Raw genomic sequence first — 54,408 nt, forward strand, 5'->3', positions numbered from 1 at the left:
GCGGAAAGGCAAGCGACAGCACAAGTCTTGCTGGCCGATCGGCACCGGCGCCCTAGGTCACAACTGCGCATGTGGGTGTCTTTTCGCCTGCCCGCGACACGTACAGGGCGATCAGCGCAAATCGAATTGTGGCCACACGCGTGTAATGGAATAGTGCCGGTGAATGCCTGGAGACGAAAATTTGCCTGATTCCCGATTGTTTTCGCGATTTTTGTGCCTTCTGGCCCTCATCCTCGCCCCGGTCAGCCTTTCGGCGACCGAGGTCGCGGTCAGCGTTCCGGGCGCGCGGGAAGAACTGAGCGACCGGCTGCGTAGCGCATCGCTCGTGGTCGAGGCGGCCGAAAAAGACGGCGCAACCGCCCAAGACGTGCTGGCCGCGGCCCGCGCGGATTACCTTCGGATGATCGAAGTCCTTTATGACGAAGGACATTATGGCGGCGTGGTCAGCATCCTGGTCGACGGACGAGAGGCGGCGGATATCTCACCGCTCGCCGGACCGCTTGAGATCCGGTCGGTGCAGGTGCGCGTGCAACCGGGCCCGCTCTTCTGGTTTTCGCGCGCCGAGATCGGGCCTCTGGTTCCGAACACCCGTCCCGCCGAGGGTTATGCGGCAGGCGAGGCGGCGCGCGCCGGTGTGATCCGCAACGCGGCGCGTGAGGCTGTCGATACCTGGCGAGATGTCGGCCACGCAAAGGCTGAAGTCAGCGATCAGACCATCACGGCGAACCATGCGAAAACCGCGATTTCCTCGCAAATCAGCTTGTCGCCGGGGCCGCGCCTGCGGTTTGGCGCGCTCTACATGGACGAAACGCAAAGCAGAGTGCGCCCGGGACGGGTTCGCGCGATCGCCGGGCTGCCCACCGGCGAAATCTATTCTCCGGCGGAATTGCAGGAAGCAGAGCAACGGCTGCGGCGCACGGGCGCCTTCCGCTCTGTCACATTGCGTGAAGCCGAAGTACCCACCGCAGATAACCGCCTAGATTTCAACGCCGAACTGACAGACGCCAAGCGCCGTCGTGTCGGTGCAGGGATCGAGCTGTCGTCGCTTGAGGGACTGACTCTCAGCGGCTTCTGGCTGCATCGCAACCTGCTCGGCGGTGCCGAACGGCTGCGTTTCGATTTCGAGATCGGCGGCATCGGTGGTGACTCGGGCGGCATCGACTACAAGCTAAGCGGTCGGTACGAACGACCAGCCACCTTTACGCCGAATACCACGCTCTTTCTCGGCTTCACGATCCAGGAACTGGACGAGCCCGAATACCGCGAGCGCAGCGGTCGGATCGGAGGCGGTTTGACCCATCGGGTCGATGAGGATCTCACCGTGGAATCCGGGATCATGTACCAGTATTCTGAGATCGACGATGACCTCGGGTCTCGGACGTTGGAACACTTGCTGTTCCCATCCAGCCTTACCTTCGATGATCGTGATGATGAGTTGAATGCGACCAAGGGGATTTACCTGAATATCGAGGCGACACCGTTCATTGGCCTCGATAACGATGCCTTGGGAACAAGACTTTACACAGATGCGCGCACATATGTTGGCCTTGGTGAGGACAACCGATTTGTTCTCGCGGGCCGGTTTCAGCTCGGCTCGGTCGCCGGGGCACGGGCCACCGAAGTTCCGCCGGACATGCTTTTCTACTCCGGGGGCGCGGGTACGGTACGCGGGCAGCCTTACCAATCTCTTGCGATAGACATTGGCAACGGCAACCGGATCGGCGGCCGGTCCTTCCTGGCTTTGTCCGGCGAAGTTCGCACCAAGATTAACGAAAAGTGGTCGATCGTGGGGTTTGCAGACACCGGTTTCGTCGGGCAGGACAGTTGGGGCACCGGCAACGGCGATTGGCATTCTGGCGCAGGTTTTGGCGCGCGGTACAATACCGGGATCGGTCCGATCCGGGTCGACCTTGCCACCCCGCTGGATGACGACGCGGGTCAGGACTTTGAACTATACATCGGGATCGGACAGGCCTTTTGATGCGCTTTCTCAGGATTTTTGCGACGCTTCTGATGCTGCCGATCACGGCCGCGGCACAGGATCAGGACGACAAAAGTTATATTGAGGGCTGGCTTCAGGATGCGCTGTCGGGTGCGGGCCGCAGCGTGACCGTAACTGGCTTTCAGGGCGCGTTGTCTTCGAATGCGACAATGCAGGAGCTGACGATCGCGGACGAAGATGGCGTCTGGTTCACGATGCGGGGCGCATCTTTGGTGTGGTCGCGCAGCGCCTTGCTGGCCGGGCGGCTGGAGGTTGAGGAACTGACCGCAGAGCGGATCGAATTGGTTAGGCTGCCGCAATCGGAAGAGCAGGTTTCGACCGAGGACACACAAGCCTGGGAATTCAAGCTGCCGGATCTGCCGGTCTCGGTGAACGTCGATCTTGTCCGTGCCGAGCAAGTGGTTCTGGGTGAATCCGTTATCGGTCAGCCGGTGACCTTGTCGCTGGAAGGCAGTTTCCGTCTGGATGATGGCGAAGCACAGGCGCGGCTCGATATTCGTCGCACCGACCGCGCGGACGAGCTTGTTTTTGCGGGCAGTTTCTCTAACGAGACCCGAGTTCTTGGACTTGATCTGAGCTTTTCCGAGACAGGTGGCGGCATGGTATCGGAGTTGCTCGGCATACCCGGAGCCCCAGCGTTGCAGTTGACCGTCTCAGGCGAGGCACCTCTGTCGGACTATGCGGCGCGCGTGGCCCTGTCGACCGATGGTGTTCAGCGGCTTGGCGGGTCTGTCCGGATCGGCACGGCGGCCGACGCGGTCGGCAAGGGATATTCGTTTTCCGCCGGGCTACGCGGCGATGTGCGCGTGCTTGTAACCTCTGATTTGCATCCCTTCTTCGGCGAGAATGCCGAGCTTTCGGTTGCGGGCCAGACCGCTGCCGACGGCCGTCTTCGCGTCGATGACCTGCAGGTCGCGACCGGAGCGCTAGAACTTGGCGGCAATTTGGCTCTCGCCCCGGATGGCTGGCCAGAACGGTTCTCGCTACAGGGCAGGATTGGCCAAGGCTCCGAGGTTCGGTTGCCTTTCGGCGGCGCCGATGCGGCGCTCGGCAATGCCGAAATCTCGGCGGAATTCGATGCAGAGGATGGAGATCGCTGGCAGATCGAGGTCACCGCGACCGGATTTTCAAATGCGCAGATCGGGCTCGACCGCGCGGAAATCTCCGGTGGCGGTCTGATAGATCGAGATGGCGCCCCGGCTTTCACCGCCGATCTTTTGTACCGTCTGACAGGGCTTTCGCATGTCGATCCCGGCCTCGCCGCGGCGATTGGACCCGGGCCGGAAGGCAGGCTTGAACTGGCGTGGCAGCCCGGTGCGCCGCTTGACATGAAAAACCTGCAATTGACGAGCGGCGACCTAAGCCTGAGCGCGTCTGCAGCGCTCGACAATCTCTCGGACGGGTTTCCCGTTTCTGGCCGGGCCGCCATTGAAGCGGGTGACCTGTCGCGGTTTGCGGCCCTTGCGAACCGGGCACTTGGCGGTGCGGCGACCCTCACCGTGACGGGCGATGGCACGCTTTTGGGCGGTGCGTTCGATGCAGAGGTCGAGGCCGTGACCAACGACCTGCGCGTCGGCGAGCCGCGGGTCGAGCCAGTTCTGCGCGGCCGGTCGGAGCTTTCCGTATCGGCGCGCCGCGACACCGAGGGCACGGTGCTCGAGGCGCTTTTGTTGGAAAATGCCGCCGTCACGGCCCGCGCCTCGGGCCGTCTTGATCCCGATGATGGACAACTCGACATCGAAGCGCGTTTGCGTGACGTCTCCCTTTTGGAGCCGAGCCTCAATGGACCGGCGACGGTCGACACGCAGGTTGCCTGGGATGCAAGCGACCGTCTGCGCCTGTCGCGTCTTGTCGCGTCCGTCGCTGAGGCCGAGATCACCGCGAGCGGCTCGTTGGTGCCGGATGACCCCGGCTTGCCCGCGGAGGGTCGCGTCACGCTACGAGCTGCCGATCTGTCGCGGTTTGCCGCGCTTGCGGGTCGGGACCTTGGCGGTTCGGTTGACCTCACGCTCGAAGGCAACGGGCGGGTTCTTGAGCGGACGGGCGAGGCTACTCTGAATGCGACCACGCAGGATCTGCGCGTAGACGAGGAACGGTTGGACCCTATGATGCGGGGGCGCTCGACTCTTTTGGTCGCAGGCCGATACGATCCCGACGCCGCAAGCGTGCTGGAGCGGTTTGAACTGCACAACGACGCCATCCGCGCAACGGCCTCCGGACAACTTGATCAAACGGAAGGGCGCTTGACGCTTGATACGCGTCTGACCGAGGTCGGTCTTGTCGAGCCGAAACTGAACGGCCCGGCGACTGTGGACACGGCGCTGACATGGGATGTCCAGGAAGAACAATTGACCCTGTCACGCCTTGAGGCGGCTGTGGCCGGGGCGACATTGACCGCACAAGGCCGCGTGAAGCCGAACGATCCCGCGTTGCCGGCGCAGGGACGCGTGGAGGTGACTGCGCCGGAATTGGCACGTTTCGCAAGCCTAGCGGGGCGCGCGTTGAGTGGGGAGCTTTCGGCCTCGCTTGAGGGCGAGGGCGATGTGCGTGGTGAGCGCTTCGATATCACCACCTCGGTCAATGGTGCCCGCCTGCGCACCGGGATTGCGGAATTGGACCGGCTGCTTGGCGGTCAGTTGGAGCTTGACGCAGCGGCGGCTTACACGGACGAGCGCATCTCGGTTGATTTTTTCCGGTTTCTCTCGGCGCAGGTGCGCGCCAATGCCTCGGGCTCTGGTCCGGGTCAGCCGATTTCGATCAACGCGCGACTGGCAGATGTCGGGCTCATCGCTCCCGGCTTTAACGGACCGGCGCAAGTGAATGGCACGATCACGCCGCGTGACGGACAGGGGCGCGATCTTGGCGTCAATATCCAGGCCACCGGACCCGGCGGGATCACGGCGCAGGTGACGGGCGATATTCTCGATTTGGGTCAGCGTCTTGCACTCTCGGCGACGGGCGTTGCGCCCCTTGGGCTGGTCAACGGCTTCATCGCACCGCGTTCGGTGCAGGGCCGCGCAAATTTCGATCTGTCGATCAACGGCGCACCCGGTCTTAACGCAGTCTCGGGTCGGGCGGTGATTTCGGATACCCGCGTGTCCCTGCCGAAAATTAACGCTGCGCTCAATGACATCAACGGTACCGTAACGCTGTCGAATGGGCAGGCATTGACGGAACTTGGTGGTACCGCCGGGGCGGGAGGGACGTTCCGGCTGCGCGGGCCGATCACGCTGTCGGGCGGCATTCCCGCGCAGCTGGAGGTGATCCTGACCGAACTGGGTGTCGTCGAGCCGAACCTCTTCCGGACGCGGCTGAACGGCGTGGTGACCCTGCGCGGGCCCCTGACCGGGGGCGCGACCATTGGAGGGTCCATTGCGCTTGGCGCCACCGAGTTGCAGGTGCCTTCGGGGTCGAGCGCGGCGGGCGGTGCCGCAATCGAAATCCGGCACATCAACGAACCGCGCGCGGTGGCGCAGACCCGGCGCCGCGCGGGACTTATCAAGGAAGCGGCTGACAGCGGTCGACCGGTGGTCTTTCCGCTTGATCTGGCCATCAGCGCCCCAAACCGGATTTTCGTTCGGGGACGCGGACTTGACGCCGAGCTTGGCGGGCAGCTTCAGCTGAGTGGAACAACGGCGGATGTGCAGGCCAGCGGGCTTTTCGAACTGATCCGGGGCCGGATCGACGTTCTTGGACAAAGGCTTGAACTGACCGAGGGGCGGATCACCCTGCGCGGCGCACTGGACCCCTATTTGCGCTTCGTTGCCGAAACGGAGGCCGATGATGTGGTCGTGCGTATCATCCTTGATGGCCTTGCCTCGTCGCCGAGCGTGTCCTTCGAATCCGATCCGGACATGCCGCAGGAAGAGGCCCTGGCGCTGTTGCTGTTCGGCCGCGGAATAGACGAGATCTCGGCCTTTCAGGCCGCGGAACTGGCGCTGGCCGTGGCGACGCTTTCGGGGCAGCGCAGCGGTGGATTGCAGGGTGGTCTGCGTTCGGCCTTGGGTCTGAGTGATCTCGACGTCACCTCGACCGAGGATGGCGCCACGCAGTTCGAGGCCGGCGCCTATCTGACCGAGAACCTCTATTCCAGCGTCACCGCTGATACAGATGGCAACCAGCAGATCAATCTCAACCTGGATCTTTCGAAGACCCTGACGGTCAAGGGCCGGACCGGGACGGACGGGGATACCGGGATCGGGATCTTCTTCGAAAAGGACTATTGAAGCCGCAGACCCGGCGCGACTTTTGCCGCGCTTTCGCAGTTGCATCGCGCGATCAGCTTTGGCATATGGGGCTTCAGTTTTCCCTCGCCGGGGCAGACGCAGCACAAGTGCCGCCTTAGCTCAGTAGGTTAGAGCGCTAGATTGTGGATCTAGAGGTCCCCCGTTCGAGCCGGGGAGGCGGTACCACTTCTTCCTTAGCAAAGGAACCCTTCTGCTTGTCCGTTCACGGCTGTGTCGTGATCTGGATAGTCTGGCGCAGCTTTCCGGTATCCGCGTCGAACACCATGATTTCATTGGATTTCGTCACGATGGCGTACCAGCCGTCGCCCTTGGTGACGGCGATGGGCACGGTGCCGTCAGGCAAGGTGATCCGGTCGGGAAAGGCTGGCGCGGAGGTGCCGGAGAAGCGGGTGACAAGCAGGCCGATGATCACTACAAGCCCGATGATCATCGTGGCGCTGAGCGTCGTCACGAGGAAGCGCAGGTATTTCACGAGGGCCGGATCGACCGGCTGAGGCTCTGGATTGTCGGTCATGGATGAACGTCCCCTCTCGGTCCGCATCGCGGCCGATCCGCCGCCCCGCCTTGATAAGGCGCTTGCGCGCGATGTGCCAGAGGACGCGGCGCTGTCGCGCACGCGGTTGGCGCGGCTCATTGCCGAGGGTCAGGTGCGGCTGCGGGGGGTCGTGGTGACGGATGCCAAGACGCGCGTGGAGGAGGGCGACATCGTGGAGATCACGGTGCCGCAGGTGGCCGAGGTGGAAACGGTCGCGCAGGACATCGCCCTGAGCGTCGTCTATGAGGATGACGATCTGATCGTCGTCGAAAAGCCCGCGGGCATGGTCGTGCATCCCGCACCGGGAAGCCCGGACGGCACGCTGGTTAACGCCCTGTTGCATCATTGCGGCGACACGCTTTCCGGGGTGGGCGGCGAGAAACGCCCCGGCATTGTGCACCGGATCGACAAGGACACCAGCGGACTTCTAGTTGTGGCCAAGTCCGATCGGGCGCATCACGGCCTTGCGCAACAGTTCGAAGCCCATACCGTAGAGCGAAAATATTACGCTGTGGTTAACGGCAGTCCCGATACCGCCGATCCGCGTCTGAAGGGTGTCAAAGGCGTCAGTTTCGAGCCCGGCAATATCGTGAAACTGACCACGCAACTGGCCCGGCACAAGACTGACCGGCAGCGCCAAGCCGTTATTTTTCAAGGCGGACGTCACGCGGTGACGCGCGTGCGGGTGGTCGAGACTTTCGGGGCGCCGCCGCAGGCCGCGCTGGTGGAATGCTGGCTGGAAACCGGCCGTACCCACCAGATTCGGGTGCACCTTGCGCATGCGGGACACGGATTGGTCGGGGATCCGGTCTATGGCGGGCGGCGCAAGCTTAACGCCAAAGCCTTGAGCGAAAAGGCAATTTCCGCCGTTCAGGGATTTACGCGGCAAGCGCTTCATGCCGCTGTTCTGGGCTTCGAACACCCGGTCAGCGGCGAAAGCATGCGGTTCGAGGCGGAGATGCCCGAGGACATGGCGGAACTGTGCGAGGCGTTGCGCGACGGTGGAACCGGGACGGTGTCTTAACCGTTGATTTTACGATGAAAGAGCGATGTGACATCCGTACACAACGCATACACAGGCCGTACACCGCCGCGCAGACCTGTGGGCTTGTCCGAAACTCTTAACGCGCGGTCGCGGGGTCTGACAGAAACTGCACGGTTGCGTGAAAACGCGTAGCTTTTCTGGCAAAACGACGGAACGTTGGTCATATTCCGTTAAACCGATTGGTTCACTCTTCTTGAAACGGCAGGAGGGTGCGCCTAGATAAATGTTAAGCCGATAAACATTGGAGGGACCGAGGCTTGAGCAATTATGGCAATCTTCCCGCACCGTCGCCCGAAGCCGGGCTGAACCGGTATCTGCAGGAGATCCGCAAGTTTCCCCTACTGGAACCGGAAGAAGAATACATGCTGGCCAAGCGGTGGGTCGAGGAACAGGATACCGAGGCCGCCCACAAGATGGTGACGAGCCACTTGCGCCTCGCGGCCAAGATCGCGATGGGTTACCGCGGCTATGGCCTGCCGCAGGCCGAGGTGATTTCCGAGGCCAATGTGGGCCTGATGCAGGCGGTCAAGCGGTTCGACCCGGAGAAGGGGTTCCGCCTTGCGACCTATGCGATGTGGTGGATCCGCGCCAGCATTCAGGAATACATCCTGCGCAGCTGGTCCATGGTGAAGCTGGGCACGACGAGCGCGCAGAAAAAGCTTTTCTTCAACCTGCGCAAGGCCAAGGCGCGCATCGGCGCGCTGGAGGAAGGTGACCTGCGGCCTGAGAACGTCAAGCAGATCGCGCATGATCTGGGCGTGACCGAGGACGAGGTCATCTCGATGAACCGCCGGATGTCCGGCGGCGACGCGTCTCTCAACGCTACGGTGGGCCAAGAAGGCGAAGGCACCATGCAGTGGCAGGATTGGCTGGAAGACGAGGACGCCAACCAGGCCGAGGATTATGAGAAGCGCGACGAGCTTGAGGCGCGGCGCGAGTTGCTGGCCGAGGCGATGGATGTGCTCAACGACCGCGAGAAGGATATCCTGACCCAGCGGCGCCTGAGCGAGAACGCGGTCACGCTTGAGGAACTGTCGGGCCAGTACGATGTGAGCCGCGAGCGGATCCGCCAGATCGAGGTACGTGCCTTCGAGAAGCTGCAGAAGCGGATGCGTGCGCTGGCCGGAGAAAAAGGTATGATGGCCGACGCCTGACGATGTTCAGGCGGGGTCAAATCGGATAGCCTCTCGCGCGGTGCGCGAGGGGCTTTTTCATGAGGTACGCGATGCGATGGATGCGGCGGATCGGCCTGGCCTGCGGTCTGGGCGTGCTGGCGGCCTGCGGTCCGCAGATGACCGCGCAATATGGTCCCGCCGCGCCCGAGGGCCGGATCGTCAGCCTGATGGTGGCGATGCAGCGCCCGCTCGACGACACCGGGGCGCGTTTTGGCGCGCGCCGGGTGGAGGCGCTGCGCTATCTCCGGGCCGATATCTCGATCCCACCCGTTCATCGTCCGGGCCGGATCGAATGGGCCGAGGGGGCCGCCAACCCGTCCCGGCATTTCGTCGTGGCCGGAACGCAGGTGTTCGGGACCGAAGCGGCGTTCCTGCGCGAGGTGCGCGCGCGGCGCACGGGCCGCGAGACGCAGGTTTTCGTTCACGGCTACAACAACACGCTGTCGCACGCCATGTACCGGCTGGCGCAGATGCGGGCGGATTTCGGAATGACCGGCGCGCCGGTGTTGTTTTCCTGGGCATCGGCGGGAGATCCGCGCGGCTATGTCTATGATCGCGACAGCGTGCTTTACGCGCGCGACGACCTTGAGGCGCTGCTTGCGCGGCTGACGGCGGAGGAGGGTGAGCGCGTGACGTTTCTGGCCCATTCCATGGGCGCGCATCTGGTGATGGAGGTCATGCGGCAGGCCGCGCTGCGGGGCGACCGGGCGCTTCTCGACCGGATCAGCGGTGTGGTGCTGATGTCGCCGGATCTCGACCCGGATCTCTTTCGCCGGCAGGTCGAGACGATCGGCGATCTGCCGCAGCCCTTTCTTATTTTCGTGAGTCAGCAGGACCGGGCCCTCAGGCTGTCGTCGCTGATTACCGGGCGCAAGCCGCGGCTGGGGCGGATCGACGGGCCCGAAGCGGTGGCCGGATTGCCGGTGAAGGTGATCGATTTCACCGCGCTGTCCGAGGGCGAGGGGATGGGGCACGCTGTGCCCGCGACGTCCCCGGCGGCGATCACCGTGTTGCGGGGCATGATCGACCAGGCGGCGAGAGGGGCAGAGGCCTTTGCCGATTACATGGTGCTGACCGCCAATCCGTGATCTTGCGGGGCGGGCCGGGCGCGCCTAGCTTATCCTGGAAGACAAGGAGACAGCCATGGCCGGTGGATGGGCACGCGACGGCGCGGTGAGCGAACAGATCGAAGCCTCGATCGAGGATGAGTTGGCGCGGATGAAGGCCGCCAAGCGCCCGGTGGGCGAGAGCCTGACCCATTGTGCCGAGTGCGAGGAAGAGATCCCCGAGGCGCGTCGCGACGCCTTGCCCGGCGTGAAGCTGTGCATCGACTGCCAGCAGGAGCGCGACGGGGTGCAGGCGGCGCGCGGCGGAATCAATCGACGGGGCAGCAAGGACAGCCAGCTGAAGTGAGCGCGGCGCGAGGTGCCGGGCCGCGGCCTATTGAGTTATTTCCAAGAAGAAGATGAGGTTTAGTCCCGGGGCGGCGGGCGGAATTTGCGCCAGAGCGGTTTGATGTCGAGCGCGGCGACGGCGAGGCCGAGGGGGATCATCCAGAAGCCCAGTACCGGCAGGAAGCCGAACACCCCGCCCAAGATCAGAAGGAGGCCGAGGATGAGGCGCAGGCCAGGGGGGACCTTGGCGCGGATACGCACGAGGAGCCGGCGCAAGCGGTTGCGCCAGCTGTGATTGACCGGGCCGGGTTTGGCCATGGATCAGTCTTCCATCGCCTCCAGCTCGTCGATGAAGCCGGAGATCATGGAAAGCCCCTTGTCCCAGAAGGCCGGATCGGTGGCGTCGAGGCCGAAGGGGGCCAGAAGCTCGGAGTGGTGTTTCGAGCCGCCCGCGCGGAGCATGTCGAAATACTTGTCCTGAAAGCCCTCGGGGTTTTCCTCGTAGACGGCATAAAGCGCGTTCACCAGCCCGTCGCCGAAGGCATAGGCGTAGACGTAGAAGGGCGAGTGGACGAAGTGGGGGATATAGGCCCAGAAGGTCTCGTACCCGTCCATGAAGTCGAACGCCGGACCGAGGCTTTCGCCCTGCACCGACATCCAGAGATCGCCGATATCTTCGGGGGTGAGTTCCCCGCCGCGCCGGGCGTCGTGGAGTTTGCATTCGAAGTCATAGAAGGCGATCTGGCGGACGACGGTGTTGATCATGTCCTCGACCTTGCCCGCCAGCAGCACCTTGCGCTCTGCATCGTCCTTGGCCCCATCCAGCATCCGGCGGAACGTGAGCATTTCGCCGAAGACCGACGCGGTTTCCGCCAGCGTGAGGGGGGTGGAGGAGAGAAGCTCGCCCTGATCGGCGGCCAGCACCTGATGGACGCCGTGACCCAGTTCATGGGCGAGCGTCATCACGTCGCGCGGTTTGCCGAGGTAGTTCAGCATCACGTAGGGGTGCACGTCGGTGACGGTGGGGTGCGCGAATGCACCCGGCGCCTTGCCGGGTTTCACGCCCGCGTCGATCCAGCCTTTCTCGAAGAAGGGCGTGGCCAACTCGCCCATCCGGGGATCGAAGCCCTCGTAGGCCTCCATCACCATGGTGCGGGCGGTGGGCCAGTCGATGGTCTTCTTGGCCTCGATGGGCAGGGGCGCGTTGCGGTCCCAGACCTGCATCCGGTCGAGCCCGAGCCATTTGCGCTTGAGCTCGTAGTAGCGGTGGCTGAGTTTCGGGTAGGCATTTACGACCGCGTTGCGCAGCGCCTCGACGACCTCGGGCTCCACGTCGTTCGAGAGGTGCCGCCCGGTCTGGGGGGTGGGCATGCCACGCCAGCGGTCGATGACCTCTTTTTCCTTGGCCGAGGTGTTGTGCACGCGGGAAAAGATGCGGATGTTCTCGCCGAAGACGCGGGCCAGCTCGCGCGCGGCCGCTTCGCGCCGGTCGCGGTCTTGCTCGGTCAGCAGGTTGAGCGTGCCCTCGATGCCAAGCTCTTCGCCGTCGACGTGAAATGTCAGGCCCGCGATGGTCTCGTCGAAAAGCCGTTCCCACGCGTCGCCCACGACGCCGAGATCGTGCAGGAATTTCTCCAGCTCGTCGGACAGCTGATAGGGCTGCATCGCGCGGATGCGGCGCAGGACGGGCGCGTAGCGGGCGAGATCGGCGTTTTCAGCATAGAGCGATTTGAGGTGATCTTCGTCCAGGCGGTTGAGTTCGAGTGAGAAGAAGACCAGCGGCGTGGTGTAGGTGGTGATCTTCTCCTGACAGTCGGAGAGGAACTTGGTGCGCCCGCCATCGGTGGATTTCTGGTGATAGCGCAGGCCCGCGAAGGACATGATCCGGCCCGCGATGTTGGAAATCTTCTCGTCGCGCTGAATGCACTCCAGAAGGCCGGCGGCGTCGAGATCCGCCAGCTTGCCTTCGTAATCTGCCGCAAAGGACGCGCAGGCCTCTTCCAGCCAGTCGAGATCGCGCTTGAGCTCCGGCGCGTCTTCTCCGGTGTAGAGATCGTCGAGATTCCAATCCGGCAGATCGCCCAGATCCTTGCCGCCGCTTGTCTCGTGGGCGTCGAAGACAGGTTTGATGGTCATGGGCCGCTCCTCTTGTTCCGTTTTCGATGAGGTAATGCGCAGATCGAGCGAAGTACATGGACCGAACGGATTTTCGAGCAAAAAATTGGCCAAGATGCCCGCGAATCCCTTAGTATCGCGTGGGCAAGGGCGTGCGTCTGGCCCGAGTCTGTCAAAAATTAAGGGGAGGTTTTGATGTCTGACATTGCAAAGAATCCGATTGTGATCGGCGCGGGCTGCGGTCTTGCGGGGCTATTCGTGGGGGCGATGTTGGCCACCGCGACGGTCAATACGAAGATCGCGGATGGCGTGAAACGCTCTGTCGCGAGCATGACCGAGGCGGTCGAGGATGATAGCGGCGAGGCTGTGGCCGCGCTTGCCGAGCGGATCGAGGCGATGGAAGCCACGCTGGCGGAAAACGCGGCGAGCCTGGAAGGTCTGGGCGCGCAGGTGTCGTCGGATGTGGGCGCGCGGGTCGATGCGCTGGGCGCGCAGGTGAACGAGATCCGCGAGAGCCTTGGCGCGCAGATCTCCGAGACGGGCGATGCGCTGGGCGCGCAGATTTCGCAGACGGCCTCGCAGGTGTCGCAGGCCGCGTCCGAGCAGGCCGCGGAGGCCGAAAGCGCCGTGGAGAGTGCGGCCGAAAGCGTCGAGGCCGCGGCGGAGGAAACCGCAGAATCGGTGGGGCTTGACAGCGCGGGTGGCGCGCTGGGCGTGGGTGAGACCGCGCGGCTTGCGGATGGCGCTGTGCGTGCCTTTGTGCAGCGGTTCGATGCAGAGGCCGGCATGGCGGTGCTTTCTGTCAACGGGGAGAGTTCCGAGCTTGCCGTGGGCGAATCCGTCGTGGCGCGCCACGAGGGCGGCGCATGCCGCGTGGGCCTGGGTGCGGTGACCGCGGAAGGCGTAGAGGTCACGTCGGATTGCAATGTAGAGGCCGGCAGCGACGCGCTGGGCGATGCCTATGGCGTTGGGTCTGTGGCACTTTTGGGCGACGGCAATCTGCGGGTCTTCGTGTCGGGCATTCTGGGCGGTGACGTGCGGCTGGCGATCAACGGGCTGACGACCGAGGTCGTGTCGGTGGGCGACACGGTGGAGGTCGAGACCGAGGGCGGCAGCTGCGCCGTGACCGTGACCGGCATTCGCGACAACCAGGTGTCGATGACCGGCGACTGTGGGTAAGCGAGGCGCGTAGGGCGTGCTTTAGCGCGCCTTACCCCTACCCCTTAGCCATACCGGTTAGCCATACTGGGCCAGCATCTCGTGCAGATCGTCGAGCGTGTTGGCCTCGTCCACCGGCTTGTCGTGGCGCCAGCGCTTCATGCGGGGAAACCGCAGCGCGACGCCCGATTTGTGGCGCGGGCTTTCGTGGATGCCTTCGAAAGCGATCTCGAAGACATGTTCGGGTTTCACCTGCCGGACGGGTCCGAACCGTTGCAGCGTGTTCTTGCGCACCCAGGATGTGATCTTGCGGAACTCGGCGTCGGTCAGGCCGGAATAGGCCTTGGTGAAGGGTACGAGGTCATTGCCCGCGCGCACGGCAAAGGTGAAATCGGTGAAGAGATTGGCGCGGCGGCCATGCCCTTGCTGCGCGTAGATCATCACCGCGTCGATGGTTAATGGATCGAGCTTCCATTTCCACCAGTCGCCTTTTTTGCGACCCGCATGGTAGGGGGACGCCCGGCGCTTGAGCATAAGCCCCTCGGCGCGGGCCTCGCGCGCCCCCGCGCGGGTTTCGGCCAGCGCGTCCCACGAGGTAAAGGACAGCTGCGGGGACGGGCGCAGGGGCGCTTCGGGCGGAAGATCTTTCAGAAGCGCGTCAAGTTTGGCGCGGCGGGTGTGAAACGGCGTCTCGCGCAGGTCCTGCCCGTTCTCTTCGAGCAGATCGTAAGCCAGCACGATCACCGGCGCGTCCTTGAGCAGTTTTTTCGGCACGGTCTTGCGCCCGATGCGTTTCTGCAGGTCGTTGAAGGGCAGTGGGGCCGCGCCGTCCCAGGCGACGATTTCGCCATCGATCACGATGCCGTCGGGCAGGTGATCGCGGGCGCGGGCCAGCTCGGGGAAGCGGTCGGTCATCAGCTCTTCGCCGCGCGACCAGACGAAATGCTCGCCCCCGCGGCGGATCAGTTGGCCACGGATGCCGTCCCACTTCCATTCCGCCATCCAGTCTTCGGGCGGGCCGAGTTTCTCGGGCGGGGTCTCGTCCAGCCCATAGGCGAGGCAGAAGGGATAGGGGCGCGAGAGATCGGCGCTGGCGTCCGGGGCCTCGATCAGGCGTTCCCAAGAGGTGGTGTCGGGCGTCCAGTCGCCCATCAGGCGGTGCGCCAGTTCGGCCTCGTCGCGACCTGTCGCCCGGGCCAGCGCTCGGGTCATCAGCTTGCGCGAGATGCCGATCCGGAAGCCGCCCGTGAGCAGCTTGTTAAAGACAAGTCTTTCGTGAGGCTGCATCTGGTCCCAGGCATCGAGAATGGCTGCCCTGCGGGCGGGCTCGTCGGCGCGGTCGAGCGCGCGGAGGCGGGTGATCCAGCCGGTCAGGCTTTCGTCATGGTCGCGCGCGGGCGGGGGTAGGACGAGGGCGATGGTCTCCGACAGGTCGCCGACGATGGGATAGCTTTCCTCGAAGAGCCAGAGCGGGATGCCGGCACGCTCGGCGGCCCATTCGCGCAGCTTGGTGGTGGTGATCGCGCGGCGCGGGCGGCGGCCGGAGAAAAGCGCCACCGTCCAGAGCTTGTCGTCATCCGGGGCGGTGGCGAAATACTCGGCCAGGGCGGCGACCTTGGTGTTTGTCTTGGTGGTCTGGTCCAGCGTGGTATAGAGCGCGGTGAAGCGTTTCATGCCGCGTCGTCCTCGTCAGTCGCATCGAGGCTTTCGCCGGTGAACTCGGTCGGGACGACCTGCGCATGATACCCTTTTTCATTCAGGTATCGCGCGAAGATATCCGTATAACCATGTGTAGCATATACATTTTCCGCGCCAGTTGATTTGATGGCCTCAAGCAAGCCGGGCCAGTCGGCGTGATCGGAAATGACAAAGCCGCGATCCACGGCGCGCCGCCGGCGCACGCCGCGCAGGCGCATCCAGCCCGACGCGAAGCCGGTGGAAGCGGGCCGAAACCGCCGCGCCCAGGTGCTGCCGAGGGCCGAGGGCGGCGCAAGCACCAGCGCGCCCGGGTGATCCTTTGCGGCAAGATCCGGTGTGACGTGGATCGTGTCGGGCAAGACAAGCCCCTGGGCGCGCAGGACGGCGTTGGTATTTTCCACCGCGCCATGGGTGAGGATGGGCCCGATCGAGGGATCGAGAAGCGACAGCACCCGCTGTGCCTTGCCAAGAGAATAGGCCCCGAGCAGGGAAAACTTGCCCTGCGCGGCATTCTCGGCCCACCACGTGTTGATCTGCTGCGCGGCGTCGGCCTCGGGCGTCCAGGTGAAGACCGGCAGGCCGAAGGTGCATTCGGTGATGAAGCTGTGGCAGGCTACCGGCTCGAACGGTTCGGACAGGCGGTCTGGCGCGGTCTTGTAATCGCCTGAGACGACCCAGACCTCGCCGCCGACCTCGACTCGGATCTGGGCAGAGCCGGGCACATGGCCCGCCGGATGGAACGACACGTCGGCCCCGCCGATGCGGCGGGTTTCGCCATAGCCGATTCCATCGAGCGTGATATCGCCCAGCCGGTGGCGCATCACCGGCCCGGCCGCATGGGTGGCCAGATACGCCCCATGCCCCCAGCGGGCGTGGTCGGCGTGGCCGTGGGTGATCAGCGCGCGATCCACTGGCCGCCACGGGTCGATGAAAAAGTCGCCGGCCGGGCAGTAGATGCCCTGGGGTCTGAATTCGAGAACCATGCGCCAAGGATAGCGCCGCGCGCCGAGACGGCCAGAGCATGCCCCTTGCGGGTTGGCCGCAGCGCGATAGTCTGGCACCCGTCAGGCGGACAGGGGAGAGCCATGCGATTTGTCAGATACGGAAACCCGGGCGAGGAAAAGCCCGGCATGTTGGATGCCGCCGGAAAGCTGCGCGATCTGACCGGCGTGGTGCCGGACATTGCGGGCAGGGTTCTTGCCTCTTTGCCGCGCGTCGACCCCGAGGCTTTGCCGGTGGTCGAGGGCGCGCCAAGGCTGGGGCCGCCGGTGGGGCAGGTGGGCAAGTTCATCGGGATCGGGCTCAATTATTCGGATCATGCCGCCGAGGCGGGCATGGACATCCCCGAGGAACCGATCGTGTTCATGAAGGCCACGTCGAGCATTTGCGGCCCCGAGGACGAGGTGCGTCTGCCGCGCGGATCCACGCACGGCGACTGGGAGGTCGAGCTTGGTGTGGTGATCGGCAAGCCCGCGTCCTACGTGAGCGAGGCCGAGGCGTTGAGCCATGTGGCGGGCTATTGCGTGGTCAACGATGTCTCGGAACGGCATTACCAGATGCACCGGTCGGGCCAGTGGACAAAGGGCAAGAGCGCCGACACGTTCGGCCCGATCGGGCCGTGGCTTGTCACGCCGGACGAGGTGGGCGACCCGCAAAACCTTGAGATGTGGCTGGATCTTAATGGCGAGCGGATGCAGACCGGCACCACGGCGACGATGATTTTCAGCGTGGCGCAGATCGTGTCGCATCTCAGCGAGTTGATGAGCCTTCAGCCCGGGGACGTGATCGCCACCGGGACGCCGCCTGGGGTGGGCATGGGGCAGACGCCTAAGCGATACCTTGCTGAAGGAGATATAATGGAGTTGGAGATTCAGGGGCTGGGCCGCCAGCGTCAGACCGTGGGCCGGGCGTAGCCGCCACGCGAGCGAAAAAGCGCGCCAGGGTGACGGTCAGGTGCCGGCGGGTGGCCTCGCCTTCCATCAGCACCTCGTGGCGGGCGCCCTCGATCATGTCGAGCCGCGCGCCGGGCCAGCGCGAGATGCGTTCCCGGATGCGGCCCGGGTCGACGATATCCTCTTCGGTGCCGAGCAGCGTCAGGCAGGGCAGCGCAGGCGAGGGCAGACGCGAGAGCGCGCGGGTTTCGCGCAACGCCTCGTACAGCCAGCGCAGGCTTGGACCGCCGAGGCCGAGGCGCGGATCGGCGCTGACCTGACGGATCATGTAGTCATAGCTTTCGCGGTCGGTCGTGAGCTTGTTGGTTTCGAAAGGTTCGGTCAGCACGTAGCTGGTCGAGGCCGTGCCGGGGGCATAGACATGATCAAGCCCGACGCCCCGGCTGCTCCAGGACAGGGACCACGCGACGGGGCGCAGCGGACGCGAGATGCGGATGCCCCACATCGGGGCCGAGAAGGCCGCCGCCGTGACGGGCAGGCCGTTCATCACCGCGCGCAGGCCGATGCAGCCGCCCATGGAATGCGCGAGCAGGTACCACGGCTTGGGCAGATCGAGCGCCGCTGCGGCGTCGCACATCGCGGCGACGTCGCGCTGGTAGTCGGCGAAAAGATGGACGTGCCCGGCCATCTCATCCTCGGTCAGCCGGTCGGACAGGCCCTGTCCGCGCCAGTCGATCGCCAGCGTCGCAAGGCCGTGCGACGCGAAATCGGCGGCGATACGACCGTATTTCTCGACATATTCTGTGCGGCCGGGAAAGAGCAGCACGGTGCCCGACGCCGTGTCCTGGGGCCGCCATGCGGCGGCACGCAGACGCACGCCGTCATCGGCGTGGATCCAGAAGGCGGTGCCGTCTTCGGGGCCTTCGGCGAGGTCTGCGTAAAGCGGCGCGGTGTCGTGACCCATGCGGTACCTCAGCTCAGGACAGCGCCGAGTTTCATTGCCATGCCCATGTCGCCATCGACGCTCAGCTGGCCGGACATGAAGGCGGTGGTGGGGTCGAGATCGCCCGAGAGGATCGATTCGAAAGTGCCGGCATCGGCGGTGAGTGTCACGTCGGCGTCGCCATCGCCCGCGCGGGCGCCATCGCCATCGACGATGATCTCGCCTTCGCCTTCGATCACGAACTTGGCAGAGCCATCGAGACCGCCATCCATCTTGGCATTCAGGGCCTCGACCGCCGCATTGATCATGTCGCTCATCTTTTTCCTCCAGGATTTGATCGTCCGGGGCTTTGATTCCCGAACGAGAACGCTAAACTCATTCCTGTTATGAGCGTTCAGACCCGACTTCTCAAATCTATCGTTGCGGCACTTTTCGCGACAGTCATGTTTTCCTTACCTTCCGCCGCCGAAGAATCGCGGCTGGAGCGGTTTTTCGCTGAGCTGGCGGCTGCCGAGGATGCCAAGGAGGCGCGCCGCATCGCCAAGGAAATCGAGTTGGAATGGACGCGCTCGGGCTCGGCCTCGGCGGATCTTCTGCTCAAGCGTGGGCGCGACGCTCTGGAAGCGGGGGACGTGGCGGCCGCGATCGGGCATCTCACCGCGCTGACGGATCATGCGCCTGAATTCGCCGAAGGCTGGCATACGCGCGCCATGGCCTTCGCCGATGCCGAGCTTTACGGCCCGGCACTGGCGGATATCGAGCGCACGCTGGCGCTGGAGCCACGACATTACAACGCCATGGCGAGCCTTGGCGGCATTCTGGCGCAATCGGCCCGGCCGAAAATGGCGAAAGAGGCCTTCGAGCACGCGCTGGCCCTGCATCCCTTTCACGAGGATGTCTTGCAGGCCATGGAGCACGTGAACCGCGAAATCGGCGGCAGGGACCTCTGACAGGCAAGCGGGAGATGGCCGATGGCCGAGCAGTCGAGGATCCTCGCGGTCCTGGGCCCCACCAATACCGGAAAGACGCATTATGCCATCGAGCGGATGCTGGGCTACCGGACCGGAGTGATCGGCCTGCCGCTGCGCCTTCTGGCGCGGGAGGTCTATGACAAGATCGTCGCCGTGCGCGGCCCGTCGGTGGTGGCGCTGGTTACCGGCGAGGAGCGGATCGTGCCCCCCAGAACGCAATACTGGGTCTGCACGGTCGAAGCGATGCCCGAGGGGATGGGCGCGGATTTCGTCGCTGTGGACGAGATCCAGTTATGTGCCGACCCGGAGCGCGGGCACGTGTTCACCGACCGGCTTTTGCGGATGCGGGGCCTGCGCGAGACGCAGTTTCTGGGTGCGCACACCATGCGGGGCGCGATTGCGGCGCTGGTTCCGGGCGCGGAGTTCCTGAACCGCGAGCGTATGTCGCAATTAACCTACACAGGTTCGAAAAAGCTAAGCAAGATGCCCGCACGGAGCGCCATCGTGGGGTTTTCGGTTGAGAATGTATATGCCATGGCCGAGCTTCTGCGGCGCCAGAAGGGCGGCGCGGCGGTCGTCATGGGGGCGCTGAGCCCGCGGACACGCAATGCGCAGGTCGATCTTTACCAGAATGGCGAGGTCGATTACCTGGTGGCGACGGATGCCATCGGCATGGGGCTCAACCTTGACATCAACCACGTGGCGTTCTCGTCGCTGTTGAAATTCGACGGGCGGCGTATCCGGGCGCTGGCGCCCAACGAGCTGGCGCAGATCGCGGGACGCGCGGGGCGCGGCATGTCGAGTGGCACGTTCGGGGTGACGGGCGAAGCGCCGCCCCTGCCGGACGATATGGCGCAGGCCATCATGGACCACCGATTTACCCCGATCCGCAAGCTGGAGTGGCGCAACGCCGCGCTGCAGTTCGGGCATCTCGACGCGCTTGTCGCCTCGCTCGAGGTCAAGCCCGAGGACGAATGGCTGGTGCGGGCGCGCGAGGCGGACGACCTGATTGCGCTGCGCGCGCTGGCAGAACACGGCGAGGTACGCGCCCGCGCCAGCGACGGCCCGTCGATCCGGCTTTTGTGGGATGTATGCCGCGTGCCCGATTTTCGAGGCATCAGCCATGCCGAGCACGCCGGCCTTTTGGAGAAGATTTTCAACGATCTGCACGAACACGGCCGAGTCTGCGAAGCGTGGCTGGCGCGGCAGGTTCAGAGAATTGACCGCACGGAAGGGGATATAGATACGCTTTCAAAGCGTTTGGCCTATATCAGGACGTGGACTTACGTTGCGCAACGAAAGGGCTGGGTCGCCGATGAAAGTCATTGGCGCGCAGCCACGCGCGCTGTAGAAGATCGCCTGTCAGACGCGCTTCACGGGGCGCTGACCCAAAGATTTGTGGACCGGCGCACCTCCGTGCTTCTGCGCCGGCTCAAGCAGAAGGAAGCCATGGTGGCAGATGTAAACGACAAAGGTGAAGTGACGGTCGAAGGCGAGTTCGTCGGGCGGCTGGAAGGATTTCGGTTCCTTCAGGACAAGACCGCGAACGGGCAGGAGGCCAAGACGATCCAGGCCGCGAGCCTGCAGGCGCTGGCGCCGCATTTTCACCTGCGCGCCGACAAGTTCTATAACGCGCCAGACACCGAGATCGATTTCACCGAGCAAGGTGGCCTGATGTGGGGCAAGGAGGCCGTCGGCAAGCTGACGGCCGGGTCCGACGCCCTCAAGCCGCAGGTCGTGGCCTTTGTCGACGACGCCGCAGGCGCCGAGGTGATGCAGAAGGTGCAACGCCGTTTGCAGCATTTCATCGACCGCAAGATCGCTACGCTGTTCGAGCCGCTTCTGAACATCCAGCGGGACGAAGAGCTGACCGGCGTGGCGCGCGGTTTCGGCTTTCGGATGGTCGAGAATTTCGGTGTGATCCCCCGCGGCGAGGTGGCCGAGGAGGTCAAGGGCTTGGACCAAGACGCGCGTGGGCAGTTGCGCAAGCACGGCGTGCGGTTCGGCCAGTTCACGGTCTTCATGCCGCTGTTGCTGAAGCCAGCGCCGACGCGGCTTCGCCTTGTGCTGTGGTCGCTGTCCAAGGGGCTGGACGAGTTTCCCGAGGCGCCGCCGCCGGGCCTTGTTACCGTACCGTCGGGCACGGCGACGCCGCCGGGCTATCATTCGATGGCCGGCTACCGCGCCGCCGGAGAGCGCGCCATTCGCATCGATATGCTGGAACGTCTGGCCGACATGCTGCGCGCCGAGGATAGCCGGGGCGGGTTCGAGGCGAGCGCCGACATGCTCTCGATCACCGGTATGACGCTGGAACAATTCGCCGATCTGATGCAGGGGCTTGGCTACAAGGCCGAACGTGGCGAGCGGGAGAAGGTCAAGACCGTCGACCAGGCCCTGGCGGAGACGCCGGCGCCCGCAGACGAGACCCCGGTGGAGGCCGCGCCCGAAGAGGCCACGCCCGAGGAGGCCATCGCGGAGGGCGGGATCGTCGACGATGGCGTGGCGCCCGTGGCTGAGACGCCGACCGAGCAGGGCGAGGTGCCCGCCGAGGTGCCGGCCATGTCCGAAACCGAGATCGAGCCCGGGACCGCGCCGGACGCGGCGGCGGAAGCGCCGGAATTGGAAGTCTTTTATACCTTCACCTGGGCCGGTCGCCCGGCCCGTGGACGTTCGGAGGGCGAGCGGCCGCGCGGGCAGCGCCCGGCCGGCAAGAAAGGCAAACCGGGCGGCAAGCCCGGCAAGGGCAAGCCGCGCCGCGATGACGGGCCGAAGAATTATTCTTCCAAGCCCGCCAAGAAAGACAAGATCGATCCCGACAACCCGTTCGCCGCCGCGCTGATGGGGCTCAAGGACAAAAGCTGAGCCCCGTGCAGGAGACGCCCGACCGGATCAGGCTGGACAAATGGCTGTGGCACGCGCGGTTTTTCAAGACGCGCGGGCTTTCCGCCAAGCTGGTGTCGGGCGGGCATGTGCGCGTCAATCGCGAGAAAGTGTCCAAACCCGCCCATGCCGTGGGCCCGGGCGATGTCCTGACCTTTCCGCAGGCGCGGGGCGTGCGGGTGATCCGCGTGCTGGCCATCGGCACGCGGCGCGGTCCCGCGACAGAGGCGCGCAGTCTTTACGAGGACCTCGATCCACCCGAGGCGCGGCCGCGCGAGATTGTCCCGAGAAATCCAAGCTTTGAGGGAAAGGGGCGCCCGACCAAGCGAGACCGGCGCAAACTAGATCTCAACCGCTCGGAGACGCTTGATTGATCGGCGTGACTGAATTAGGTCACTGCACGTGTCGAAGATTGTGAGACCCAAATGACCTATGTCGTGATCGATAACTGCATCGAGTGCAAATACACCGACTGCGTAGAGGTGTGCCCCGTAGATTGTTTCTATGAGGGGGAAAACATGCTGGTGATCCATCCCGACGAGTGCATCGATTGCGGCGTCTGCGAGCCAGAATGCCCCGCCGACGCGATCCGGCCCGACACCGAGCCCGACATGGAAAAATGGGTCGAGTTCAATCGCAAGTATTCTGAGATGTGGCCGGTGATCATCACCAAGAAAGACCAGATGCCCAATGCCGAGGACCGCGATGGCGAAGAGGGCAAGCTGGACAAGTATTTCTCGGAAGCGCCGGGCGAAGGCGGCTGAACCGATTCGTTCAGGATTGCGCCTGTCCGCCCTAGATTTTTCGGCGGGTTTCAGCCCGTAAGTCCTTGAATTTCCGTAAGGACATGGGCCCTGCCACCGGATGTTCTTTCGGAAGGGCGTTTTTTGTGGTATGATGCCGCTGCAAATGTAGAAGAAAACACATATATCCATCTGCCCACGCTGACGCATGGGGGTGGATTTCTTTGCGCCTGATGCAGGATATCCCGGCACGTGACCGGGTTGGGGGCAACCGGCGCGAACCACAGGAAGCTTGTGAGGAACATCTGAATGAGCAAGTCGAAGAAGTCCGAATTTCGTGCGGATGATTACGTTGTCTACCCGGCCCATGGCGTGGGACAGATCGTGTCGATCGAAAAGCAGGAAATCGCGGGTATCGAACTGGAACTGTTTGTCATTTCTTTCGAGAAGGACAAGATGACGCTGCGGGTTCCGACCCATAAGGCGGTCGAGATAGGCATGCGCAGCCTGTCGAGCCCCGACGTGGTGTCGAAGGCGATGACAACGCTGAAAGGCAAGGCCAAGGTCAAGCGGGCCATGTGGTCGCGCCGGGCGCAGGAATACGAGCAGAAGATCAATTCCGGCGACCTGATCGCCATTGCCGAGGTCGTGCGCGACCTGCACCGGTCGGACGATCAGCGCGAGCAGAGCTATTCCGAACGCCAGCTTTACGAAGCGGCGCTGGAGCGTCTGACGCGCGAAGTGGCCGCTGTCAGCGGCGGTGACGAAACCCAGGCGGCCAAGCAGGTCGACGAGGTTCTTGTTTCTCGCGCAGCCTGAACCTCAGGTAAGCTAGGAAAGTAGGCCGTGCCTTGGCGCGGCCTTTTTCTATGCGATGAGCGCGGTCAGAACGGCGATCTCCGCAATCTGCTGCGCCGCGCCGAGGATATCCCCGGTCTGCCCGCCGATCTTGCGCCGCGCAATGACCGCCACGCAGGCCGTCGTCATGACAGTCAGCGCCATGGCGAGCACCGCCTGAGGCCCGAGACAAAAGAGGGTGCCAACAACCGCCAGGGCGAGCGCGAGCGCTGCGGTGGGCCAAGGCGCGCGACCGACGCTGTGAGAGAGGCCCGTGTCGCGGGCATGCGGCAGGCCTGCCATCAGGGCGGGCATCACGGCGCGGGACAAAAGCGCGGCGGCCACGAGCGCGGGCAGAACGAGAGCTACGCCCATCTCAAAAAGCATGAAAAGCGCGGCCCATCTCCATGACAGAGAAAGAAAAATCGCGATGACGCCATAAGTGCCTATATGGCTGTCTTTCATGATCTCGAGCCGCCGGTCGCGCGTCCAGCCGCCCCAAAGCCCATCGGCCGTGTCGGCCAGCCCGTCCTCGTGCAGGGCGCCAGTGAGAAGTGCCGAGAAAGTCAGCGTTATCAATGCACAAAAAGGTGATGCTAATCCTATGGTCGAGGCAAAAAGCCCCGCGCCACCGGCCAGCAACGCCACCGGAACGCCCGCCAGCGGATAGGCCCATGCGGCGCGGCCTCCACGAGCCATGTCAACCGTGCCGGGCACCGGCAGCCGGGTCAGCAGCGACAGCGCCACGGCAAGATCGCCTGCGCGCAGGAGGGCATCGTCGTTTTTCGACATGGAAAGGGCCTTTTCGGCTGTGCCGGCTGGTTTGCCTGCGATACACGAAAAGCCGCAATTCATGCAACGGGGGCCGCGATGACGCAGGATTTCGCCAGTGTTCAGGAATTCTTGCAGCTGATCCAGAGGCTGCCCGGTCCGGTCGCGGAGGCCGCAGAGGCCGCGCGGCACCGCAATGCAGAGCTAACCAAGCCGCCGGGTGCGCTTGGCCGGTTGGAAGACCTGGCAATCTGGTATTGCGGTTGGCGCGGTGACGCGCGCGCGCGTATCACCCGGCCACAGATCGTGGTCTTCGCGGCCAATCACGGGGTGACGGCGCAGGGCGTTTCGGCCTTTCCTGCCGATGTCACCGCGCAGATGGTGGCCAATTTCCGCGCCGGGGGCGCCGCGATCAATCAATTGTCCGATTGCGCGGGGGCGGTTCTGTCGGTCGAGGCGCTCGCGCTTGACCAGCCGACAGAGGACTTTACTCAAGGTCCGGCCATGGATGAGGCCGGTCTTTGGGAGGCGTTGCGGACCGGCTGGCATGCCGTCGATGCGGCGGCGGATCTTCTTGTCGTGGGGGAGATGGGGATCGGCAACACGACGGCGGCCGCGGCAATGGCCTGCGCGCTTTATGGCGGGACGGCGGCGGACTGGACCGGGGCGGGCACCGGCGTCGAGGGCGACGCCCTTCGTCACAAGGCATCGGTTGTCGACCGGGCGGTGGCGCGGCATGCGCGCTGCCGCGAGGACGGTCTGGAGGTGTTGCGGTGCCTCGGCGGGCGCGAGATCGCGGCGATGGCGGGGGCGATCGCACGCGCCCGGCTGTTGCGCATCCCGGTGATCCTGGACGGGTTCATCTGCACCGCCGCCGCGGCCTGTCTAGAGGTGGCGCGCCCCGGCGCGCTGGACCATGCGGTGGCAGGCCATGTGAGCGCTGAAGGGGCGCATGCAAGGCTTTTGCAGGAACTGGGCAAGGCCCCCTTTTTGTCGTTGGGCATGCGGCTTGGCGAGGGGTCCGGCGGGGCGCTGGCCATCGGGATCGTGAAGGCCGCTCTGGCCTGTCATTCCGGTATGGCGACCTTTGCCGAAGCGGGCGTCGCGGAGGGCTGAGGCGCCGTCGCAGTGACCAGTGCGCTCAGGCCTCGTTGCGATCGTCGTCGTCGTCGGGAATGGAATCCGCGGCCGCCTCTTCGAGCTGCGACAAGAGCATGGTCTCCAGCTGGCCTTCAAGCTCTCGGGCGCGGCGGATATAGGCGGCATTGTCGGTGGTGGGAATATTCGGATCCCACAGGGCGGCCAGTTCGCGGACCGAGTTCCGATCATGCTGATAGAAGGTCTTCTGCACCTCGGCGGCCTCGAAATCGCTTAGCCCCATATTTTCCAGCACGTAACGCCCCGCGCGCAGGGAGCTGTCAAACAGCTCTCGCACGATGTCGTCCGCGCCCGCCTGATAGAGGCGGAACACATGGGTGCGGTCGCGCGCCCGTGCGACGATGTGCAGATCGGGCCGTTCGCGCCGAGCGAAGGCGACGAGGCGGGTGGTCGCGTCGGGATTGTCAAGCGCGGCGACCAGCACGCGCGCCTCGCCCAGCCCGGCCGCATGCAAGAGTTCAGGCCGGCCCGGATCGCCCAGGAAGGCCTTGATCCCGAAGCGCCGCATCCGCTGGATCGCGGCAAGATCGTGGTCGAGCACCACGGTGTCGAAGCCCGACGAGCGCACCAGCCGGTTCACCACCTGCCCGAAACGTCCGATCCCGGCGATGATGACCGGGCCCTTGGCGTCGATTTCGTCGGGTTCATGGGCCTCGGCCAGTTCGGTCGTGCGGCTTGAGATATACTCGAAAAGGATGAAGAGGAGCGGCGTGATCAGCATCGAGAGCGCCACCACGAGGAGGAGTGTTTCGCTCATCTGCGGGGGGATGACGTTTTGCTGGTTGGAGAAATTGATCAGCACGAAGCCGAATTCGCCCGCCTGCGCGAGGCCGAGCGTGAAGAGCCAGAGATCGCGGCCGCGCAAACCGAAGATCCGACCCAGAACGTAGAGCACGCCGCCCTTGATCACGATCACGGCGAGCGCGAGGCCCATGACCGGGAAAAACTCGGCGAAGAGGGTCGAGAAATTGATCCCGGCCCCGACGGTGATGAAGAAAAGCCCCAGAAGCAGGCCCTTGAAGGGTTCGATATCGCTTTCCAGCTCGTGCCGGAATTCGGACGAGGCGAGAACGACACCGGCCAGGAACGCGCCCAGAGCGGGTGAAAGGCCCACCAGCGACATGACGAACGAGATACCGACGACGATCAGCAGCGCCAGCGCGGTATACATTTCGCGCAGCCGGGTGGCGTGGATGAAGCGGAAGACCGGCCGGGTGAAATAGACGCCCATGACGATGATACCGGCCACCGCGCCGAGCGTGACCAGCGTGACGCCCCAGCCCGGCAGGCTTTGGATGAAGGACTGCGCGGCCTCGTGCGCGCCCTCGGAATGGGCGCCTTTCTCTCCCTCCGAGAGGCGCGACAGTGTCTCGCCGAGGATCATGTCGGGCGTCTTGGGCAGCGCCAGAAGCGGCAGGAGGGCCAGCATCGGGATCACGGCGATATCCTGCGTGAGCAGCACCGAGAAGGTCGAGCGCCCGCCGCCGGTCTGCATCAACCCCTTTTCCGACAGGGTCTGCAGCACGATCGCGGTCGAGGACAGCGCGAAAACAAGGCCGATGGCCAACGAGATCGACCAGTTGTACCCCAAGAGCATCGTACCGCCCATCACCAGCGTCGCGGTCAGCGTGATCTGCAGCCCACCGAGGCCCAGAAGCCTGTGGCGCATATCCCAGAGAGCGCGCGGTTCAAGCTCGAGCCCAATGAGAAAAAGCATCATCACAACGCCGAATTCGGCGAAATGCTGAAGTTCTTCGGCGGCGTGCCCGCCGAGAAAACCCGGGACCTGACCGATGGCGATGCCGGCGGCAAGATAGCCCAGAACCGAACCGAGGCCCAGCCGCGCGGCGATCGGTACTGCGATCACGGCGGCGGCAAGAAACACTGTGGCCTGAAAGAAAAAGCCTTCCATGATGTCCTCTGATGCGGGGCGGCTGAAACCGACTATGCGCGGCACCCGCGGAGGATGCAATGCGCCGGTCCGCGCCGGGCCTGTCCTTGGTTACGAAATTGCCCGGAGGTCTAGCCGCGCGGCATCTTCAGCACGACGGACCGGCCCGATTTGACGTAGCGCAGTTCGCTTGTGCCGATGGCGGACACCCGCCCGCCATCGAGCCGGTCGCCGATCTTGACCTTCTGGTAGCGGCCATTGGCGAGCCGGACGAGCGCCCGGCGGTCCGAGGCGGTGCCGTAGACACCGATGAGGTTCACCCTGCGCAGGCTGAGCGCGTTGCGTTCTGTCGCAGCGCGCGCAACGGTGGTGGCGGTCGGTGCCGAAGGCGCGACGCGCTGGGCCGCCGGTACGGGCGTCGCGGTCTGGGTTTCTTCGGCGCGCTGGACGATGCGGGCGAAATTGCCGGGTCTCGGCTTTGGCTTGATCGACAGGGCCACGGCCTGTGCCGTTGCCCCGGCGAAGGGATCGACGGCTTCGGCGACGGCCTCCTGGATCGTGTCCGCGTCCGGTGAAACGAGCGCCGCGGTCGAGGCTGCCGCCGCCTGCTGGGCCAGCTCCTGCGCGCTTTGCGGGCGCAGGCGGGGGCGCAGGACGGCCAGTTCGGCACGGGTGCGCCCGCCAAGCCCGAGCTGGCCGCGTTCGTTTTGTTCGCTCAGATCGCCGGGCCGGGGCCGGGGGCGGATTTCAACAAGGCGCGCCAGCGCGGGATCGGCGAGAAACGCGGTTTCGGGATCGGCTGCGGGCGGGGCGGGCCGAGGCGGCATGGCCACGGGCGGCTGACCGGCATAGACGCGCACCCCGTCGGGCGTGAGCGCACCCTCGGGCGTGGCCCGCACCAGTCCGCGCTGGTCGAACTCGAAGGTCGTGCCGGGCGCGGGCGGCAGGCCGGGCGTGGCCGGGCGACGATCGCCCATGAGGCTGTCCGCGCCGGGCAGGGCGACGGCGTCCTGTTCGATCACTTTCGGGTCGATCGAAGTGAGGTAGAAATCGTCGAGCGAGAGCACCTCGGGCGCCCGGGGGGTATCGGGTGCGCGTTGCCAGATACCGGTGACCGCATAGCGGGCGCGGGCCTCATCCGGGCTCAGGCGCGAGGGTTGCGCGGCGGGCAGAGGATCGCGCGCGGGATCCTCAGCGTCGATCAGGCTGTCATCGGGCAGGGCCGCAAGGCGGGTGTCCTCGTCCGGCGCGGTCTGCGCCGGATCGGGCGGGGTGGTCAGGACCTCGGCGAGCGGAGCGCTGTCAGGCTCGGGCTCGGGTGTGGCCGCGATTTCAGTTTCGGGATCGGACCGCAGCAGGCGCGCGAGCCCGTCATCGAGAAAGATCGATGCCCACGCGGCGACGCCGACGAGAAAGAGCAGGAGCACCGCGGTCAGGATCAGGCCCAAAAAGCGTGGCTTCCCCCCCACCCGGGCGGGTTCGCGCGCCCCGAAGATCGTCATACGCTGCTTTTCGTCCTGCGGCTCCAGCGGTTGGGTCGTCGCGGCGGCGGCCGGAACAGGCTTTGCCGGCCGCGCGAGCGCGCGTTTCAGGCTGGCGGTGCGCCGGGTGAAGAAGGAGGGCGCGGCGGGGCCTGATGCGGGCTCTGGCGGAGGCGGTGCGTCGGAAGCGACACTCTCGGCAGTGTTTTCCGCGCTCAGCCTGTCGGCCTCGGTGGGGCGCAGCGACGCCCCGATCCGTGCCGCCACGGTATCGGCGACGGCGCTGTCCGGGGTGCCGGTGATCTGCGGCGCGTCCGGCGCGGGCGCCGGCGGCACAGCGGTGACGGGCGGTTCCTTGCGGGACGGCTTGGCCGGTGCGGGCGCAGCGGTCGTGTCCCGGGTTGCCCCGGTCAGGCGCGGGGTCTTGGCGGGCGTGTCGTCGCGGCGCGCGCGGATCGAACTGAAGGCGACGGCGGGGGCTGGTTCGCCCTCCGATACAGGTGCCGCGTCGGCGGGCGCGGTGCCTGTGTCCGGCGCCGGGTCGGGCTCGGGCGTTGGATCGGGCTCGGGCGCCTGCTCCGGCTCGGGCAGCGGCCGGTCCTCGACTTCGACCACCGGTTCGCTGGGCAGGTCGCGCGCGTCGGACGGTGCGGCGTCGGGCAACTGAGCCGCGCCGATGATGCGGATCGCCGCCGTGTCGCGTTCCACGAAACCGCCCTTGGGCAGGACGTTTGCCGCGTTGGCGGTTTCGCCGAACCAGGGCTCGCCCACGAAATCGCGGGCCTCGGGGATGGCGACGAAGGCGAGCGGGTTGAAGCCGTGTTCGAGCGCGAAGGCCTCGGCCTCGGCCAGAGTTTCACGCGCGGCGGCGGCGACGTAGACCTGACCGGCGCTGATCGACCAGTCATAGGCCAGGTCGTCGATCTTATAGGGCGTGGCCCCGTCCAGCGCGCGGGCCACCGCATCGCCGATTTCGTCGGGGCCAAGCCCGTCGATATCGAAATGCAGATATTTGATCTGGTCGTTCGGGATCACCAGCTTGGTGCGCAGCCCGGACGGATCGAGCGCCTGCGCCATGTCGCGCAGCCGTGCCAGTTCACCGTGCAGATCCTCGGTGTCGAGTGCCACGTCACCCACCAGGTGCCAGCCCGGAAAGGCACGGTGCAGCACACCGATGCCATCGAAAGTAAGCGTGAGGGCGAAATTGGGTTTCATCGACAGGGTTCTAGCACCGGAAACGGGGGCGGTGACATACCGGCCCTCTGACGGTCGATTTTATAGCAGCTTGCCGCCGAGGGGAAGGAAAAGCCCCCGGCGGCATGCAACCTATGCGCTGGCTTTGGAGAGCGCCTGATCGAGGTCGGCGATCAGATCGGCGGCGTCCTCGATCCCGATGGAGATGCGCACCACGTTGGGCGCCGCACCCGCGGCGGTCTGCTGCTCAGGGGTCAATTGCCGGTGGGTGGTCGACGCCGAATGGATGATCAGCGAGCGGGTGTCGCCCAGATTGGCGACGTGACTGAAAAGCTCCAGGTTGTCGACGAGCTTCACACAGCCCTCGTAGCCGGATTTGAGCGCCACGGTGAAAAGGCCGCCTGCGCCCTTGGGACAGACCTTGGCGACCCGGTCATGGTAGGGCGAGGAGGGCAGGCCGGCATAGGTCACGCCCTCGATCCGGTCGTCCTTTTCCAGCCAGCCGGCCACTTCCATGGCGTTCTCGACGTGCTTTTGCATGCGCAGGCTGAGGGTCTCAATGCCCATCAGCGTGTAATGCGCCGCCTGCGGATTGAGCGTCATGCCCATGTCACGCAGACCGACGGCGATGCCGTGGAAGGTAAAGGCGAGCGGGCCGAAGGTCTCGTGGAACTTGAGGCCGTGATACGCCGGTTCCGGCTCTGACAGGGATGGAAACTTGTCCGAGGCGGACCAATCGAACGTGCCCGAATCGACGACCACGCCCCCCGTGACCGTGCCATTGCCGGTGAGGAACTTGGTCATGGAGTGCACGACCAGCGTCGCACCGTGTTCGATCGGCCGGCAGAGATAGGGTGTGGCCGAGGTGTTGTCGACGATGAGCGGCAGGCCCGCCTCGTCGGCCACGTCCGCCACCGCGCGCAGATCGGCGATATGCCCGCCCGGGTTGGCGATGGATTCACAGAAGACGGCGCGCGTGTCGTCGTCGATGGCCGCCTTGATGGCGTCCATGTCGTCGATATCGACGAACTTGGCGGACCAGCCGAAGCGGTGGATCGTCTGGCTGAACTGCGTGATCGAGCCACCATAGAGGCGGGTCGACACGACAATGTTCTTGCCCGGTCCCATCAGCGGGAAAAGCGCCATGATCTGCGCGGCGTGGCCCGACGAGCAGCAGACCGCGCCGACCCCGCCTTCGAGCGTGGCGACACGTTCCTGCAGGGCCGCGACAGTGGGGTTGGTCAGGCGGGAATAGATATAGCCCACCTCCTGCAGGTTGAAGAGGGCGGCGGCATGTTCCGCATCGCGGAAGACATAGGCCGTCGTCTGATAGATCGGCACCTGCCGCGCGCCGGTGGCCGGGTCGGGCCGGGCGCCGGCATGAACCTGCAGCGTGTCGAAGCCGATATTGTGAATGCGGTCGGACATGTTTGGGGCCTCCCTTTGCCTCATGTTGCCAAGAGGGTTACGGGAAAGGCCCGCGCAGAACAACTGGGGAATCGTGCGACCGTCAATCCCCGCCTGCCGCGCCTCCGAAGGGCTCTGCCGCCGACGGCACGGCGGCGGGCGTCTGGGTCGGGCCGGCGATGGTCGTAGAGGGCCCCGGCGTGGCTTCGGTTGCGGCCAGCCAGCTGTTGATCAGGATATTTCTGCGTCTTTCGGCGTCCTGGTAATCCGGGGTCGCCGACGTCTCTCGCGTGGTCCCGTCGGGCATCTTGATCCTGAAGGCGTACTCCGTTTCCGTCGAGTTGCCCGAAAGCGCCAGCGTTTCGACCACCAGCGTCGGAAAATCATAACCGCCTCTCTGGACAGTCGTGCCCGGTGACGTCTTGTAATCGCAGGCGGCCAGCAGCCCTGCAGCAAGCAGAGCCAGAAGAAGCGTCCTGAGCACGGCGAAATACCTTTCACAAAAGTCTAAGCATACACGAAACGAGGTGATCGTGCCAGTTTGGCCCCGATACGCTTGGTCTTCAGCTTGCCAACCGGCGAGGCGTGAGAGAAGTTGCTTTGGTCGAAAAGAAAAGGGTCCCACCCATGCCGCATCCATTTCACCTTGCGATCCACGTGACCGATCTCGATGCGGCGCGTGCGTTTTACGGCGGCGTGCTCGGCGCCGACGAGGGGCGATCGACCGAAACCTGGGTCGATTTCGATTTCTTCGGGCATCAGCTGAGCCTGCATCTGGGCGAGCCTTTTGCCAATGCGCCGACCGGCAAGGTTGGGGATCACATGGTGCCGATGCCGCATTTCGGCGTGGTTCTGCCCCTGCGCGATTGGAAAGCGATGGCAGGCCGGCTCAAGGCCGCGGGTTCGACCTTTATCATTCCGCCGTCGGTCCGGTTCGAGGGGGAGGCGGGCGAGCAATGGACGATGTTTTTCCGCGATCCGTCAGGCAACCCGATCGAGGTCAAGGGATTTGCCGACATGGACGGGGTTTTTGCCGCCTGAGAGGCGCGCGCGTCAGCGCATCCAGAAGCCGTTGCGTTTGATCGTGTTGCGCAGGGCCTGTTCCTTGCGCGGCAGGTTCTGCCGGTCGAAGAGCGCGCGGACCTTGTGGCCGCGACCGTGGTAGATCATGAACTTGATCGGATCGTAATTCTTCAGAAGCTTCTTGACCGGATTAGGCTTTGTGACCTCTTCAAGCACCTCGACCACCGCGTCGGGTTCGCGGGCGTAGAGCAGAGGGAACAGGCGATAGTGGCAGGACACCGATCCGTCGAGCAGCCCCTCGGGCAGCGTGTCCCGCCCGCCGCCGAGGCTGTGGATCACAAGCGGCAGCGCAACCTGGTCAAGCCAGGGATCGAATGATTGGCACACCAGCTCGGGCGGGGGATTGTCGCGGATGGCCAGCGCGTAATCGAGAAAGCGCTGTCCGAAGACATGCGGGCACTTGTAGAAGAAAAAGCCTGCGTTGAAATAGAGATAGCGCCGCCAGAATTCATCGGGCCAGCGCGGATCGAGCGAGCTTTCGAAATCCAGCCCGAACTTGTCGTAGAGGGATTTCCACGTCTGGGTGTAGCCGGGGCCGTACAGCTCGATCTCGGGCCAGGTGCCCTCGCGCCGCAAAGAGGCCGTTGGACGGTCGAAATCGAAGGGAACCTTGGAAAGCTCGCCGGTGATGAGCGTGTCGGTGTCGAAAAAGACGAATGGTTCGCCTTTCGGCAGGGCGAAGAGCGCCTCGATCTTGTTGCCGTAGGGGTAGGCCTGTCCGAAATGTTTGGACGCGAACGGCACGATCTCTGCGCCGTAGCTGTCTTCGAGCAGCGCGCGGATATCGCCGCGCATCGTCGGATCGTTCTTCCAGAGAGGGCCCGGTTGCGGTTCTGCAACGAAAAGCCGGCCTGAAAACTCCGGGCTGCGCGCGCGCAGCGACGCGGCAAAGAGCACCGCCTCGAATTGCAAGCGGCCCTGTTGGCCAACCACCATGACATGAAAATCTTGAGGTTTCGCTTTTTTCGCGGCCATACTTGCCGGGATCCTGCCTTGACTGCTCTGCCTGCCCTGCTGGCAGTATACGCGGCGCATACGACCAGGGCGAGAGGGCAGATCGCGAATTTCGGGAAGACGGGATTTCAGACATGCTTGATTGGATATTGATCGGTATCGCGCTGGCGCTTGGCGGCGGTTCGGGCGGCGAAAAGGCGGAGCCCGGAGCCGACGCGTCGGCTGCCAAGGCCGCCAGCCCGGCTTTTGCGGCCGAAGATCAAACGCCCACGGGAAAGTTCACGACCGCCGCCGAGATCAAGCAGATCATCGAATTGACCAAGCCCAACTGGGTCGCGGTGCGAGACTACAACGGGCAGGACCTGCTTTACGTCACGCATCTGTTGTCGTGGCGTTGCGGCATGCACGAATTCCGCCTGTCGGTGAATGGCGAGGAGATGGAGCCGTGGGACATGCCGCCCTGCTATCTCGACACGGCCACGCCAAACGCGATCAAGCCGGAGGTCCAGGTCTATCGGACGTTCCCGCCCGGCCATGTGCAACGCATAGAGATCGAGATTCTGTTCGACGACCTGAGCACCGCACGCGCCGCATTTTCGCGGGATGATATCCTGTTGCCGTAGGACGGCATTTTCCCGGCCTCTCGCGAAGATTGTGCTTAATCCGCGGCGGGAATGCCCATACTCTGTATACGAAGGAATATTTCGGAAAGGACAGGGGCGATGGCCAATCTTGAGGCGCAGATGCGCGAGAGCCAGGCTCAGGTGGAGGCCACGCAGGCCAAGATCGCGGAGCTGACCGCACAGATCGACAGTGCGCGGACCGCCATCGAGACGGGCGACGAGGCCGGTTTTGAGATCGAGACCGCCACGCTTGAGGACGTGCATGCCCATACCGAGGGGATGAACGCCAATATCGCGGAGCTCATCATGGGGCTGGACGACATCACCGCCGCCTTTTCCAAGGATTTCGACGAGATGCGGGGCAAGACCGGCTGGGAGAGCTTCGTCGGCATCTTCAGCGCGGCGAAGGCCGACAGCCTGCGGCAAGACCGGATCCGCACCGCCAATATCGATGACAAGTTGCAGGACCTGATTTCGAAGTCGGACGTGATCGTGCGTCTTCTGGAAAGTCAGCTGGCGATGCTCGAAGAACAGAAAGCCAAGGTCGAGGCGAACCTGTCGGAAACGCTGGATGCGCGCGAAGGGACGGTGGCCGCGCTGGAAGATGTCCGCAAGGACCTGCAGGCGCTCGACCCGAAGATCATCACGCTGGAGACGAAGATTTCCAACGAGACCGATGCCGCGGTGCGCACCAAGCTTGAGACCGAATTGGCCGAGCTCAACAGCCGCTATAACGAGATGGTGCGCGACGAGCAGGTGAAGCTAGCCAAGAGCCAGACGCTGGAGCGTTACATCGAGAAGGGCAAGACCTGGGTCGACAGCCTGCAGAACCAGGCGGCGACGCAGATGGTGCTGATCAACAAGCTGCAGACCGACACCAAGCAGCGCGTGGTGCTGTATGATGCGCTGACGAAATCGCTCAAGACCGCGCAGCAGCAGGACGTGGCGCACAGGATCAACGAGATCGGCGTGCAGACCGACAAGGAGGCGCAGACCGCCATGGCCGGCATCGGCGCGGCCACCAACACCCGGATGGCCGACATGCTGGAGGCACACGAGGATCACATGGTGTTCGCCCGCGAGGTGCTGGAAGCCAAGGCCAAGGCGGATGAGCGGTTCGCGCGGCGCTTTGCGAAGATCATCGAGAAACACGACACCAACGCCTACGGAGGGTAAGCCCATGGGTGGAGCCGGAGTTATCGCGATCGCACTGTCGGTGCTGTGCCTGATCGTGTCGTTCGTTTTCGCCGTCCCTAGCTGGGTCAACCTGCTGGGCATCGGCTTTGGGATCGTCGGACTGGTCTTGCTGGGACGCGCCCGCAAGGGCGGCGGCGGGGACGGCGGTTTGTGACGGGCATCGACCGCGACCGGCGTGAGGGTCTGGGTCTGATCGCCGGCATCTTGATAGCCCTTGGCCTGACGCTTGGGGGGTATCGGTCGGGCCGGGACGACATGCTCGTTCTGGGGATTGCCGCGACGGTGGTTCTGGCAATTTGGGTTATTGCGCGGCCGTCCGGCGGTGCGGATGACGGCGGCGGGGGCAATGCGCCGGACAGTGCGGGCGAGTGTGGCGGGGACGGCGAATGAGCGACCCGGCCGGGACGTCACAACTGCCCGGCGAGGGCTTGTCCGATACCCGTGCCAGCCGGCGCTATTTCGCGAAATTCGAGGTGATCACCGCCCATCTGGCGCGCGTGGCCGCCGTGATGCACGCCGATGGCCGGCTGTCCCGGCGCGAGGTGGCCGTGCTGGCCACCTATGCGCGCAGGCTGATGCATAGCTTTCGCGCCCTGTCGATGAAATACCTTCTGGTCGGGCGCGACACAGGGCGCTTTTTCGGCTCGCTGGCGGTCGACAGGCAGAAAAGCGGGTTTCCCATCCATGCCGAGCTGATGGTCATGGCCAATGACGCGGCACAGGCGGCGGGACACTTGGCGCGCCTGCCCGAGGCGCAGGAGCTTAAGCACCAGATGGTCGAGCAGATTATCTCGGAGCGAGAGATCCCCACGCGGCTGCAATTCGCGCTCTCTCAGCGGCTCTACTATGAAGAGCTGTCGCGCGGGCATCTCTTCTGGGCGCGCAATGATCCGCAGCTCGACTGGATTGAGGGGCTGGGCGAGCGGCAGAGGTTTCTGGTGCACTGGGCGGTCTACGATAGCCAGACGAACCTGCCGACGATTTACCTCATGGAGATCGAGGATAGCGGGCGGGTCTCTCTGGGCCGCGACGGGCGGCGCTGGCCCGAGCTTGAAGCGCATCTGATGGGCCAGAGCCTGGGCGGGCTGAAACTTCTGACCATCGCCAAGGGAATCGACGAGAGCTTTGACGATCTGCATCCCAAGCGGCTGCGCAGGCTGCATGTCGGACCGCTATATTCGCAGAGCTTCACCGCCCAGGGTGGCCCGCTGGCCGAGGTTTTGGCGCAAGCCGCTGCGCCCGCCGGGCATGATTGGGCACTGGCCTGGACCGACGAGATTTTGGAGAGCGAGCGGATCCGCGAGGAGCGCGCGGGCTGGTTCGGCACGGTGGAACGCGAGGTGTTCGCGCTCGATCCTTTTGCGGGACGTGGGGCCGAGACCGGGGCGACGCGCACGGAGCGCGCCGTCATCCTGCCCGAACGGCCCTATCAGACGCTTGTCGAGGCGGCGCCGCCGGGGTTTTCAGGAGTGACCAAATACGTGGTGAGCCCGAGCGGACGGGTGTTGCGGTATTAGATCGAAGCCGGGCTGAAGCTCGGCCGACGCGAGAAAGGGCGGGGGCTCCCCGCCGATCTGGAGAGGCATATGGGTTTGACAGCCGACACGATGGAATTGCGCGAGGCGGATATCCGCAAGCATTACGATGCCGCCACGGCGATGCTGGAGGGGGTTGATCACACGCCGCGCATCGGCCGGACCGCGGCGGCGCCAGTGACCGAGCGGTCAAGCGGGATTGGCACGCGTCGGCGGTTTCGCAGCACGACGCCGGGGCTGGTGACGCGGGCAACCGCGCGGCCCGAAGGTGTGCATCTTTTGGCGCGCATCGAGGCCACGGGGGGCGATGACGCGCTGATCAGCCCGTTGCAGGCGACGGTGATGCAGGGGCTGCGGCGCGCGCTGGCCATTGCTTTGGCCTTGGGTGAGCAGTTTTCCGAGGCGACCGGGCTGGCCGAGATGCGGCGCGCCAACCTTGCCGGGTCTTTGGAGGCCGGGCGCAAATCGGAGTTCACCGAATTGCTGGCGGCCGAGGCGCTGGCGGTGACGCATGTCTTCGGCAATGCGACGGCCTTTCTTCTGGCGCCGCATGGCGGGGAAGTGAGCGTCGAGGTGGGCGAGGTCGATGAGGTGCTGACCGACAGCGCGCTTACCGCGCTGCACGGCTGTTTGTGGGAACTGGACCAGATGCTGGCCGCCCATGCGGACGAAGAGGCGCGCTTGGTGGCGACAGTGACGGCCTATGCCGAGCAACTGATGGAGAAGGTGGCGCTGCGGGCGGGGCAGGCCGGGCGGCTGGGGGCCTTTACCGGCGCAAGCTGGCGCGTGGAGGCGGACGGGTTCACCATTCGCGGCTTCGAGCCCTCGACCAAGCGGCGCAGCGCGCCCCTGACCATGCAGTTCAAGACACCGCATCAGGTCGTCGGCAACCACATCGCCAAGGCACAGGCGCAGCGGTTGGCGAAAATGCTGATGGCCTATGATTTCGAGCGCAAGATGAACCCTTTTGCCGAGCTGGGTGGCTTCATCTTCACGTTCATGGGCGATGGCAAGCCGGGAACGGGCAAGACGACGCTCATCCAGATGATGGCGGGGCTCATTCACGGCTATTGCGAGGTGGCGGGCTATCCGTTCCGCTATGCGAACCTCTCGACCGAGAGCATCGACAGCTATCAGGGCAAGAGCGCGCAGAACGCCAAGGATTTTATCAACGGGGTTCTGGACCCGGGCGTGATCGGGTTCGGCACGATCGACGATATCGATCAGCTGGCCGGCAGGCGCGGTGACCGGCAGTCCAGCGCGGGACAGCTGGAGATCACCGCCGTGCTGATGGAAAGCTTTGCCGGGGCGCAGACGGTGGTGCGCGGCAACTGCACGTTTGGCATGTTCTCGAACTTTCCCGAGAACGTGGATGACGCGCTGCGCCAGCGGGCGGGCGCGCGGTTTCTGGTGGACGGGCCACAAACGCGGGAGGATTATATCGACATCCTGCATCTCTTGATGGGCAAGAACCACGATATCCCGCTGGGGGAGCATGATCTTTACGCCGCGCAGGAGATCAGGCGCGCGGTGGCGGCGAGCTACGAGGGGCATAACCGGCCTCAGGAAGAGGGGCTCTTGGCCGTGTGGGAGCGGGTCGAGGGAGAGCTTGGCCCGCTCGATACGATTGCCAAGCTGGGGACGTATCTGAAGGGGATACAGGAGGCGGATGAGCGCTTCACGGGCCGGGCGATCAAGAACATCACGGACGCGGTGAAGGTCCGGGCGATGGATTTCGAACTGCCGGATGAATGGATGGAGGAGCCGGAGCTGTTCCTCTTCAAGCCCTACGAGGAGAAGACCGCGATGATCGAAGAGTTGCGCCGGCCCATCACAGTGGAGATGGTCGTGCAGGAGATCAACCGGTACGCGGATTCGGAATTCCGCTATGCCGACAGCTCGGACGAGGCAGCCATCGAGACCGCCGTGCGGGAGATGGGACGGATGGAAGAGGCGAAGAAGAGGTATTTGGAGGGAAAAGGGTGATTTATCAAGTATACCGCGATGCTGTTAGTTTTGCATTTTTTCCATTTGCAATAACAATTATGGTATTTTGGGTATCGGGTCTGACGTTCTTAGAGTTTGAAGGATTCATTCGAAAATATAGTGGGACACTTATTTCATTGGGCACTTTGCTTCTTGTCTCGGTATTGACAGTTTTTGCGGCGCATTTAAGCAGTCAGGCTGCTGAGAAAACAGCGAAGAACAACAGACGAATCCAAGCTGAACTTAAAGTTGCGGAGTTCCGCCAGAAATGGATTACAGACATGAGAAATGACATTGCCGAGTTGGTTGGCCTTTCTTTTCACTCGACAAAAGAAGAGGACTTTGCAAAGGCGTATGAGCTTTCCATGAAAATCGAACTCCGGCTCAATCCGACAGAAGAATTGGCAAAATCTGTCTCCAACTGCCTTGTAGAAGTTTCAAAAAAAAGTAATGACGTTGAGCGGTATAAAGCGATTTCAAACCTTGTACTTGAAAGCAGGAAATACCTAAAGAGTGAATGGTCACGGTTGAAATATGAATTAGAACAAGCGCAAATTCTTGGAATTCCCAGTTGAACCGCCTCATCAAATCCGGCCTCATGTTCGGCAACCTGATCCACGTGGCCTCGCCCGCGCTGGCGGAGCGGTATAATCGGGCGCTGGAGCATCTGACGGGCCGGACCACGTCCCTGACGGATTTCTATATCGACATCTCGGGCTATTCCCCCGAGGTGGGGCATGAGCTGGGCGATCCGCTTTACCTCAACCACGCAGGCGTGAACCGGCAGTTCATCCTGCTGACCACGGCGCAGAAGACCGCGCCGCTTTTGGAGGCCAAGTTCTCGACCAGCCGGGGTATTCTGCGGCAGTTCGTCGAGGCCAACGAGGCGGCGCTGTTTGCCCTGACTGCGCGGGATGCGGTGGCGGGGGAATTGGTGAACAGCGTTTATGACATGTCGACGCCCGCGCGGCTTTTCGATCTGCGGCGCATCACCATCGAGGCCGATACCACCGACGGCGCGCTCAAACAGGCCGGGCGGCTGAGCGAGAAGGTGGACCGGTTCATGACAGAGCCGGGGGCGTGGTACGACGACGTCCTGATCGCCGAGATGATCGCTCTGGCGGAGCAAACCGGGGACGTGCTGCGCAATCCGATCCACCTGGACCGGATGAGTTTCGAGCAGCGCAATTTCTGGACGGCGCATTTCGGCGGCGTCTACGTGTTTCAGGATGTGCCCCGTCCGGGGGTGATCTGTGCCCGCGATCCGGGGCTTTTCGACGGCGCGCCCGTCGATAGGGTGATCGGCTTTGACGATCCCAACGGGATCGCGCGGTTTCTGGCCGATAACGATCTGGTGGAGCCGATCGTCATCGCGCGTGGCATCGACGCGGCGGCCATCCTGCGGCAGAAGATGGATTTCGTGCTGGTCGACGCGCTGGCTGGTGCGGGCGTGGATATTCCCGGGCGTGACCGGGCCGCGATGCGCCGGCTGGCGCGCGCCCATGCAGAGCGTCTGCCGCAGGCGTTCCACAGTCTGGGCGCGCTTCTGCGATGGGCCGAAAGCGGTGGGGCCTGGCCCGAGATCGGATCGGATGATCCGGCCTATTTCTATACCCTGCGGGCCGCCGCGCATCCTGATGCGGATCTTGTGAATCGGCTTCTGGCCGAGCTTGCGCCGATGGATTTCCGACAGCTTTTCATCTGTCACAAAGAGAGCTTCTATGACGCCTATGCAGGCTGGCCCGAGGCGAAGAAGGCCTATGCCGTCGATCTTCTGGTCAATGAATACCAGGTGGACAAGCTGGGGCTGCGCGAGGCACTCTTTGGGCGTGAGGCGCCGATGGCCGCTCCGGATCCCGTGGCGCCGCGCATGGGGCCTTGGGGGCCGGTGGTGCCGGCGGCTGGCTGAGTGAGGAAACGGACCGATGGCAGCACTGGCGCGCCTTGTGATCGTGGGCTTCGTCGTTCTGACGGTGATCTACATTTCGCTTTCGCTGTATTCGCGCGCGGTGCGGCGCGGCAAGCTGGAAACCTGGTGGGAGGAAGAGGGCCGGCCCGGCGACCGGGACACGTATGTCCGGGAAGGCCTGCAAGACTACGATCACTCCCTGCGCCGCAAGCTTATCCTAGGGGTTTACGTGGTGCCCTGTCTGGTGGTCGGCGTGATCATCTATTTCGTCAATTTTCACTGAGCGCGCGATGCATCAGGCGGCCCCGCTGCGGCGGCCTTCTGAGGTCACGCTGAGACTGTCGCGCACCCAAGACGGCAATTCCAGCGGATAGGCCGGGTCGGGCGCGTAAGAGAGCACCTGATCGCGCAGTTTCTTGACCAGCCGCCAGCGTTCGGATTGGCCGCGCATGGAAATCTGGCGCAATGCCTCGACCTGATTGGCGTCCAGCTGTGGGCGGGGATCGGTCTTGGTGAGGACGAAGGCGGCAGGATCCGCGCCGAGATCGCGCAGAAAGGTGCGCAGGTAGGTTTCAGCACCGAGCTTGATCCTCTCGAAGGCCCGCATGTTCAGATCGAGCGCGGGATCGACCGCCTGCAGACGGTCCCGCAGGCTGGCGAAGTCGATGGCGTTGAAATTGACCGCCCGGCAAAAGGCGGCGAGATCGAGATTGAGTTGAGCGCTGCGGATCGCTTCGGAATAGAGGCTGACAATATAGGTTTCGGGACGGCGCGAAAACATCAGCAGGCGCGTGTGTGCGGCCGGCAAACCGGAGGTGATAAGGCGAAGCGCCGCGGGCGCTTGCGTGTAAAAGCCGGGATTGTCGATCCCCCATGCGAGCGCCTGATGCATGGATGGCCCGAGCAGATCCGGCTCGGATATCAGAACCGTGGTGGCGCCTGCAGCCTCGGCCCGGCGGGTGATCTTGCTGTTGATTGCGGCCAACGCGTCGGGTTCCGGTATGGCCCGGGCCGGGTGGTAGAGCCGGTTGACCGTCTTGCGCGCCCGTTGCAGCGCAACGGGCATCTCCTCGTTGACGTAGAACACGCCTTGAGCGCGCAGGATATCGAGATTGGCCGCCAGGTTGCCCTGAAGGAAGCCGGACGCCGTTTTATGCGCGCCCAGATGGAACACGTATTGCATGAAGACTGCTCGCTGCCGTTGTATTTATTATCTTTTGCCGGAAAGATACCGCACGGCGCACGATCTGGCAACAAAAGCCGGACCGGCGGGGCAGATTGGCAGCGTAAATCACGGGGCGGATCAGTGGTGGGCGACCTAGGAATCGAACCTAGCGTGCGTCTCCGCGAGGGAGTTACAGTCCCCTGCCACACCTTGCGGCCTGTCGCCCACTGGAGGCCGTATCTAAAAGCGGGGCTGGGCTGCGTCAACCGGAAAATCGCTTGCGATTGAGGGCCGTGACGGCCATGGTCCCGGCCTTGGAACGGAGGGTCGGATGGCTGCGAAAAAACCCCGCTGGGTGGTCGAGAAGGAACAGGCGAAAAAGGCCGCGGCCAACGAGACCGTGTGGCTTTTCGGCCTTCATGCGGTGCGCGACGCGCTTATGAATCCGGCGCGGGAAAAACTCCGGCTGATCGTCACGCCCAACGCGCTGGCCAAGCTTGAAGAGGCTGTGACCGCCGCCGGAATTGAACCGGATATGGCAGATCCGCGCAAATTCTCCGCGCCGCTCGATCCCGGTTCGGTGCATCAGGGGGCTGCGCTTGAAGTAAAGCCGCTCGATTGGGGAGACATGGCGCAGATCTGTCTTGGCGACGGGGTGCGCGCCCCGCGCGTGGTTCTGCTCGACCGCGTGACCGACCCGCATAACGTGGGGGCGATCCTGCGGTCGGCCGAGGTGTTCGGCGCCCAGGCGGTGATCGCGCCGCGTCACCATGCGGCGCCCGAGACCGGAGCCCTGGCCAAGACCGCCAGCGGCGCGCTCGAGCGTCAGCCTTATCTGCGGGTGCGCAACCTCTCGGACACGATCGGTGAGCTGCAGGCGATGGGCTATTTCGTTCTGGGACTGGCCGGGGAGGCCGATCAGACGCTGGAAGAGGCGCTTGCCGGCAAGCGCGACCGGGCCGTGGCGCTGGTTCTTGGGGCGGAGGGCCCGGGCCTCAGACCCCGGACGCGCGAGAGCTGCGACAATTTGGTCCGCATCGGTTTTGCCGGGGCTTTCGGATCTCTCAACGTCTCAAATGCCGCCGCCGTGGCCCTATATGCATCCAGAGAGACCTAAGAGGAGACCGGCATGGGCCACAAGATCACCACTTGCAGCTATTGCGGCATGCGTGCCGCGCTGATCTTCGATGAAGGGTTGCATGAGTTGACCTGTCGCGCCTGCGGGGCCCCGATTCATGAGATGAAGTTCATGCCGCAAGCACCTGACAAACAGAGGAAAAAATACTCTCCGGGCGCCGCGGTGCGACAGCGTATGCGGCGCGAGGCCGAGACCGAAGTGCGTGGCGACTTGAGCCGCCATCCCGAGAGGCGGCGGCCCGTCAAGCGCCGCAAACCTCTGGCGCGAAAAATGATCGAAGAGCTGTGGGATGTGGTCGAGGACATCTTCGACTGACCCGCCCGGCGACGCTCACGGATCTGTGTTCACAGCCGGGCTGCAGGCTCTTTTTATCCGTCACAGTGCACCTATGTATTCTAACAGGAGTGCCGGTTCGGAACACCGGTGCTTCTCTTCACTGTCCCTCGTTCCGTGACTGGCGCCCGGGCATTCCCCGGGCGCTTTTTTATGCCGAGAAAAGCGGATAGGGTGCCGGCATGAACGAACCATATTCCGATGCGCATCTGCGCAATATCCTCAAACGCACCCGGCGGATCGCTGTGGTGGGCGTGTCTCTCAACGAAGTGCGGCCCAGCTTTTATGTGGTGCGGTATCTCAAATTGAAGAAATTCGACGTCGTCCCGGTCAACCCGGTGCATGCGGGCAAAACCGCCTTTGGCACGACCGTCCTGGGCAGCCTGTCGGAAATCGAAGGCGGCGTCGACATGGTGGATATCTTTCGCCGGCCCGAACACGTGCCCGAGATTGTCGATGAGGCGCTGGAGTGCTTCCCGGATCTCAAGACCATTTGGATGCAGATCGGAGTCTGGCACGAGGAGGCCGCCGAAAAGGCGCGCGCACGCGGCATTGATGTGGTGATGAATCGCTGTCCCAAGATCGAGTATCAGCGGCTGTTCGGTGAGTTGCGCATGGGCGGCTTCAATACCGGGGTGATCTCGTCAAAACTTTGACCCGAGGGGCGCGCCGGACATCAATGCGCTGCGTCAGGCCCCGTGAGATTTTCGGGACAAGAAAAACTGGGACTTGTCAGGTCGCCTTGATGTCGGCGGCGATGCGCATTTCCCGCAAGGGGCGCACCCGCCGGATGGCTTCCTCGTAGATCGGATCGGCCTTGTAGGCTGCGAGCGCGGCCTCATCGGGAAATTCGGCATAGACCACGAGATCGACCTCGGTGCCGGTCAGCTTGTCGGCATAAAGGTTCTGTCCCACCTCGAAATGCGTAGCGTGTGGGATGTTGCCAAGCGTCAGAAGGCCCTCGCGGATGCGAGGCAGGTCCGCGGGATCGCGGGCAGTGAAGAAGACGATATGGCGGATCATGACTTGCGCGCGGCCTTTTCCTGAAGACCGGAGCGGGATTGACGGCCGGCGAGTTCCTCCATCACGTCACCCAGCGGTACGCCGCGGCTGTGCAGCATGACGAGAAGGTGAAAAAGAACGTCCGCGGCTTCGGAGGTGAGACGCGGCGCATCCCCCTTAACCGCCTCGATCAGGGCCTCGATCGCCTCTTCACCGAATTTTTCCGCAACCTTTTCGGGCCCCTTTGCCAAAAGGCTGGCGGTCCAGCTGCTCTCTGGGTCGGCCTGCGCACGCGCCTGCACGATCTTTTCGAGTTCTTCGAGGGTCATGCGCCCAGCCTCACGGGGATACCTGCCGCCGCCATGTGGGCTTTGGCCTCGGCGATGCTGTGATCGCCGAAATGAAAGATCGACGCCGCAAGCACCGCAGAGGCACCGCCCTTTGTGACACCTTCGACGAGGTGGTCGAGCGTGCCGACGCCGCCCGACGCGATGACCGGGATCGAGACCGCCTCGGAGATGGCGCGGGTGAGCGGCAGGTTGAAGCCCGCGCGGGTGCCGTCCCTGTCCATCGACGTCAAAAGAATCTCTCCTGCGCCCTTGGATTCGACGAGTTGCGCGAACGCGACCGCGTCGATACCGGTCGGTTTGCGCCCGCCATGGGTGAAGATCTCCCACTTGCCGGGAGCCACGGTCTTGGCGTCGATGGCCACGACGATGCATTGCGAACCGAACTGGTCCGCAGCCTCGCGCACCACGTCGGGGTTGGCCACGGCGGCAGAGTTGAACGACACCTTGTCTGCGCCGGCCAGCAGCAGCGCGCGCACATCCGCCACGGTCCGCACACCGCCGCCCACGGTTAGTGGGATGTAACATTGTTCGGCGGTGCGCGTCACCACGTCGAGCATCACGCCGCGGTTTTCATGGGTGGCATGAATGTCGAGAAAGCAAAGCTCGTCGGCACCCGCGGCGTCATAGGCGCGCGCGGCATCGACTGGATCGCCCGCATCGCGCAGGTTGACAAAATTCACGCCCTTGACGACGCGCCCGTCGGCCACGTCGAGACAGGGAATGATACGGATCTTGAGCATGGTCGTGCCGGTGTAACCTAAGTCACGGGGATGTTTATGGGCATTTGCCGCGACATGCCAGAGGATGAGATCAGGTTTGGCAAAGAGCTTGGAGATTTGCGATGAAAAATCTGATTGCGGCGGGTGCCTTGGCGTTTTTGGGCGGCGCGGTCATGGCCTCGGAGGACGATATTCTGAAGGTGAAAGCGGCGGGCGACGTGCCGGCAACGATGGATGCGCTGCAAGCCGCCGTCGAGGGCGCAGGCGCCACCGTTTTTGCCCGCGTGGATCACGCGGGCGGCGCGGCCTCGGTCGAGATGGATCTTGCCCCTTCGCAACTTTTGATTTTCGGAAACCCCAAGCTGGGCACGCCGGCGATGCAGGATGACCCGCTGGCCGGGCTGTTTCTGCCGCTCAAGGTGCTGGTCTACGAGGATGCCGACGGGCAGGTCTGGCTGGCCTACGAAAACCCCAAGGAGACACTCGACGATCTGGGCGGGATCAGCGACGACGCCGGGTACATCGCCAAGATGCAAGGCGCGTTGGGCAAGCTGACGGGAAAGGCGGCGGGCGGCTGAACCGGTCGCCCGAGCGCGGCGGCGTTTCTTGGGTCATTCCGCCAGAGCGGCGAGGGCCTTTTTCAGGTCAAGCGCGCCGTCATAAAGGGCGCGGCCGGATATTGCGCCGTTGAGAGGCGCGCCGCAGTCGCGCAGGGCGATGAGATCTTCGAGCGACGACACGCCGCCCGAGGCGATGACCGGGATCGAGACCGCCTGCGCCAGAGCCGCGGTCTCATCGATATTGGGGCCCTGCATCGCGCCGTCTCGATTGATGTCGGTGTAGATGATCGCCGCGACCCCCGCATCCTCGAAAGATTTCGCGAGATCCGTCGCCAGTACATCGGTTTCCTCTGCCCAGCCCTTGGTGGCCACGCGTCCCTCGCGCGCGTCGATACCGACGGCCACCTGACCGGGGAAGGTGCGGGCGGCCTCGCGCACGAGAGCTGGATTTTCCACCGCGACAGTCCCAAGGATCACGCGGGCCAGCCCCTTGGAGAGCCAGCGCTCGATCGTGGCCATGTCACGGATACCCCCGCCAAGCTGCGCTGGAACATCGCAGCGCGACAGGATCGCCTCAACCGGTGCTGCGTTGACGGGTTCTCCGGCGAAGGCGCCGTTGAGATCGACAAGGTGCAGCCACGCGCAGCCAGCGTCGACGAACTCCTTGGCTTGTGCGGCGGGGTCGTCGTTGAACACGGTCGCCTTTTCCATCTCGCCCTTGAACAGGCGTACGGCCTGTCCGTCCTTGAGATCGATCGCGGGGTAAAGGATCATCGGCATCGTTCCCTTTGCTATGGACGTGGCTTTGGCATGACGCGTGGGCATTTGCAACGCGACGTGGCGTCAGGCTTGATCGGACCCGGCCAACCCGCACAGATGATCGCAGATATTTCAGGAGGAGAGAGACATGAAGACACCCGTTCTGGCCGCTCTGGCGGTGCTGATGAGCGCAGGCATTGCACTGGCCGCGGACCCGCTTGAGGGCTACTGGCGCACCGCGAAGGATGACAACGGCAACTCGGGCCTCGTGCATGTAAAGCCCTGCGGCGGCGGGCTCTGCGGGACTCTGGTGAAGGCCTATAACGGCCAGGGTCAGGAGATCGCGAGCGACAATATCGGCCGCCAGATCATTTCGCAGACCAAGGCGAATGGCGGCGGGGCGTATTCGGGCAAGGTCTACAGCCCGGACCGCGGCAAGACCTACAACTCGAAACTTCAGATGCAGGGCAATCTGCTCAAGGTGTCGGGCTGCGTGCTGGGAATCTGCCGCGATGGCGGCACTTGGCAGAAGGTGAAGTAAGGCGTCAGCGTTCGACGTGGGGCGCGCTGAAGCACGCTCTACTATGACCGGGATGACCTCGTAGGGCGTGCTTTAGCGCGCCCTAGGGGCGCCAGCTCAGGAAATTCGAGATGATCCGCAGGCCCGTGGCCTGGCTTTTTTCGGGGTGAAACTGCGTTCCGACGATGTTGTCACGCCCCACGACCGCCGTGACCGGCTCGCCATAGTCGACTCGCGCGATCAGATGCGCAGGATCGGCCACGCGAACATGGTACGAATGCACGAAATAGGCGTGGTCACCTGTCTTCACTCCGGCCAGAACCGGGTGCTCCCGGGTGATCTCCAGATCGTTCCATCCCATATGCGGCACTTTCATCGCGGGATCGGAGGGCGTGATCGGACCGACCGTGCCCGGAATCCAGCCGAAGCCGGGCGTGGGTGTGTATTCCAGCCCCTCATCGGCCAGCATCTGCATGCCGATGCAGATCCCCATGAAGGGGTGACCCAACCAGATCACCGCCTCTTCCATGGCCTCGAAAAGCCCGCGGTGATCGAAAAGTTCCTTGCGGCAGGCAGGAAAAGCCCCGTCGCCCGGCAAAACAACGCGGGACGCACGGCGCACCGCGTCAGGATCCGAGGTCACGATTACCTCGCCCGCGCCGACCTCTTGCGCCATGCGCTGAAAGGCTTTCTCGGCCGAATGCAGGTTGCCGGATTCGTAATCGACGATGACCGTTGTCATGGGATCAGAGGCTGCCCTTGGTCGAGGGAATCGCGTCCGCCTTGCGTGGGTCGGTCTCGAGCGCCTCGCGCAGGGCGCGCGCTACAGACTTGAACGCGGCCTCGGCGATGTGGTGGCTGTTGATCCCAGCAAGCTGATCGACATGCAGGGTCAGGCCTGCATGAGTACTGAAGGCCTGGAAGAATTCACGCACCAGTTCGCAGTCGAACGCGCCGATTTTTGATGTGGGTAATTCGAGCGTCCAGACCAGATAGGGCCGGCCCGAGATATCGAGCGCAGCGCGCACCAGCGCATCATCCATCGGCAAAAGGCACGCGCCATAGCGGCGGATGCCGCGCTTGTCGCCTACGGCTTCGCGCAGGGCCTGTCCCAAGGCGATACCCACATCCTCGACCGTGTGGTGATCGTCGATGTGCAGGTCACCGTCACAGCGTACCGTCATATCGATCAGCGAGTGGCGGGCCAGCTGGTCCAGCATGTGGTCGAAAAAGCCGACGCCGGTGGCGTTTTCATAGCGTCCGGTGCCGTCGAGGTTGATCTCGACCGAGATGTCGGTCTCGGCGGTTTTTCGGGTGATCTTGGCTGTGCGCATGAGGGTGTCCTGCATCGGCAATTCGCGGCGACTTATAGAGACGCCGCGCGCCCGCGCCAAGGCCCGGAAACCGGGTCTTGGCGGAGGTGTGGGGCAGGGGCCTCAGCTTGGCTCAGGCGGCCTTGCGCCGACGGCGCGCGCGGGGTGCGCCCTGTTTGCTCTGGCCTCCACCGCCGTTGGAGCCTCCACCGCCGCGACGACGACGGCGTTGGGTGCTGCCGGGACGGCCCTTGCCGGACGCCTCGGTCAGCTCGGCGGGAGCTGCGCCATGGGCGACGGGAATGTCGATCTTCATTAGCTTCTGGATCTGACGAAGAAGATCGGCCTCTTCGCCCGAACAAAAGGCGATGGCCTCACCTTCCTTGCCGGCGCGAGCCGTGCGGCCGATGCGATGCACGTAGTTTTCGGGCACCTCGGGCAGATCGTAATTCACGACATAACTGACATCCGGGATGTCGATGCCACGCGCCGCCACGTCTGTGGCGACAAGTGTCGTGATCTCGCCTGAGCGGAAGGCCTTGATGGCGCGGTCGCGCTGGCCCTGGCTCTTGTTGCCGTGGATCGATGCGGCGTTATAGCCGTCCGCCACGAGCCCCTTCATCAGCTTCTCTGCGCCGTGCTTCGTGCGGGCAAAAACGAGCGTCAAGGCATCGGGATCTCGGTCAAGAACTTCGCGCAGATGCGTGGGTTTCTCGGGCTTGGCGACGAAATGCACCGATTGAGTAATTTTGTCCGCAGCTTTGCCCGGGGGGGCGACCTGCACCTTGCGGGGATTGGTCAGGTAGGCTTGGCTCAGCTCTTCCATCTGCTTGGGCATCGTGGCCGAGAAAAGCATCGTCTGACGCGGCGTGCCGAGTGCGGGTGCGATTTTGCGCAGCGCGTGGATAAAGCCCATGTCGAGCATCTGGTCGGCCTCGTCGAGAACGAGATGGCGCACCTGGCCGAGGTCCACTGCGCGGCGGTCCATCAGGTCCATGAGACGCCCCGGCGTGGCGACGAGAATGTCGGTGCCATGACTCAGAAACTTGATTTGCTTGCCGATGGACTGACCGCCGACAACGGTCGAGACGCGCAGTTTCGTGCCTTTCGTCAACACCTTGAGGCTTTCGGCGATCTGGTTCACCAGTTCGCGGGTGGGCGCAAGGATGAGCGCCTTGGCGGTTTTGGGGGCGGGTTTGCCCGGCTGTGCGAGCAGGTGATCGATGAGCGGCAGACCGAAGGCCAGAGTCTTGCCGGTGCCGGTCTGGGCGAGGCCCATCACGTCATGGCCCTGAAGTGCGAGCGGAATCGCCTGGTTCTGGATCGGGGTGGGTTCGGAGAAGCCCGCGCGGTCGAGGGCGGTCTTGAGAGCGGGCGCGAGGCCCAGCATGTCGAAGTCGAGCATAAAGTATCCTTGTGGCCGCGCGGGATGCGCGACATGTGTAAGCCGCACGAGATTGTGCGGTGAGCGGGGTTCGCGAGGCCTCAGGACAGGCGGGAGGATCCCGCGCGGTCTGGCCGGCGCGTCAGGAACCCTGCGTGATGGGGAACTGGATATGGGTCGCTGTTGGGCCCGTCTGAGGGCGCGGCTTGCTCACGCGGCAGCGCAGCGATAAGCTGCAAATGGTGTAGATCGGACGATATGTCAAGGCTTTACGCAGGTACATGATCTTGATGACACATGATAAGCGCAGCAACGAATTCGGGAAATCTAGGAAGGTACGACCAGGTTTGGTCGGATAGAAAATGGAGCGGGCGATGAGATTCGAACTCACGACCCTTACCTTGGCAAGGTAATGCTCTACCCCTGAGCTACGCCCGCGTCCTTGGGTGAGGCGTGAGATATAAAGTCTCGCGCGAGGCTGCAAGAGGAAATCGCAACGCGCCAAGAAATTTTTCAACCCGCCTTGGAGATCAAGATCTTACTGGCTGAAGCGAAAAAACATTTCCGCGTAGATCAGGGTCGCGGCCAGAAGGAGCAGCATGAAAAACACGGCGCGGCGCCGCAGCGGACGCGGGGTTGTGTGCTCGTCTTCGTGTCGTTCGATCCGGGGCACGTCATCTCCTCCCTCAAGTTGATGTCGCCGGACAAAGCCCGTGCGATCAGGCTAGTCCGCAATAAGGGACCGCGCAAGAAAAAGCCTCGGCAAGGCGGAACCTTGCCGAGGCGTTTGGTCGCTGTGCCGGATCTCAGAGATTTCCGGCAGACATCTCGCGCGCGATGTGATCGGCCTGCCGGATCGCCAGCGCCACAATCGTCAGCGTCGGGTTTTCCGCCGCACCTGTGGTGAATTGCGAGCCGTCCGAAATAAACAGGTTTTCGATATCGTGCGTCTGGCCCCACTTGTTGACCACGCCATCCTCGGGGTTTTCCGACATGCGGTTGGTCCCGAGATTATGCGTGCTGGGATAGGGGGGCGTCGGGAAGGTGCGCGTGGCACCGACCGCGTCGTAGACCGCCGCGCCGCGCTCGTAGGCGTGGTTGCGCATCGCGATGTCGTTGGGGTGATCATCGAAATGAACATTGGCTACGGGAAGACCGTACTGATCCTTCACCTCGGTATTGAGGGTCACGCGGTTGGTGGACTGGGGCATATCCTCGCCCACGATCCACATGCCGGCCATGTTCTCGTACTGGTCGAGTGCGGAGGTAAACTCACGTCCCCACGCGCCGGGATCGAGGAAGGCTGCCATGAAGGGCAGGCCGAGTGACAACGTCTCAAGCTCGTAGCCACCGACGAAGCCGCGGCTGGGATCGTGTTTGGATTCGTCCTGGATGATCCCAGCCATCGTAGTGCCGCGCCACATCTTCACAGGCTGTTCGAACACTGCATAAACCGAGCCCGTCATGTGCCGCATGTAGTTGCGGCCCACCTGGTCGGAGCTGTTTGCCAGACCGTTCGGGAACATGTTCGACGCCGAGTTCAACAGCATACGAGGTGATTCAAAAGAGTTTCCTGCAACGCAGACGATACGTGCCTTCTGCATCTGAAGATCGCCGTTCTCGTCGAAATACTCGACCCCTGTGACCTTGCCGGCCTCGTTATGCAGAATCCGGGCCACATGGGCCTTTTCGCGCACTTCGAGGTTGCCCGTGGCCTCGCCCTCCGGGATGTCGGTATAGGCGGACGACCATTTGGCGCCCCATTTACAGCCCTGGAAGCAGAAGCCGGTCTGCTGGCACATCAGGCGGTCCTGGTCGTCACGGCTGTTGATCGCCATGCGGCCAGTGTGGACCTCAGTGTAGCCAAGCTTTTTCGCGCCGGCCTCGAAGACTTTGTAGTTGTTGTTGCCCGGCAGGCCTGGATTTCCGTTCGTGCGCGTGACGTTAAGCTTCTTCTCGGCCAGATCGTACCAAGGCGCCATCTCGGTCCCGTCGATGGGCCAGTCGAGGAGGCTTGCGCCTTCGACCTCACCATAGGTGGTGCGCGCCTTCCATTCGTGGTCCTGGAACCGAATCGAGGCGCCGGCCCAGTGGGTGGTCGTACCGCCCACGGCCTTCACGATCCAGGCGGGCAGGCCGGAGAAATCCTTGGCCACGCGCCAGTCGCCCGAGGTGGTGCGCGGGTCGAGCCAGGCCAGCTGGCCAAAACTTTCCCACTCGTCGTTGATGTAGTCTTCGGGCAGGTAACGCCCGCCGGCCTCGAGCGCGACGACGCTCACGCCCTTTTGCGCCAGCTCGTTGGCGAGAACGCCGCCGCCTGCGCCGGTGCCGATGATGACGACGACGCTATCGTCGTTGTGGTCAAATGGTGCTGTCATTGTCTTGCCCTTCCCTCAGCCGATCCATGCGATGTCGTCGAAGCCGCGGTTGATATATCCACCCTTCGAGAAACTCTCGCCCTCGTAGCCGAAGATCGGCCAGATCGCTTTCTGGTTATAAAGACCGGTGACGAGACCGCCCCGGATCCGCTGGAAGAACGCGTCGTCCTCCATCGCGCGCAGCACGTCGACGCGGTCACGCTCCCAGCCGATAGACGCGTATTCCAGCCCCGTCATTTCGCGGGCCTTGTCGTTGAGCGCGTCGATGCCGGCGCTGATCGCGTCAACCTCTTCGGGTTTGTCGTATCCCTTGACCGCGGCCACGTAATACTCGTCGCCGATCTGGTCATGGGGATAGATATCGCGCGCCATCTGAACGAGCGTCGCAAAGGTTTCCGGCTTGAGCGCGTCCATTTCGGTGGCCCACGCCGCGTTGGGTCCGGCCACGTAAGTCGCGCCGCAGACAAAGGCGCCGACCGCAGTGGTCGCACCTTTCAAAAGATCGCGCCGGGTCATCGACCGGGGCGATTTGGTTTTCGTACTCATGGATTTTCCTCCCTGGGCGGCGCGGCTTCCCTTTTTTTCCACCGCAGATCCGGGCCACGCCGCCCCGGTCCCGCTTGAAATCCGAGTTCTTACTTGAAGCGTCCCGCGCGCTCGAGCACTTCGATCTGGTAGCCGTCGGGATCGGCGATGAAGAAGAACTTGCCCACCAACTTGCCGTCGGGGGCGAACTCCACGATCTTGCGCGGTTCCAGACCGGCTTCGGTCAAACGTGCATGTTCGGAGGCGAGATCGTCGACCGACACAGCCAGGTGTCCATAGCCATCGCCAAGATCGTAAGGTTCCGTGCGGTCCTTGTTGATCGTGAACTCGACTTCGAACTCGGTCTCTGCATTGCTCATGTAGACCAGAGTGAAATCGGAAAAATCCAGCCGGTCCGCGATCTCCAGCCCGAACGCGGTCTTGTAGAAGTCGACCGACCGTTCTTCGTTGAGGACGCGGATCATGCTGTGAATGGCTTTGGCCATGAATCTCTCCCAAAATGTCTGTGCGGGTTAAGCTTAGCGGGTGCGTCCAGGGGGCGGGTAGTAAGCGGTTACTACATGCGTGAAGCGTTCATTCCGCCGCGATTCGCGCACTCGGCGACAGGGCCGCGTCCAACTTCGCATCGCACCATACCAGACAGGTGCAGCGGAGCAGCGAGGTGAAATTCTTCGGCTCGCCGCGAAGTTCGATCACTTCGCCATGCAGTTTCGAGACAAAGCCCGGCGTGGTAAGGCCTTCGCTTTCGGCAATCTGGTCGAGAATGGCCCAAAAGGATTTCTCGAGCCGGATGCTGGTGCTTTGACCGTTCAGGCGCATCCGCCGGGTTTCCAGGTCGTATCGGGCCGGGTCCTGCCCGGCGAACATGCGGCACATATCTTCTCCTCCCAAAGATTCAGAGCCGTTCTATTCATATTATGATTGCCCAAAAGGGCAGGCGTGGGAAGGGTCTTCTGCCGATGACGCCGCTGTCAGATCATCGCGAAAAAAAGATTCGCCGCCGCAGTTAATAGAATCATGCCTAGCGTCAGTACCATTCCCGCGGACCGCAACGGCAGGCGTTGCGGGGTGGCCCCCATGCCGACCGCGTGTGACAAGCGCCCCAGCAACAGCATGGCGCCGAGGCCGTGAAGCCCCATCTCGGGCAAGCCTTGCACCTCTGCGCAGGCCAGAAGCACAAGGCCCATCGGCGCATATTCTGCGAAATTTGCCTGCACCCGGATTTTCTTGCGCATCTCGCGGTTATTGCGATCGCCGATAGAAATCCGCGACACGATCCGAGCACGGATCACCCGCGCGCTCAGAGCGACAAGCAGCAGGGCCAGAAATCCGGCATAGATCGGCGTAATGGTCAGGCTCATGACGTTCGGTCGGATTCAAGTCTCTGGAACATGCTGTGATCACAAGCTGAGCCGAG

At 63.8% G+C, this 54,408-nt stretch carries 56 protein-coding genes and 3 tRNA genes; 30 read left to right on the forward strand and 29 right to left on the reverse strand.

The features are described 5' to 3' along the window. The first annotated feature begins 196 nt into the window (after nucleotides 1-196). The 3 genes from EZV60_RS01880 to EZV60_RS01890 all read left to right on the forward strand — a co-directional run bounded on the left by EZV60_RS01880 (nucleotide 197) and on the right by EZV60_RS01890 (nucleotide 6,414). Complete coding sequence (locus EZV60_RS01880; protein WP_245306169.1) at nucleotides 197-1,981, forward strand: autotransporter assembly complex protein TamA; 1,785 nt, start codon at nucleotides 197-199, stop codon at nucleotides 1,979-1,981. Beyond that, nucleotides 1,981-6,228 carry a translocation/assembly module TamB domain-containing protein gene (locus EZV60_RS01885; RefSeq protein ID WP_135501570.1) on the forward strand — a complete coding sequence of 1,416 codons (4,248 nt, stop codon included), beginning with the start codon at nucleotides 1,981-1,983 and terminating at the stop codon, nucleotides 6,226-6,228. Before EZV60_RS01880 ends, EZV60_RS01885 begins: the two co-directional genes overlap by 1 nt. Nucleotides 6,229-6,337: 109 nt before the next feature. Beyond that, nucleotides 6,338-6,414: transfer RNA gene (locus tag EZV60_RS01890), tRNA-His, on the forward strand. A gap of 37 nt (nucleotides 6,415-6,451) precedes the next feature. On the opposite strand, the gene EZV60_RS01895 is transcribed toward EZV60_RS01890, so the two are convergent. Continuing rightward, complete coding sequence (locus EZV60_RS01895) at nucleotides 6,452-6,763, reverse strand: DUF6476 family protein (RefSeq protein ID WP_135501572.1); 312 nt, start codon at nucleotides 6,761-6,763, stop codon at nucleotides 6,452-6,454. Here EZV60_RS01895 and EZV60_RS01900 point away from each other — a divergent pair. From EZV60_RS01900 to EZV60_RS01915, 4 genes are all read left to right on the forward strand, one after another. Continuing rightward, on the forward strand, nucleotides 6,762-7,808 hold the full coding sequence (locus EZV60_RS01900; protein WP_135501574.1) for an RluA family pseudouridine synthase: 1,047 nt from the start codon (nucleotides 6,762-6,764) through the stop codon (nucleotides 7,806-7,808). The two genes, EZV60_RS01895 and EZV60_RS01900, sit on opposite strands and share 2 nt — an antisense overlap. A gap of 278 nt (nucleotides 7,809-8,086) precedes the next feature. Then, nucleotides 8,087-8,983 (forward strand): RNA polymerase sigma factor RpoH, encoded by an 897-nt coding sequence (rpoH, locus tag EZV60_RS01905; protein ID WP_135501576.1) that lies wholly within the window; start codon nucleotides 8,087-8,089, stop codon nucleotides 8,981-8,983. 59 nt (nucleotides 8,984-9,042) lie between these two features. Beyond that, the gene (locus EZV60_RS01910) at nucleotides 9,043-10,092 is read left to right on the forward strand and encodes an alpha/beta hydrolase (protein ID WP_135501578.1); all 1,050 of its coding nucleotides are present in this window, start codon (nucleotides 9,043-9,045) and stop codon (nucleotides 10,090-10,092) included. 55 nt (nucleotides 10,093-10,147) lie between these two features. After that, nucleotides 10,148-10,417: a DksA/TraR family C4-type zinc finger protein gene (locus EZV60_RS01915; protein ID WP_135501580.1), complete on the forward strand. Its 270-nt coding sequence runs from the start codon at nucleotides 10,148-10,150 to the stop codon at nucleotides 10,415-10,417. Nucleotides 10,418-10,476: 59 nt separating this feature from the next. Here the strand turns inward: EZV60_RS01915 and EZV60_RS01920 are convergent, their stop codons facing one another. Further along, complete coding sequence (locus tag EZV60_RS01920; RefSeq protein WP_135501582.1) at nucleotides 10,477-10,716, reverse strand: hypothetical protein; 240 nt, start codon at nucleotides 10,714-10,716, stop codon at nucleotides 10,477-10,479. Between the two features lie 3 nt (nucleotides 10,717-10,719). After that, nucleotides 10,720-12,534, reverse strand: coding sequence for a M3 family oligoendopeptidase (locus tag EZV60_RS01925; protein WP_135501584.1), 1,815 nt, complete (start codon nucleotides 12,532-12,534; stop codon nucleotides 10,720-10,722). A gap of 174 nt (nucleotides 12,535-12,708) precedes the next feature. On the opposite strand from EZV60_RS01925, the gene EZV60_RS01930 reads away from it, so the two are divergent. After that, a complete protein-coding gene (locus EZV60_RS01930) occupies nucleotides 12,709-13,692 on the forward strand; it encodes a hypothetical protein (RefSeq protein WP_135501586.1) in 984 nt (327 codons plus the stop codon). Nucleotides 13,693-13,749: 57 nt separating this feature from the next. Here EZV60_RS01930 and EZV60_RS01935 read toward each other — a convergent pair whose 3' ends face one another. Both EZV60_RS01935 and EZV60_RS01940 read right to left on the reverse strand, forming a co-directional pair. Further along, complete coding sequence (locus tag EZV60_RS01935; RefSeq protein ID WP_135501588.1) at nucleotides 13,750-15,345, reverse strand: ATP-dependent DNA ligase; 1,596 nt, start codon at nucleotides 15,343-15,345, stop codon at nucleotides 13,750-13,752. After that, entirely contained in the window at nucleotides 15,342-16,352 is a 1,011-nt protein-coding gene (locus EZV60_RS01940) for a ligase-associated DNA damage response exonuclease (protein ID WP_135501589.1), read from the reverse strand. Before EZV60_RS01940 ends, EZV60_RS01935 begins: the two co-directional genes overlap by 4 nt. A gap of 102 nt (nucleotides 16,353-16,454) precedes the next feature. Here EZV60_RS01940 and EZV60_RS01945 point away from each other — a divergent pair, with 102 nt between their 5' ends. Next, a complete protein-coding gene (locus EZV60_RS01945) occupies nucleotides 16,455-17,282 on the forward strand; it encodes a fumarylacetoacetate hydrolase family protein (RefSeq protein ID WP_135501591.1) in 828 nt (275 codons plus the stop codon). Here EZV60_RS01945 and EZV60_RS01950 read toward each other — a convergent pair. Continuing rightward, entirely contained in the window at nucleotides 17,197-18,225 is a 1,029-nt protein-coding gene (locus tag EZV60_RS01950) for an alpha/beta fold hydrolase (RefSeq protein ID WP_135501593.1), read from the reverse strand. The genes EZV60_RS01945 and EZV60_RS01950 overlap by 86 nt on opposite strands. An 8-nt stretch (nucleotides 18,226-18,233) precedes the next feature. Continuing rightward, nucleotides 18,234-18,521: an SCP2 sterol-binding domain-containing protein gene (locus EZV60_RS01955; RefSeq protein ID WP_135501595.1), complete on the reverse strand. Its 288-nt coding sequence runs from the start codon at nucleotides 18,519-18,521 to the stop codon at nucleotides 18,234-18,236. A gap of 69 nt (nucleotides 18,522-18,590) precedes the next feature. Here EZV60_RS01955 and EZV60_RS01960 point away from each other — a divergent pair, with 69 nt between their 5' ends. The 5 genes from EZV60_RS01960 to EZV60_RS01980 all read left to right on the forward strand — a co-directional run bounded on the left by EZV60_RS01960 (nucleotide 18,591) and on the right by EZV60_RS01980 (nucleotide 23,617). Continuing rightward, entirely contained in the window at nucleotides 18,591-19,154 is a 564-nt protein-coding gene (locus EZV60_RS01960; protein ID WP_245306170.1) for a tetratricopeptide repeat protein, read from the forward strand. Between the two features lie 21 nt (nucleotides 19,155-19,175). Further along, nucleotides 19,176-22,037, forward strand: coding sequence for a helicase-related protein (locus tag EZV60_RS01965; protein WP_135501597.1), 2,862 nt, complete (start codon nucleotides 19,176-19,178; stop codon nucleotides 22,035-22,037). A 5-nt stretch (nucleotides 22,038-22,042) separates the two neighbouring features. Next, entirely contained in the window at nucleotides 22,043-22,429 is a 387-nt protein-coding gene (locus EZV60_RS01970; RefSeq protein ID WP_245306171.1) for an RNA-binding S4 domain-containing protein, read from the forward strand. 51 nt (nucleotides 22,430-22,480) lie between these two features. Continuing rightward, complete coding sequence (gene fdxA / locus EZV60_RS01975; RefSeq protein WP_135501599.1) at nucleotides 22,481-22,819, forward strand: ferredoxin FdxA; 339 nt, start codon at nucleotides 22,481-22,483, stop codon at nucleotides 22,817-22,819. Nucleotides 22,820-23,107: 288 nt separating this feature from the next. After that, entirely contained in the window at nucleotides 23,108-23,617 is a 510-nt protein-coding gene (locus EZV60_RS01980; RefSeq protein WP_135501601.1) for a CarD family transcriptional regulator, read from the forward strand. A gap of 48 nt (nucleotides 23,618-23,665) precedes the next feature. On the opposite strand, the gene cobS is transcribed toward EZV60_RS01980, so the two are convergent. Further along, nucleotides 23,666-24,427 (reverse strand): adenosylcobinamide-GDP ribazoletransferase, encoded by a 762-nt coding sequence (cobS, locus tag EZV60_RS01985; RefSeq protein WP_135501603.1) that lies wholly within the window; start codon nucleotides 24,425-24,427, stop codon nucleotides 23,666-23,668. A gap of 78 nt (nucleotides 24,428-24,505) precedes the next feature. Between cobS and cobT the strand changes: the two genes are divergently transcribed. After that, nucleotides 24,506-25,522, forward strand: coding sequence for a nicotinate-nucleotide--dimethylbenzimidazole phosphoribosyltransferase (gene cobT, locus EZV60_RS01990; protein ID WP_135501605.1), 1,017 nt, complete (start codon nucleotides 24,506-24,508; stop codon nucleotides 25,520-25,522). A gap of 25 nt (nucleotides 25,523-25,547) precedes the next feature. Here cobT and EZV60_RS01995 read toward each other — a convergent pair whose 3' ends face one another. From EZV60_RS01995 to EZV60_RS02010, 4 genes are all read right to left on the reverse strand, one after another. Beyond that, nucleotides 25,548-27,476, reverse strand: coding sequence for a cation:proton antiporter domain-containing protein (locus EZV60_RS01995; protein ID WP_135501607.1), 1,929 nt, complete (start codon nucleotides 27,474-27,476; stop codon nucleotides 25,548-25,550). A 110-nt stretch (nucleotides 27,477-27,586) separates the two neighbouring features. Then, the gene (locus tag EZV60_RS02000) at nucleotides 27,587-30,151 is read right to left on the reverse strand and encodes a hypothetical protein (protein WP_135501609.1); all 2,565 of its coding nucleotides are present in this window, start codon (nucleotides 30,149-30,151) and stop codon (nucleotides 27,587-27,589) included. A 111-nt stretch (nucleotides 30,152-30,262) separates the two neighbouring features. Beyond that, nucleotides 30,263-31,558, reverse strand: coding sequence for an O-acetylhomoserine aminocarboxypropyltransferase/cysteine synthase family protein (locus tag EZV60_RS02005; RefSeq protein ID WP_135501611.1), 1,296 nt, complete (start codon nucleotides 31,556-31,558; stop codon nucleotides 30,263-30,265). Between the two features lie 82 nt (nucleotides 31,559-31,640). Next, nucleotides 31,641-32,021 (reverse strand): hypothetical protein, encoded by a 381-nt coding sequence (locus EZV60_RS02010; protein ID WP_135501613.1) that lies wholly within the window; start codon nucleotides 32,019-32,021, stop codon nucleotides 31,641-31,643. A gap of 143 nt (nucleotides 32,022-32,164) precedes the next feature. Here EZV60_RS02010 and EZV60_RS02015 point away from each other — a divergent pair, with 143 nt between their 5' ends. Further along, the gene (locus EZV60_RS02015; protein WP_135501615.1) at nucleotides 32,165-32,578 is read left to right on the forward strand and encodes a VOC family protein; all 414 of its coding nucleotides are present in this window, start codon (nucleotides 32,165-32,167) and stop codon (nucleotides 32,576-32,578) included. Nucleotides 32,579-32,590: 12 nt separating this feature from the next. Here EZV60_RS02015 and EZV60_RS02020 read toward each other — a convergent pair whose 3' ends face one another. Further along, a complete protein-coding gene (locus EZV60_RS02020; RefSeq protein ID WP_135501617.1) occupies nucleotides 32,591-33,595 on the reverse strand; it encodes a hypothetical protein in 1,005 nt (334 codons plus the stop codon). A gap of 113 nt (nucleotides 33,596-33,708) precedes the next feature. Here EZV60_RS02020 and EZV60_RS02025 point away from each other — a divergent pair, with 113 nt between their 5' ends. The 9 genes from EZV60_RS02025 to EZV60_RS02060 all read left to right on the forward strand — a co-directional run bounded on the left by EZV60_RS02025 (nucleotide 33,709) and on the right by EZV60_RS02060 (nucleotide 41,107). Continuing rightward, on the forward strand, nucleotides 33,709-34,197 hold the full coding sequence (locus EZV60_RS02025; RefSeq protein WP_135501620.1) for a hypothetical protein: 489 nt from the start codon (nucleotides 33,709-33,711) through the stop codon (nucleotides 34,195-34,197). Nucleotides 34,198-34,296: 99 nt separating this feature from the next. Beyond that, nucleotides 34,297-35,373 (forward strand): coiled-coil domain-containing protein, encoded by a 1,077-nt coding sequence (locus tag EZV60_RS02030; protein WP_135501622.1) that lies wholly within the window; start codon nucleotides 34,297-34,299, stop codon nucleotides 35,371-35,373. 4 nt (nucleotides 35,374-35,377) lie between these two features. Further along, a complete protein-coding gene (locus EZV60_RS18990) occupies nucleotides 35,378-35,548 on the forward strand; it encodes a hypothetical protein (protein WP_167853441.1) in 171 nt (56 codons plus the stop codon). Further along, nucleotides 35,545-35,784, forward strand: a complete 240-nt coding sequence (locus tag EZV60_RS02035) for a hypothetical protein (protein WP_135501625.1) — start codon at nucleotides 35,545-35,547, stop codon at nucleotides 35,782-35,784. Before EZV60_RS18990 ends, EZV60_RS02035 begins: the two co-directional genes overlap by 4 nt. Further along, on the forward strand, nucleotides 35,781-36,911 hold the full coding sequence (locus tag EZV60_RS02040; protein WP_135501627.1) for a hypothetical protein: 1,131 nt from the start codon (nucleotides 35,781-35,783) through the stop codon (nucleotides 36,909-36,911). The genes EZV60_RS02035 and EZV60_RS02040 overlap by 4 nt, the downstream gene beginning before the upstream one ends. A 69-nt stretch (nucleotides 36,912-36,980) precedes the next feature. Beyond that, a complete protein-coding gene (locus EZV60_RS02045) occupies nucleotides 36,981-38,915 on the forward strand; it encodes an AAA family ATPase (RefSeq protein ID WP_135501628.1) in 1,935 nt (644 codons plus the stop codon). Then, a complete protein-coding gene (locus tag EZV60_RS02050) occupies nucleotides 38,912-39,490 on the forward strand; it encodes a hypothetical protein (RefSeq protein WP_135501630.1) in 579 nt (192 codons plus the stop codon). The genes EZV60_RS02045 and EZV60_RS02050 overlap by 4 nt, the downstream gene beginning before the upstream one ends. Continuing rightward, the gene (locus EZV60_RS02055) at nucleotides 39,487-40,824 is read left to right on the forward strand and encodes a DUF6638 family protein (protein ID WP_135501632.1); all 1,338 of its coding nucleotides are present in this window, start codon (nucleotides 39,487-39,489) and stop codon (nucleotides 40,822-40,824) included. Before EZV60_RS02050 ends, EZV60_RS02055 begins: the two co-directional genes overlap by 4 nt. Before the next feature lie 16 nt (nucleotides 40,825-40,840). Continuing rightward, entirely contained in the window at nucleotides 40,841-41,107 is a 267-nt protein-coding gene (locus EZV60_RS02060; protein WP_135501634.1) for a hypothetical protein, read from the forward strand. 12 nt (nucleotides 41,108-41,119) lie between these two features. Here EZV60_RS02060 and EZV60_RS02065 read toward each other — a convergent pair whose 3' ends face one another. Both EZV60_RS02065 and EZV60_RS18995 read right to left on the reverse strand, forming a co-directional pair. Further along, a complete protein-coding gene (locus tag EZV60_RS02065) occupies nucleotides 41,120-42,007 on the reverse strand; it encodes a hypothetical protein (protein WP_135501636.1) in 888 nt (295 codons plus the stop codon). A gap of 124 nt (nucleotides 42,008-42,131) precedes the next feature. Continuing rightward, nucleotides 42,132-42,215: transfer RNA gene (locus tag EZV60_RS18995), tRNA-Tyr, on the reverse strand. A 105-nt stretch (nucleotides 42,216-42,320) separates the two neighbouring features. Between EZV60_RS18995 and rlmB the strand changes: the two genes are divergently transcribed. The 3 genes from rlmB (at nucleotide 42,321) to EZV60_RS02080 (ending at nucleotide 44,116) form a co-directional block, all read left to right on the forward strand. Then, nucleotides 42,321-43,106 (forward strand): 23S rRNA (guanosine(2251)-2'-O)-methyltransferase RlmB, encoded by a 786-nt coding sequence (gene rlmB, locus EZV60_RS02070; RefSeq protein WP_135501638.1) that lies wholly within the window; start codon nucleotides 42,321-42,323, stop codon nucleotides 43,104-43,106. 12 nt (nucleotides 43,107-43,118) lie between these two features. Further along, complete coding sequence (locus EZV60_RS02075; RefSeq protein ID WP_135501640.1) at nucleotides 43,119-43,442, forward strand: C1 domain-containing protein; 324 nt, start codon at nucleotides 43,119-43,121, stop codon at nucleotides 43,440-43,442. A gap of 200 nt (nucleotides 43,443-43,642) precedes the next feature. Beyond that, the gene (locus EZV60_RS02080; RefSeq protein ID WP_135501642.1) at nucleotides 43,643-44,116 is read left to right on the forward strand and encodes a CoA-binding protein; all 474 of its coding nucleotides are present in this window, start codon (nucleotides 43,643-43,645) and stop codon (nucleotides 44,114-44,116) included. 76 nt (nucleotides 44,117-44,192) lie between these two features. On the opposite strand, the gene EZV60_RS02085 is transcribed toward EZV60_RS02080, so the two are convergent. From EZV60_RS02085 to hisF, 3 genes are read right to left on the reverse strand one after another with little or no spacing between them, the layout of a single operon-like run. After that, nucleotides 44,193-44,483: a Dabb family protein gene (locus EZV60_RS02085; protein ID WP_135501644.1), complete on the reverse strand. Its 291-nt coding sequence runs from the start codon at nucleotides 44,481-44,483 to the stop codon at nucleotides 44,193-44,195. Further along, nucleotides 44,480-44,791: a phosphoribosyl-ATP diphosphatase gene (locus EZV60_RS02090; protein ID WP_135501646.1), complete on the reverse strand. Its 312-nt coding sequence runs from the start codon at nucleotides 44,789-44,791 to the stop codon at nucleotides 44,480-44,482. Before EZV60_RS02090 ends, EZV60_RS02085 begins: the two co-directional genes overlap by 4 nt. Beyond that, nucleotides 44,788-45,552, reverse strand: a complete 765-nt coding sequence (gene hisF / locus EZV60_RS02095) for an imidazole glycerol phosphate synthase subunit HisF (protein ID WP_135501648.1) — start codon at nucleotides 45,550-45,552, stop codon at nucleotides 44,788-44,790. Before hisF ends, EZV60_RS02090 begins: the two co-directional genes overlap by 4 nt. Nucleotides 45,553-45,653: 101 nt before the next feature. On the opposite strand from hisF, the gene EZV60_RS02100 reads away from it, so the two are divergent. Next, entirely contained in the window at nucleotides 45,654-46,109 is a 456-nt protein-coding gene (locus EZV60_RS02100) for a DUF302 domain-containing protein (protein ID WP_135501650.1), read from the forward strand. A 33-nt stretch (nucleotides 46,110-46,142) separates the two neighbouring features. On the opposite strand, the gene hisA is transcribed toward EZV60_RS02100, so the two are convergent. Further along, nucleotides 46,143-46,865 carry a 1-(5-phosphoribosyl)-5-[(5-phosphoribosylamino)methylideneamino]imidazole-4-carboxamide isomerase gene (gene hisA / locus EZV60_RS02105; RefSeq protein ID WP_135501652.1) on the reverse strand — a complete coding sequence of 241 codons (723 nt, stop codon included), beginning with the start codon at nucleotides 46,863-46,865 and terminating at the stop codon, nucleotides 46,143-46,145. Nucleotides 46,866-46,998: 133 nt separating this feature from the next. Between hisA and EZV60_RS02110 the strand changes: the two genes are divergently transcribed. After that, nucleotides 46,999-47,391, forward strand: coding sequence for a DUF2147 domain-containing protein (locus EZV60_RS02110; protein ID WP_135501654.1), 393 nt, complete (start codon nucleotides 46,999-47,001; stop codon nucleotides 47,389-47,391). 82 nt (nucleotides 47,392-47,473) lie between these two features. Here the strand turns inward: EZV60_RS02110 and hisH are convergent, their stop codons facing one another. The 10 genes from hisH to EZV60_RS02155 all read right to left on the reverse strand — a co-directional run bounded on the left by hisH (nucleotide 47,474) and on the right by EZV60_RS02155 (nucleotide 54,352). After that, nucleotides 47,474-48,112: an imidazole glycerol phosphate synthase subunit HisH gene (gene hisH, locus EZV60_RS02115; protein WP_135501656.1), complete on the reverse strand. Its 639-nt coding sequence runs from the start codon at nucleotides 48,110-48,112 to the stop codon at nucleotides 47,474-47,476. Nucleotides 48,113-48,116: 4 nt separating this feature from the next. Beyond that, a complete protein-coding gene (gene hisB, locus EZV60_RS02120) occupies nucleotides 48,117-48,704 on the reverse strand; it encodes an imidazoleglycerol-phosphate dehydratase HisB (RefSeq protein WP_135501658.1) in 588 nt (195 codons plus the stop codon). Nucleotides 48,705-48,816: 112 nt separating this feature from the next. Beyond that, nucleotides 48,817-50,088 carry a DEAD/DEAH box helicase gene (locus EZV60_RS02125; RefSeq protein ID WP_135501660.1) on the reverse strand — a complete coding sequence of 424 codons (1,272 nt, stop codon included), beginning with the start codon at nucleotides 50,086-50,088 and terminating at the stop codon, nucleotides 48,817-48,819. Between the two features lie 342 nt (nucleotides 50,089-50,430). Beyond that, nucleotides 50,431-50,505 (reverse strand) — tRNA-Gly (locus EZV60_RS02130). A 100-nt stretch (nucleotides 50,506-50,605) separates the two neighbouring features. After that, nucleotides 50,606-50,740 (reverse strand): hypothetical protein, encoded by a 135-nt coding sequence (locus EZV60_RS19435; protein WP_280952558.1) that lies wholly within the window; start codon nucleotides 50,738-50,740, stop codon nucleotides 50,606-50,608. Between the two features lie 133 nt (nucleotides 50,741-50,873). After that, nucleotides 50,874-52,445: a GMC family oxidoreductase gene (locus EZV60_RS02135; RefSeq protein WP_135501662.1), complete on the reverse strand. Its 1,572-nt coding sequence runs from the start codon at nucleotides 52,443-52,445 to the stop codon at nucleotides 50,874-50,876. A gap of 15 nt (nucleotides 52,446-52,460) precedes the next feature. Continuing rightward, a complete protein-coding gene (locus EZV60_RS02140) occupies nucleotides 52,461-52,991 on the reverse strand; it encodes a twin-arginine translocation signal domain-containing protein (RefSeq protein ID WP_135501664.1) in 531 nt (176 codons plus the stop codon). An 89-nt stretch (nucleotides 52,992-53,080) separates the two neighbouring features. Then, nucleotides 53,081-53,476 carry a VOC family protein gene (locus EZV60_RS02145; protein WP_135501666.1) on the reverse strand — a complete coding sequence of 132 codons (396 nt, stop codon included), beginning with the start codon at nucleotides 53,474-53,476 and terminating at the stop codon, nucleotides 53,081-53,083. Between the two features lie 88 nt (nucleotides 53,477-53,564). Then, the gene (locus EZV60_RS02150) at nucleotides 53,565-53,867 is read right to left on the reverse strand and encodes a ribbon-helix-helix domain-containing protein (protein WP_135501668.1); all 303 of its coding nucleotides are present in this window, start codon (nucleotides 53,865-53,867) and stop codon (nucleotides 53,565-53,567) included. Between the two features lie 95 nt (nucleotides 53,868-53,962). After that, on the reverse strand, nucleotides 53,963-54,352 hold the full coding sequence (locus EZV60_RS02155) for an MAPEG family protein (protein ID WP_135501669.1): 390 nt from the start codon (nucleotides 54,350-54,352) through the stop codon (nucleotides 53,963-53,965). Nucleotides 54,353-54,408: the final 56 nt, after the last annotated feature.

The organism is Roseovarius aestuariivivens (genome assembly GCF_004761875.1).
Taxonomy (GTDB): domain Bacteria; phylum Pseudomonadota; class Alphaproteobacteria; order Rhodobacterales; family Rhodobacteraceae; genus Roseovarius; species Roseovarius aestuariivivens.

What these genes read in the sequence shown, in the direction of transcription:
- EZV60_RS01895 (WP_135501572.1), bottom strand. Translation starts at nt 6,763, where the DNA reads ATGACCGACAATCCAGAGCCTCAGCCGGTCGATCCGGCCCTCGTGAAA.
- cobT (WP_135501605.1), top strand. Translation starts at nt 24,506, where the DNA reads ATGACGCAGGATTTCGCCAGTGTTCAGGAATTCTTGCAGCTGATCCAG.
- EZV60_RS02140 (WP_135501664.1), bottom strand. Translation starts at nt 52,991, where the DNA reads ATGAGTACGAAAACCAAATCGCCCCGGTCGATGACCCGGCGCGATCTT.
- EZV60_RS02155 (WP_135501669.1), bottom strand. Translation starts at nt 54,352, where the DNA reads ATGAGCCTGACCATTACGCCGATCTATGCCGGATTTCTGGCCCTGCTG.
- EZV60_RS02015 (WP_135501615.1), top strand. Translation starts at nt 32,165, where the DNA reads ATGCCGCATCCATTTCACCTTGCGATCCACGTGACCGATCTCGATGCG.
- EZV60_RS01955 (WP_135501595.1), bottom strand. Translation starts at nt 18,521, where the DNA reads ATGAGCGACATGATCAATGCGGCGGTCGAGGCCCTGAATGCCAAGATG.
- EZV60_RS02025 (WP_135501620.1), top strand. Translation starts at nt 33,709, where the DNA reads ATGCTTGATTGGATATTGATCGGTATCGCGCTGGCGCTTGGCGGCGGT.
- hisH (WP_135501656.1), bottom strand. Translation starts at nt 48,112, where the DNA reads ATGACAACGGTCATCGTCGATTACGAATCCGGCAACCTGCATTCGGCC.
- EZV60_RS01980 (WP_135501601.1), top strand. Translation starts at nt 23,108, where the DNA reads ATGAGCAAGTCGAAGAAGTCCGAATTTCGTGCGGATGATTACGTTGTC.
- EZV60_RS01940 (WP_135501589.1), bottom strand. Translation starts at nt 16,352, where the DNA reads ATGGTTCTCGAATTCAGACCCCAGGGCATCTACTGCCCGGCCGGCGAC.
- EZV60_RS02005 (WP_135501611.1), bottom strand. Translation starts at nt 31,558, where the DNA reads ATGTCCGACCGCATTCACAATATCGGCTTCGACACGCTGCAGGTTCAT.
- EZV60_RS01995 (WP_135501607.1), bottom strand. Translation starts at nt 27,476, where the DNA reads ATGGAAGGCTTTTTCTTTCAGGCCACAGTGTTTCTTGCCGCCGCCGTG.
- EZV60_RS02075 (WP_135501640.1), top strand. Translation starts at nt 43,119, where the DNA reads ATGGGCCACAAGATCACCACTTGCAGCTATTGCGGCATGCGTGCCGCG.
- EZV60_RS01885 (WP_135501570.1), top strand. Translation starts at nt 1,981, where the DNA reads ATGCGCTTTCTCAGGATTTTTGCGACGCTTCTGATGCTGCCGATCACG.
- hisF (WP_135501648.1), bottom strand. Translation starts at nt 45,552, where the DNA reads ATGCTCAAGATCCGTATCATTCCCTGTCTCGACGTGGCCGACGGGCGC.
- EZV60_RS01910 (WP_135501578.1), top strand. Translation starts at nt 9,043, where the DNA reads ATGAGGTACGCGATGCGATGGATGCGGCGGATCGGCCTGGCCTGCGGT.
- EZV60_RS02125 (WP_135501660.1), bottom strand. Translation starts at nt 50,088, where the DNA reads ATGCTCGACTTCGACATGCTGGGCCTCGCGCCCGCTCTCAAGACCGCC.
- EZV60_RS01930 (WP_135501586.1), top strand. Translation starts at nt 12,709, where the DNA reads ATGTCTGACATTGCAAAGAATCCGATTGTGATCGGCGCGGGCTGCGGT.
- EZV60_RS02045 (WP_135501628.1), top strand. Translation starts at nt 36,981, where the DNA reads ATGGGTTTGACAGCCGACACGATGGAATTGCGCGAGGCGGATATCCGC.
- EZV60_RS01935 (WP_135501588.1), bottom strand. Translation starts at nt 15,345, where the DNA reads ATGAAACGCTTCACCGCGCTCTATACCACGCTGGACCAGACCACCAAG.
- EZV60_RS02145 (WP_135501666.1), bottom strand. Translation starts at nt 53,476, where the DNA reads ATGGCCAAAGCCATTCACAGCATGATCCGCGTCCTCAACGAAGAACGG.
- hisB (WP_135501658.1), bottom strand. Translation starts at nt 48,704, where the DNA reads ATGCGCACAGCCAAGATCACCCGAAAAACCGCCGAGACCGACATCTCG.
- EZV60_RS01950 (WP_135501593.1), bottom strand. Translation starts at nt 18,225, where the DNA reads ATGGGTCACGACACCGCGCCGCTTTACGCAGACCTCGCCGAAGGCCCC.
- EZV60_RS02060 (WP_135501634.1), top strand. Translation starts at nt 40,841, where the DNA reads ATGGCAGCACTGGCGCGCCTTGTGATCGTGGGCTTCGTCGTTCTGACG.
- EZV60_RS02030 (WP_135501622.1), top strand. Translation starts at nt 34,297, where the DNA reads ATGGCCAATCTTGAGGCGCAGATGCGCGAGAGCCAGGCTCAGGTGGAG.
- EZV60_RS02000 (WP_135501609.1), bottom strand. Translation starts at nt 30,151, where the DNA reads ATGAAACCCAATTTCGCCCTCACGCTTACTTTCGATGGCATCGGTGTG.
- EZV60_RS02100 (WP_135501650.1), top strand. Translation starts at nt 45,654, where the DNA reads ATGAAAAATCTGATTGCGGCGGGTGCCTTGGCGTTTTTGGGCGGCGCG.
- EZV60_RS01965 (WP_135501597.1), top strand. Translation starts at nt 19,176, where the DNA reads ATGGCCGAGCAGTCGAGGATCCTCGCGGTCCTGGGCCCCACCAATACC.
- EZV60_RS02065 (WP_135501636.1), bottom strand. Translation starts at nt 42,007, where the DNA reads ATGCAATACGTGTTCCATCTGGGCGCGCATAAAACGGCGTCCGGCTTC.
- EZV60_RS01945 (WP_135501591.1), top strand. Translation starts at nt 16,455, where the DNA reads ATGCGATTTGTCAGATACGGAAACCCGGGCGAGGAAAAGCCCGGCATG.
- EZV60_RS02110 (WP_135501654.1), top strand. Translation starts at nt 46,999, where the DNA reads ATGAAGACACCCGTTCTGGCCGCTCTGGCGGTGCTGATGAGCGCAGGC.
- EZV60_RS02090 (WP_135501646.1), bottom strand. Translation starts at nt 44,791, where the DNA reads ATGACCCTCGAAGAACTCGAAAAGATCGTGCAGGCGCGTGCGCAGGCC.
- EZV60_RS02020 (WP_135501617.1), bottom strand. Translation starts at nt 33,595, where the DNA reads ATGGCCGCGAAAAAAGCGAAACCTCAAGATTTTCATGTCATGGTGGTT.
- hisA (WP_135501652.1), bottom strand. Translation starts at nt 46,865, where the DNA reads ATGATCCTTTACCCCGCGATCGATCTCAAGGACGGACAGGCCGTACGC.
- cobS (WP_135501603.1), bottom strand. Translation starts at nt 24,427, where the DNA reads ATGTCGAAAAACGACGATGCCCTCCTGCGCGCAGGCGATCTTGCCGTG.
- EZV60_RS02135 (WP_135501662.1), bottom strand. Translation starts at nt 52,445, where the DNA reads ATGACAGCACCATTTGACCACAACGACGATAGCGTCGTCGTCATCATC.
- EZV60_RS18990 (WP_167853441.1), top strand. Translation starts at nt 35,378, where the DNA reads ATGGGTGGAGCCGGAGTTATCGCGATCGCACTGTCGGTGCTGTGCCTG.
- EZV60_RS01925 (WP_135501584.1), bottom strand. Translation starts at nt 12,534, where the DNA reads ATGACCATCAAACCTGTCTTCGACGCCCACGAGACAAGCGGCGGCAAG.
- EZV60_RS01960 (WP_245306170.1), top strand. Translation starts at nt 18,591, where the DNA reads ATGAGCGTTCAGACCCGACTTCTCAAATCTATCGTTGCGGCACTTTTC.
- fdxA (WP_135501599.1), top strand. Translation starts at nt 22,481, where the DNA reads ATGACCTATGTCGTGATCGATAACTGCATCGAGTGCAAATACACCGAC.
- EZV60_RS01900 (WP_135501574.1), top strand. Translation starts at nt 6,762, where the DNA reads ATGGATGAACGTCCCCTCTCGGTCCGCATCGCGGCCGATCCGCCGCCC.
- EZV60_RS01920 (WP_135501582.1), bottom strand. Translation starts at nt 10,716, where the DNA reads ATGGCCAAACCCGGCCCGGTCAATCACAGCTGGCGCAACCGCTTGCGC.
- EZV60_RS02080 (WP_135501642.1), top strand. Translation starts at nt 43,643, where the DNA reads ATGAACGAACCATATTCCGATGCGCATCTGCGCAATATCCTCAAACGC.
- EZV60_RS01915 (WP_135501580.1), top strand. Translation starts at nt 10,148, where the DNA reads ATGGCCGGTGGATGGGCACGCGACGGCGCGGTGAGCGAACAGATCGAA.
- EZV60_RS02085 (WP_135501644.1), bottom strand. Translation starts at nt 44,483, where the DNA reads ATGATCCGCCATATCGTCTTCTTCACTGCCCGCGATCCCGCGGACCTG.
- EZV60_RS02040 (WP_135501627.1), top strand. Translation starts at nt 35,781, where the DNA reads ATGAGCGACCCGGCCGGGACGTCACAACTGCCCGGCGAGGGCTTGTCC.
- rlmB (WP_135501638.1), top strand. Translation starts at nt 42,321, where the DNA reads ATGGCTGCGAAAAAACCCCGCTGGGTGGTCGAGAAGGAACAGGCGAAA.
- EZV60_RS02150 (WP_135501668.1), bottom strand. Translation starts at nt 53,867, where the DNA reads ATGTGCCGCATGTTCGCCGGGCAGGACCCGGCCCGATACGACCTGGAA.